The sequence below is a fragment of the Phocaeicola fibrisolvens genome (genome assembly GCF_025567125.1).
Lineage (GTDB): Bacteria > Bacteroidota > Bacteroidia > Bacteroidales > Bacteroidaceae > Phocaeicola > Phocaeicola fibrisolvens.
In genome coordinates this window covers 1-57,671 of record NZ_JAOQJI010000016.1, presented here as the reverse complement: position 1 = coordinate 57,671, position 57,671 = coordinate 1, and the positions used below count along the sequence as shown (strand labels likewise).

Here is a 57,671-nt window from a genome sequence, read left to right as displayed (position 1 = left end):
AGAGGCAAAGGCAATTTGTTGTCCGTCTGGACTCCATATTGGATTTGTGTCATAGGACTGATTGGTCGTTAGTTGTCGGGCATTTCCACCAGTTGAGGGCACAGTGTAGATGTCTCCTTTATAACAAAAAGCAATGGTATTTCCGTCTGGTGAAATGGCACAATGGCGCATCCATAACGGATTCTCTGCTGCTCCTGCAGCACTAAATGCGGCAAGAGCAGCAAAAAGTAACTTTGTTTTCATGTGTGATTTTTTATCTTTTCTTTCGGTTAAAAAAATGGTGAATGCGTTGGAATATCATGATACCGGTTCGCAGTCCGTCGTAAGCAGCTATTCCGGCGTTGATGTGCTGCATCATGTTCTCCATCTTATTTTTGCTTCTTTGAGGAGAAAATAAACTTTGTGTCAGAAACTGGATACGTTCTTTTGACTCTCTCAACTCTTTTTTCTTTTCGGCTCTCAGTTGAGAGATTATTTCTACACTATAATTTGGAGAAGGTTTTATTTCATTCATTATTTTATTCTTTTGAAGTAGGTTCATCAAGGAATAGCCGTGCCAGGAAATGCACCATCGGCTGGAATATCCATTGTTTGCGCATGCGGTAAATTAGTATGGCCATAAGTAGTACTACACCTCCGATGATGGCATATCCTCCAATTAGGCTTCCAACAAGCGGAGCCAAAGCATAGACAAGCATGAATGAAAAATAGAAAAGGGCCATCATGCTTAAAATAATAATAATTAATATGAGGATTAAGGTAGACAGCAAAATGGTCAGTTTTTCGACTAAGTCAAGTTTTATATATTGGCCTTGCAGTTCGAGATATTTCCGGACTTCTTTAAACAGAGATTCCAGATTGTCAATGCTCTTATCGTTTGCAAACATAAGCAATTATTATAAGTGGGAAAAATATAAAGCAGACTTTTCCTCCAAAGCCTGCTTTATACTTATGACAAATTATTCAGCGTCTTTTACTTCGGCTGCTATTTGATCGACTAAATCGTCCATTTCAGCACGATTCAAGCGAATTCCTTTTTTGCGAAGGACTTCCGCAATTTTTCTACGGGTGTCTTCACCTTTTTCCGGGGCAAATAAAATGCCTGCTGCAGCTCCTAAAGTAACACCGCCCAAGAATGCTGCTACAATACTTAATGCTTTCATAAATCTACTTTTTAAAAGTTATTACTTTACAAATCTAATAATAATCCTGATAAGTTGTTCTTTTTTTATTGAAAAATGCACATCAGGGTTGCTTGGAATGTATAATTAACTGATTTTAATAGTCAGGCAGATTTTATATTGTTACCTTTGCAACAAATAATTTGAATATTCATCTAATTGGTATAGATAACATGAAGAAAGTAGTTGTAATGGGAATGGCATTGTGCACTGCACTAGCGTTCTCTTCTTGTAAATCAAGTGAAAGTGCTTACAAGAAAGCTTATGAAAAGGCTAAACAGCAAGAATTGGCTGAGGCATCAGCTGCTACAGAGACACCGGCAGAAGCTCCTGCAGTAGAAACAGCTCCAGCTCCGGTCGTTTCTACAGCTCCTGTACGCGAGGAAAAAGTAGAACTCGTTTCAGGTGACGGATTGAAGGCTTACAGTGTGGTTTGTGGAAGTTTTGGTGTAAAAGCAAATGCAGATGGCTTGAAAACCATGCTCGACAGAGATGGATACAATGCTAAGGTGGTGTATAATGCAGAACGTAATATGTATCGTGTAATTGTTGAGTCTTTCGATACAAGAGAAGAAGCAGTTCGTGCAAAAGATGCATTCAAGGCAAAATATCCGAATCGTGAGGATTTCCAGGGATCTTGGCTGTTGTATCGGGTATATTAATGTGATATAGGTAAGATTTATTATCCCATATATTAGGATTGAAAGCGACCGTATAATAACGGTCGCTTTTTTTTGTATATTTGCCGACTGAAAATATTTTGGATTATATCTATGAAGTGGAATTGGATTTTAGGTGGGGCTTTGGCTGTATTGCCATTAGCTATGCAAGCGCAGGAGAAGGTTGTACCGATTAAATATGGTGATATGGATGAATGGGTGACTCGGCGCATTCATGAATCTGGTATCATTGGGGGAAATACCAAACTATTATATGAACTGGGGCCCACAAAAGAAATTGACGGGAATGTCGCTTATGTAAATCAAGGAGGCTCTCCGTGGGGTAATTCAAATGTGATGGCGAAAGTAATGGGAATTGTAAAGACCAATACTAGTGTATATCCGGAAAAAAGAGGGGATGGGTATTGCGCCCGCCTTGAAACCCACATAGAAAGTGTAAAAGTGCTGGGAATGGTTAATATTACGGTGCTGGCATCAGGTTCTATGTTTTTAGGTGATATGAAGGAACCGATTACTGGGACCAAAGATGGAGAAAAGGCCTTGAATTCAGGACTTCCCTTTACATCTCGTCCGAAAGCTGTCCGGTATGATTATAAAGTACAGATGTCGGGGGAACCCAACCGGATTCGTCAAACGGGCTTCAGTAAGAAGGCTACTATTCCAGGAAAGGATTGTGCCATTATGGTATGCTTGTTGCAGAAACGTACGGAAGATGCTGAGGGAAATATTATTGCTAAACGTGTGGGTACAGTAGCCGTAAAGTATAGCCAGACACAGGACTGGCACAATGGAGCAACTTATGAAATCATGTACGGAGACATCACACAAGATAAGCGTTATGTGCCCGATTTGATGAAACTGGGGGCGGGAGGCTACTATGCCCGTAATAGTAAGGGAGAAAGTAAGTTGATCAAAGAAGTGGGGTGGGCTGGAGAAAATGAGCATCCTACGCACTTGATTCTGCAATTTACTTCCAGTATGGGAGGAGCTTTTATCGGATCACCGGGCAATAAATTATGGATTGATAATGTCAATTTGGTATATTGAGATTGCAAATAGACATTTTTTGAAGTAAAAATGAAATAAAATCTGCCTATATATATAAATAAGGTGTAAAACTCGACTTTTTTTGATTATTTTTTTTCTCTTTCTTGATTGACTTTAAAAAGAAATACTTATTTTTGCATCGCAGTCAAGGGGAATAGATGACATTTTAATACTTCTCTTTGATTACAAATAAGAGTGAGTGTTTATAAAGCAATTATAAAACCTTTAAATTTTAAACAAAATGATTAAAGTAGGTATTAACGGTTTCGGTCGTATCGGCCGTTTCGTATTCCGTGCAGCTCAGAACAGAAACGATATTCAGATCGTAGGTATTAACGACTTGTGTCCGGTTGATTACTTGGCATACATGTTGAAATATGATACTATGCACGGTAAATTCAACGGTACTATCGAAGCTGACGTTGAAAACAGCAAATTGATTGTTAACGGTAAAGAAATCCGTGTAACTGCTGAAAAGAATCCTGCTGATTTGAAATGGGATGCAGTTGGCGCTGAATACGTAGTTGAATCAACTGGTTTGTTCCTGACTAAAGAAAAAGCTCAGGCTCACATTCAGGCAGGTGCTAAATATGTAGTAATGTCAGCTCCTTCTAAGGATGACACTCCGATGTTCGTTTGCGGTGTTAACGAAAAGACTTACGTTAAGGGTACTCAGTTCGTTTCTAACGCTTCTTGTACTACTAACTGCTTGGCTCCGATTGCTAAGGTTTTGAACGACAAATGGGGTATCACTGATGGTTTGATGACTACAGTTCACTCTACTACTGCTACTCAGAAAACTGTTGACGGTCCTTCTATGAAAGACTGGAGAGGTGGTCGTGCTGCTTCTGGTAACATCATCCCGTCTTCAACAGGTGCTGCTAAAGCTGTAGGTAAAGTTATCCCGGCTTTGAACGGTAAATTGACTGGTATGTCTATGCGTGTTCCGACTTTGGATGTATCTGTAGTTGACTTGACTGTAAACTTGGCTAAACCGGCTACTTACGCTGAAATCTGCGCTGCTATGAAGGAAGCTTCTGAAGGCGAATTGAAGGGTATCCTGGGTTACACTGAAGATGCAGTTGTTTCTTCTGACTTCTTGGGTGACACTCACACTTCTATCTTCGATGCTAAAGCTGGTATCGCTTTGACTGATACTTTCGTTAAGGTCGTTTCTTGGTATGACAACGAAATCGGTTATTCTAACAAAGTATTGGATTTGATTGCTCACATGGCTTCTGTAAACTGCTAATTAGTTTAAAACCATATAGCAAAGGCCGTCAGGATTTTCCTGGCGGCCTTTTTTTTGCTCATAATCGTGCTTGTTGTGCAGAAAAAGGTTATCTTTGCTGCCGAACTCCTCAATTTTGTTCTTATGAATTATGATTTGATTACGATACTTGGTCCTACAGCCTCAGGAAAAACTTCTTTGGCTGCGGCACTGGCAGCGCGTTTGAAAACGGAAATTATTAGCGGAGATAGTCGGCAGGTGTATCGTAGGATGGATTTGGGTACAGGGAAAGACCTATCGGATTATGTAGTAGACGGATATCGGATTCCTTATCATTTGATTGATATTGTGGATCCGGGATATAAATACAATGTATTCGAATACCAGCGGGATTTTTTAGCGGCGTATGAAGACATGAAGGCCAGAGGACTTATGCCGATTTTATGTGGGGGAACAGGCATGTATTTGGAGTCAATATTGAAAGGCTACCGTCTTCTTCCTGTGCCGGAAAATAAGGAGTTGCGTGCACGTCTGTCTGCCAAGTCTTTGGATGAGTTGACTGAGATATTGAGTCACTATAAGAAGTTGCATAATTCCACAGATGTGGATACCGTGAAGCGGGCTATCCGCGCCATTGAAATAGAAGAATACTATTTAAAGCAGGATGTCAATGCGCGTTCCTTCCCGGAAATAAACAGTTTGATTGTCGGAGTAGATATTAACCGTGAATTGCGGAGAGAAAAAATTACCCGGCGGTTGGAGAAGCGTTTGGAGGAAGGGATGGTGGATGAGGTGAAATCCTTGTTGGCTGAGGGTATCCATCCGGATGATTTGATTTATTATGGATTGGAGTATAAGTATCTTACCTTGTATGTGGTTGGAAAGCTTTCGTATGAGGAGATGTTCACCCAGCTTGAAATAGCCATACATCAGTTTGCCAAACGGCAGATGACATGGTTCAGGGGTATGGAAAGAAGAGGATTCCACATTCATTGGATGAATGCGGAGGCTTCGACCGAGGAGAATGTAAAACGAATTATGGATTTGATAAATTAACGGATATGGCAGTAGAACCAGACAGATGGGGGGTGATATATAACCCTAAGGCCGGAAGTCGTAAAGCGCAAAAGCGCTGGCGGAATATTCGTGCTTACATGGACGAGTGTAAAGTGAAGTATGACTATGTGCAGTCGGAAGGATTTGGGTCTGTGGAACGTCTGGCAAAAACGATGGCGAATAACGGATATCTTACCATTGTGGTGGTAGGAGGTGACGGAGCCATGAATGATGCGTTGAATGGAATCATGAATTCCGAGGTGGAAGACAAACAGAAAATTGCATTGGGAATCATTCCGAATGGAATCGGAAATGATTTTGCCAAATATTGGGGATTGAGTTCGGACGATTATAAAATGGCAGTAGATGTCTTGATTAACCGTCGCTTGCGGAAAATTGACATTGGAGTCTTTTGTTATTTTGATGGGGAGCAGCACCAGACCCGTTATTTCTTGAATGCGGTTTATATGGGATTGGGAGCCCGAATTGTACGGATTACGAATGAAACCCGTAGATTTTGGGGAATTCCATTGATATCTTATCTTGCTTCTTTGTTTTTGGTGGCATTTGAACGGAAATTATATCGGATGCATTTGAGGGTAAATGATGAACATATTCGTGGACGTATCATGGCTGTGGCTGTGGGGAGTGCCTATGGGTATGGGTTGACTCCAAGTGCAGTGCCTTATAATGGATGGCTTGATGTGTCTGTTGTATATCGTCCTGAACTTCGTGAATTGGTTTCAGGATTGTGGATGCTACAGCAAGGGCGATTGCTGAATCACAAAATCGTGAAACCTTATCGTACGCGATGTGTCAAGGTATTGCGTGCGCAAAATGCGGAAGTCAGTTTGGATGGGCGTCTGTGGTTAGACCGTCATTTCCCGATTGAAATAACTATTTCTCCAGAAGCGATAACTTTGATAATACCTAATTAATATGATAAAGAATATTTCTGATTTAAAGCGAAAAGATATGTTTTTCCTGCTGGCAGGACCGTGTGTAATAGAAGGAGAGGATATGGCTCTTCGTATTGCGGAACGGATTGTGAAGATTACGGATAAGTTGCATATTCCTTATGTATTTAAAGGGTCCTATCGGAAAGCGAATCGGTCGCGACTGGATTCTTTTACGGGCATTGGAGATGAAAAGGCACTGAAGATTCTGGCAAAAGTGCGGAATACGTTTGATGTACCTGTCGTGACGGATATTCATACGGAACCGGAAGCAGAAATGGCTGCTGAATATGTGGATGTTTTGCAGATTCCCGCTTTCCTTTGTCGACAGACTGATTTGCTGGTAGCGGCTGCCCGTACGGGAAAGATAGTCAATATCAAGAAGGGGCAGTTTCTTTCACCGGCAGCCATGCGGTTTGCGGCAGATAAGGTGGTAGAGGCAGGAAACGACCAGGTGATGTTGACAGAACGTGGAACGACATTTGGGTATCAGGATTTGATTGTGGATTACAGAGGTATACCTGAGATGCAGTCGTTCGGCCATCCGGTGATATTGGATGTAACTCATTCTTTGCAGCAGCCCAATCAAACTTCAGGTGTGACTGGAGGAATGCCGCAGCTCATCGAAACGATGGCAAAAGCAGGAGTGGCTGTGGGAGTGGATGGCTTGTTTATGGAGACGCATGAGGATCCCTCGAAGGCAAAAAGTGATGGAGCCAACATGTTGAAGTTGGATTTGCTGGAAGACTTGCTTGTAAAATTGGTTCGTATTCGCCAAAGTCTGTAATCTTTATGTGGCGGTTCAGGAACATGGTAAAAAAATACATGAAACGGAGTGGTATCATCTTAGGTCTGTGGTTGGGAGGAGTGACAATGGCAGCCGCACAGAGTGAACCGATGATATCTTTTGGGGAAGAATCCTTGTTGGAACGGTTGACCGACGGTCAGCGAAAAGTCGATTGGGCAGATATGAATATCCAGTTCTGCTCGGCAGTGGATGCGTCTTTTCAGAATGGAGAACTGGATGAGGCAGCTTTCAAGGTGCAGCGTATTCGTTTGGAAGTGCTGGGAGGATTCCATGAGAAATTTACGTATCATTTCCGCCAGTCCTTGAATCAGTACACAACGCCAAATATTCCTTTGGACAATCTTTCCGGGTCGGTGGAACTGGCCATGGTAGGTTGGCAGTTGAATGATAAGTGGAAGTTGACTGCAGGAAAGCAGCCTGTACAGTTCAGTGGGTATGAGTGCTGGGTGAATGCCATTAAAGTGCGACATTATTCTGATTTTAACAATACGATACCTTGTTATCAGGCAGGTTTGAATGTGGCTTATAAAATGAACGACAGTCATGAATTCAATTTTCAGTTAACTAATAATCGGAATGGTGACAGCAATGATCAGTTCATGTACGGTTTGCCTGAAGGGGTGGAGCCGACCAAAATACCTTTGCTGGCTACAGTAAACTGGGACGGATATTTTGTAAATCATGCCATGCAGCTTCGTTATTCTCTTTCGTATGGGCAGTTGGCCAAAAATAAAAATGTCTTTTATTTTACCTGCGGTAATGTATGGGACAAGAAGCCTTTTTTGGGGTATATTGATTTTATGTATTCCCGTGAAGGAATTGATTCGAAAGGATTGATTAGTGGAGTGACCGTACAGGATGGAGCAGGGCAGACTTTGTCGGATGTGGATTACTTCACGACCATTTTTAATTTAGATTATCGGGTAGCTTCTCATTGGAATGTATACGTGAAGGGAGTCTATGAACAGGGCAATGTGTTTAAATCATCCGGCAATATCTCGGCGGGTACTTATCGTCGGGTTTGGAATGCACAGCTTTGTGCTGAGTATTATCCATTGAAAAACAGTGAACTGCTTTGTTATTTGCACCTATTATATAAAAATGTACATTTGACGGAGAGAGCTCGTCGATGGGGAGCAGAAAGTTACAATCATCAGCGAATCTCATTGGGATTGGTTTACACTCTTCCTGTTTTCTAGAAGGAACTGATTTTATACGAGACATCTGTTTACGTATTCAAATAAAAAACTATATCTTTGCAACACAAAAGAGTGAGGATTATACTAAAAAGTAAAAAGATATGCTTACCATTAAACAGATTACAGAAGATACCGACAAGGTTATTCGTGGATTGGAAAAAAAGCATTTTGCTAATGCAAAAGAAACAATTGCCAAAGTGCTTGAATTGAATGATCAGAGACGTAGTGCACAGAATCAATTAGATAAAAATCTTTCAGAAGTGAATTCTACATCGAAAGCTATTGGTGCGTTGATGAAAGAAGGAAAGAAGGAGGAAGCTGAAGCTGCCAAGGCTCGTGTAGCTGAGATTAAGGAAGTTAGCAAGAATCTGCAGGCAGAAATGGATAAGGCGGCAGAAGATATGCAGAATTTGCTTTATACTATTCCGAATGTTCCTTATGAGAGCGTACCAGAAGGTTTTGGTGCAGAAGACAATGTAGTAGAAAAGATGGGAGGGATGGAGACTGAACTTCCAAAAGATGCACTGCCTCATTGGGAACTTGCAAAAAAATATGATTTGATAGATTTTGATCTTGGTGTAAAGATTACAGGAGCTGGTTTTCCTGTATATAAAGGAAAAGGAGCGCGTTTGCAACGTGCTTTGATTAATTTCTTCTTGGATGAGGCTCGTGCAGCAGGATATGAAGAAATAATGCCTCCTACAGTAGTCAATGCGGCTTCTGGTTATGGTACGGGGCAATTGCCAGATAAAGAGGCACAGATGTATCATTGTGATTTGGATGATTTGTATCTGATTCCGACAGCTGAAGTCCCGGTCACCAATATTTATCGTGATGTGATTTTGGACGAGAAACAGCTTCCAATTAAGAACTGTGCATATACGCAATGTTTCCGTCGTGAGGCCGGTTCTTATGGAAAGGATGTGCGTGGTTTGAATCGTCTGCATGAGTTTTCTAAAGTGGAATTGGTACGAATTGATAAGCCGGAACATTCAAAACAATCTCATCAAGAAATGTTGGACCATGTGGAAGGCTTGTTGAAAAAACTAGAACTTCCTTATAGAATTCTTCGCCTTTGTGGAGGGGATATGAGTTTTACGGCAGCACTTTGCTTTGATTTTGAAGTATATTCTGAAGCACAGAAACGTTGGTTGGAAGTAAGCTCTGTTTCTAATTTTGATACTTATCAAGCTAATCGTTTGAAATGCCGTTATCGTACAGCCGATAAGAAAACTGAACTCTGTCATACGTTGAATGGTTCTGCTTTGGCTTTGCCGCGTATTGTAGCTGCATTGCTTGAAAATAATCAGACTCCGGAAGGTATTCGCATTCCGAAGGCACTCGTTCCGTATTGTGGCTTTGACATAATAGATTGATAAGAATAAGTAAGTCTTTTAATATTTGAGTGATGTCGTCTGACACCCTTATCTTCGGGAGGGGGTGTCAGACGATTTTTTATGCTTTATGGGACTGATTGAAATGCTTTATATATGCGTGTGAGGCATTTGTAGGCTTATATTTGGCTTAAAGATGTTTTTTGTAGAAAAAAGAGGATTTAACGGCAAAAAAAAGGCAATTTGGTTTTGCTATTAGTTTTTAATCATTAATTTTGAGGTGAAATAAATATAACATCTTTTTAGAACGAATATTAATTTATAACCTTAATATACAACTATGAGTTATTTACGATTTGACAAAACTATAATGACAAATCTGGAAGAAACTCTGACTAGAGAAATTCTTCGTACGAATCGCTCGGGGGCATATCATTGTTCGACTATCGTTGACTGTAATACCCGCAAGTATCATGGTTTGCTGGTAATACCGGTGCCTGAGTTGGACGATGAAAATCATGTATTGCTTTCTTCTTTGGATGAAACGGTCATTCAGCATGGTGCAGAATTTAATTTGGGTTTGCACAAGTATGGAGGTGATAATTTCAGTCCAAGAGGTCATAAGTACATCCGAGAATTTGAATGTGAGAAAGTTCCGACTACAATTTATCGTGTCGGAGGAGTAGTATTGAAGAAGGAGAAGGTTTTTGTACATCATGAAAACCGTATATTGATTCGGTATACATTGATGGATGCACATTCTGAAACGACTCTTCGCCTTCGTCCTTATTTGGCATTTCGGAGTGTGCGTCAGTATACTCATGAAAATGCACAAGCCAGCCGTCATTATGATCTTGTGGAGAATGGAATCAAGACTTGTATGTATCCCGGATATCCGGAGCTTTACATGCAGTTGAGTAAAGAAAATGAATTCTGTTTCCATCCGGACTGGTATAGAGGTATTGAATATCCCAAGGAGCGTGAACGGGGATATGATTTCAATGAAGATTTATATGTTCCGGGCTATTTTGAAGTTAGTATCAAAAAGGGTGAATCTGTCACATTTTCTGGTGGGGTTTCTCCGATAGAAACACTTTCTTTAAATGCTTTGTTCGTGGCCGAAGTGGAGCAGCGTACTCCACGTAATAATTTTAAGAACTGTTTGATTAACTCTGCTCATCAGTTCCTAAATAAACAGGAAGGTGAATCCTACATTTTGGCTGGATATCCTTGGTTTAAATGTCGTGCACGCGACATGTTTATCTCTTTGCCAGGACTGACTCTTTCTATTGGAGAGGTGGGTAAGTTTGAAATGATAATGGATACTGCCATAAAAGCTGTTTATTCATTTATGGAAGGAAAAGACATTCATCTTAAGGTGACGGAAATTGAACATCCGGATGTACTTTTATGGATGGTATGGGCCATACAGCAATATGCCAAGATGGTGTCATGGGATGAGGCAAGAATGAAGTATGGGAAATTGTTGAAAGACGTGATGGAATATCTTGCCGGTAGCAAACATCCAAATTTGGCGGTACACGATAATGGTTTGGTTTATACAAATGGAAAAGAAAAAGTGGTCACGTGGATGAATTCTACAGTCAATGGACGTCCGGTGGTGGCCCGAACGGGATATGTAGTAGAATTTAATGCGTTATGGTATAATGCCCTCTGTTTCGTAGCTGATTTACTTGCTGGGGACGAGGGCTTTGCTGCATATTTACACCAGTTCTCGGAGAAAGCCGCTCCTTCTTTTATACATACTTTTTTGAATGAATATGGCTATTTGTTGGATTATGTAGACGGAGATATGATGGATTGGAGTGTACGTCCGAATATGATTTTCGCGGCAGCATTCGATTACTCTCCGCTCGACTCCAAACAGAAGAAAGGGGTGATTGATATTGTAACCAAAGAATTGCTTACTCCGAAGGGTCTTCGTTCTCTGAGTCCGAAGAGTGGCGGTTATAATCCGAATTATGTAGGTCCTCAACTTCAGCGCGATTATGCATATCACCAGGGGACTGCATGGCCTTGGTTGGAGGGTTTCTATCTGGAAGCTTACTTGCGTATTTATAAGCGGAGTGCAATTTCTTTTGCAGAGCGTCAGTTGATTAGTTACGAGGACCAGATGACTTGTCATTGTATAGGTTCCATACCAGAATTGTTTGATGGCAATCCACCTTTCCAGGGAAGAGGTGCCATTTCGTTTGCGATGAATGTAGCTGAGATTTTACGTACATTGAATTTGTTGGAGAAATATAACAATCAATAAGAGGAGGAGTTTGTATGAAAGTTTTGATGTTTGGTTGGGAATTTCCTCCTCATATTTTAGGAGGATTAGGCACAGCCAGTTATGGATTGACTCATGGACTTGCCCAGCAGCAGGATATGGAAATTACTTTCTGTATTCCGAAACCTTGGGGAGATGAAGATCAGAGTTTTTTACGTATCATAGGAATGAACAGCGTGCCCATTGTGTGGCGTGACGTACAATGGGATTACGTAAAAGACAGAGTGGGGAGTTATATGGACCCACAGCTTTACTATGATTTGCGTGATCATATTTATGCGGATTTCAATTACATGCACACGAATGATTTGGGCTGTTTGGAATTTTCAGGAAGATACCCGGATAATTTGCATGAAGAAATTAATAACTATTCTATCGTGGCCGGGGTAGTGGCCCGTCAGCAACAGTTTGATATCATTCATTCACATGATTGGCTGACTTATCCAGCAGGTATCCATGCAAAGCAGGTATCAGGAAAGCCGCTGGTTATTCATGTACATGCTACAGACTTTGACCGTAGTAGAGGCAATGTAAATCCTACAGTCTATTCTATAGAGAAGAACGGTATGGATCATGCAGATTGCATCATGTGTGTGAGCGAGCTTACCCGTCAGACCGTAATCAATAAATATTATCAGGATCCTCGCAAGGTATTTACCGTACACAATGCCGTATCTCCGCTTTCTAAGGAGATTCAGGATATCCAGGTAAAGAAGAACCCCAAAGAGAAGATTGTGACCTTCTTGGGGCGTATCACTATGCAAAAGGGACCGGAATATTTTGTGGAAGCTGCCGCTATGGTTTTGAAACGCGCCCGTAATGTACGTTTTGTGATGGCTGGAAGCGGTGACATGATGAATGCCATGATTCGCCTGGCGGCGGAAAGAGGTATTGCCGACCGATTCCATTTCCCGGGATTCATGAAAGGAAAACAGGTGTATGAGGTTTTGAAGTTGAGCGATGTATATATCATGCCTTCGGTATCCGAGCCGTTTGGTATTTCGCCGTTGGAAGCTATGCAGTGTTGTGTACCGACGATTATTTCCAAACAGTCTGGTTGTGCAGAAATCCTTTCCAAGTGCATAAAAACCGATTATTGGGATATACATGCCATGGCAGATGCCATCCATTCTATTTGTACCAATGATTCATTGTATGAATATCTCCGCGATGAAGGAAAGAAAGAAGTGGATGGTATTGTATGGGAGAAGGTCGGCGTGAAGATTCGTGGACTTTACGAGCAAGTCTTAAAAAATTATGGTAAATAAAAACAGCAATACGATATGAAAACAATTTGTCTTTACTTTGAAATACACCAGATTATTCATCTGAAACGTTATCGTTTCTTTGAAATCGGTTCGGAACATTATTATTACGATGATTATGCCAATGAGCAGGGTATGAATGAAGTGGCTGAACGCTCTTATATTCCTGCTTTGAAAACCCTGATTGAAATGGCAAAAGCGTCAAATGGAGCATTTAAGGTCGCATTGTCTATTTCAGGAGTTGCTTTGGAACAGTTGGAGATTCATGCGCCTGCAGTCATTGAACTATTGCATGAGTTGAATGCAACCGGTTGCTGCGAGTTCCTTTGCGAGCCTTATTCACACGGCTTGTCTTCTTTGAAGAATGAAACCTGCTTCCGGGAAGAAGTAGAACGTATGCGTGTGAAAATTAAGGATTATTTCGGTCAGGAACCTAAGGTATTCCGTAATTCCAGTTTGATTTACGATAACGAAATTGGAGGCATTGTAGCCGATATGGGTTTCAAAGGAATGTTGGCTGAAGGTGCGAAACATGTATTGGGCTGGAAGAGTCCTCACTACTTGTATCATTGCGCTGAGAATCCGAATCTGAAACTGTTGCTTCGTGACTTTAAGTTGTCTGACGATATCAGCTTGCGTTTCTCCAACAGTGAGTGGAGCGAATATCCGTTATTTGCCGATAAATACATTGGTTGGATTGCTTCTTTGCCGGAAAACGAACAGGTCATCAATATTTTTATGGAACTCTCTGCATTGGGTATTTTCCAGCCCTTGTCTTCCAATATTTTGGAATTCCTGAAAGCGTTGCCTGAATGTGCCCGTCAGAAGGGTATCACGTTCTCTACTCCTTCAGAAATTGTGACTAAGCTGAAATCGGTAGATATGATTGATGTGCCTTATCCGATGTCATGGGTAGACGAAGAGCGTGATATTAGCCCATGGTTGGGTAACGTGATGCAGCGTGAAGCTTTTGATAAGCTTTACAGCGTGGCAGAACGTGTACACTTGTGCTCAGACCGTCGAATCAAGCAAGACTGGGATTACCTGCAGGCAAGCAATAATTTCCGTTTCATGACCACCAAGCAGATGGGAGTGGCTTTGGATCGTGGTATTTGTGATTCTCCGTATGATGCGTTCACCAATTACATGAATATTTTGGGTGACTTTATTGCTCGCGTCAATTCTTTGTATCCAGTGGATATGGAAGATGAGGAATTGAATTCATTATTGACTACCATACGTAATCAGGAAGAAGAACTGGTACAGTTGAATGACGAGGTAAAGCATTTGAAAGCGGAGTTGGCGGATAAGGAGCAGACAGAAAAGGCTCCGGCTGCAAAGAAAGCTCCGGCTAAAAAGGCAACAGCTAAGAAAAGTACCGTAAAGAAATAAGAGATTGTAGTTAGTTGTAGTCTGATAGAAAAATAAAAAATCCTGGAATCAATCATTCCAGGATTTTTTATTTATAGTTTTAAATGAATTTATTTGTTGAATTTCGGTCTTGTGTAAATCACTTCCATGCTGATTTTTTCACCTTCTTCACCTCCTACCAAGCGTGCTGAATTTACTTCCAAGTCGTGTGAAAGTCCGATTGTATTCCCTTGTGAATCGGTTTCAGTTTTTACTGGAATTAATACCATGGCATTGTATGTATCCCATCCTTCTGCCGGCTCTTCTTTTGTTCTCATATCACTGAATATTTGGCTGATTAAGCGGTTCACCTGTGAGAACGAATAAGAATTGGTGGTGCTGTTGTATGTCCCTAGGAATGTTGTTTTACTGTCATAATTCTGCTTTTGTTCAAAAAAGTCTTTTACTTCATTTTTTCGAATCAGCAGTAAGTTCTGTGGGGTACCCATTTTATAAAGGCTGTTTTGAGATGTTTCACTGATATTCTTGTATTTGGTGAATGACATAGATACTGAATTCAGTGTATCATTTCCTAAAGCTTCATACATTTCTTTCAGCGGGAGTTTTACTTCTGTACAAAGTCCGGCTGGAGTCTTTAAGTAGGTATTGTGAGTTTCTGCTTTCAATCTGTTCAGTGCATCTGCTGAATTGCTCAATCGAGTTGACATATATACTTCATTGGTTGCCGCAAAAGGAATGGAAGTATATGCCAGAGAGTCTACTTTTCCAGAGGAACTTTCTACCAGATAGCTGACTTTCATACGCAGCCAGATAGCTCCAATATATAGAATGGAACCTTCTCCACTTGTGTTATGCACATAAAATCCAGGTAGTACATTGTGGATAAATGAGTAAGAATCCTTGAAGTTGTTTTTATCCTCGATATATTTCCTTTTCAAGAATTCGCTGAATGTTTCTTTTCCTTTTTCTTTGCTTGATTTGTCCAAGTCGATAATCAGAGGAGGATAATATCCATTGGCACTTTTGATGGAATCAATTTGCTCATCGGTCCATGAATTGTTACGTACGGCATAATCCTGTTCAGCCAAAGCTTCTCCATTTTTGTCATAAAAATCTTCCGGATTGTACGAGGTGTAATATAAACCCAAGTCTTCGCCGTTGTCATCAATTTCCCGGTTCAGCATATCCACTCTCACTCGCATAGGTGCCAGTGAGTCGCCAAAGAAACTGGAGTATGATAGTTCCAGCGTGGTGGCTACAATATCTTGCATCGTTTCCGGAAATTCAAACTGTTCCGTACAGTTTATCTGTGTGATGAAGTCCGTGGTGTAAGTACCGAAGTCGGGATCGGTAAATTTTCCCAGATAGGCATTACTTGTACGAGAAAATACACCTTCTTCATTCAAGTCCGTATATTTTAATGTACGTGTAGTGGCCTCGAATGTTTGAGCCGATGCGGTAATTTCATCTGCATCAGCCACGAATTCACCAACACCTGTAGTGGTGTCATCACAACTGTAGAGTGTGGCTGCAAGTCCGAATGCGGCCAAGAACTTAAGTTTCATTTTCGTCCTTTTTTTGTATTTATATTATTCGGCTGCATCGAACACCTTGTCGTAGAATGCATCACATGCATCTGCATAGGTGTCGGCCGATGAGTATTCAAGTACCGGAACGTTCAGGCTTCGAGCGTAGTCCAGTACATTTTGGTTGACAGTTTTATCATTCTGGATTACTCCGTCGGAGTAAGCTACAGCCAGTTTACAAAGTTCTTCGTAGTTTACCGGCGATGTCATCATGCTGACGTCTTCGGAGGTAATTTCTTTGAAGAGAAGTTGTTCCGGGAAGTTAGGAGCCAAGTTCGACTTGAATCCTTCTTCATAAAGAGAAAAGATGACTTTTGAGTCGCGGAAAGAAGGTTCGTCGTAGTAGGCTTTTTTGATGTAAAGAGGAACCATGGCGCTCATCCATCCATGGCAATGAATGACATCCGGACACCAGCGTAATTTCTTTACAGTCTCCAATACGCCACGTGCATAAAAAATGGCCCGTTCACCGTTGTCTTCGTAATCATTTCCATTTTCGTCACATGTCATCTGCCGATGTTGGAAATAGTCGTCATTGTCAATGAAGTATACTTGTCGGCGCGCAGCCTGGATGGAGGCCACCTTAATAATCAGCGGGTGGTCTGTATCGTCGATAATTAAGTTCATTCCAGACAGGCGGATTACTTCGTGCAGCTGGTTTCTGCGTTCGTTTACGATGCCCCATTTCGGCATGAATGTCCTGATTTCGCGTCCTTTGTCTTGTATGGCTTGCGGTAAATTCTGGCCGATTAGTGCCAAGTTGCTTTCAGGTACGTAGGGAGTAATTTCTTGTGTAATGAATAAAACTTTTTTCGCGCTCATTGTATTATAGTTGCTCTTAACAGTTTGCAAAGATACAAAAAATACGGCAATGAAGCGAATTGGCAGCCGTTTATAAATCCTTATAGTATGTTAATGTGTTGATAGACAATATGGTATAATAGTGTTTGTTCTACGTTATAGGTAATGCAAAATCTGTGAATGTAGAAAGAATTTTCGGTTTCCGTTTCTTTTTGTGGCAAATAAATAGTTACTTTGCAGCCGTTTTCTGAATTTATGATTAAAAACAGGAATAAGATGAAGCTAATTCAAACAATCAGTGAGCTTCGCGCCGAACTGGATGCTTTCCGTAAAGAAGGAAAGACAATCGGATTGGTTCCGACGATGGGAGCTCTGCATGCAGGACACGCTTCGTTAGTGAAACGTGCCGTGGCTGAAAATGATGTAGTGGTAGTGAGTGACTTCGTGAACCCTACACAGTTTAACGATCAGAATGACCTTTTGAAATATCCGCGTACGCTGGAGGCGGATTGTGCGTTGCTGGAATCTTGTGGGGCCACGCTGGTATTTGCTCCTTCGGTAGAGGAAATGTATCCGGAGCCTGATACCCGTCAGTTCAGCTATGCACCGCTCGATACGGTAATGGAAGGAAAATATCGTCCGGGACATTTCAATGGAGTTTGTCAGGTAGTGAGCAAGTTGTTCTTGATAGTAGCGCCTGACCGGGCTTACTTTGGTGAGAAAGATTTCCAGCAGCTGGCTATTATCCGTGAAATGGTACGCAAGTATCCTTTTGATATCCAGATTGTGGGATGTCCGATTGTGCGAGAGGAGGACGGACTGGCTCTAAGTAGCCGGAATGCACGTCTCACTCCGGAGCAACGGAAGGAAGCCGTGCAGATATCAAGAGCTTTGTTTGCCAGTGTGGATTTCAGCAAGTCGCGTATCCTGATGGAGACCAAGCAATTTGTGGAGGATTGTATTCGCCGTGCGCCAGGTTTGGAGCTGGAATATTTTGAAATTGTGGATGGCAATACACTTCAGCCTGTAAGAGCATGGGATGAAAGCAATTATATTGTGGGTTGTATCACAGTATATTGTGGCGATGTACGTTTGATTGATAACATTAAATACAAAGGATAACGGATGATGATGATTGAAGTGTTGAAATCAAAGCTTCACTGCGTAACGGTGACGGAAGCGAACCTGAATTATATGGGCAGCATTACGATTGATGAAGATTTGATGGATGCGGCCAACCTGATTGCCGGAGAGAAGGTGCAGATTGTAGACAATAACAATGGAGAGCGTTTTGAGACTTATATTATCAAGGGCGAACGCGGATCCGGGTGTATTTGTCTGAATGGGGCTGCGGCCCGTAAGGTACAGGTAGGAGATGTGGTGATTATCATGTCGTATGCCTTGATGGATTTTGAGGAAGCGAAGGGATTTAAACCGACGGTGGTTTTCCCGGATACGGCGACTAATCGTCTTTTGTAGACTCTGTTTTAGATGATATAAAAGAGCGGTGCCGGAGGAGAAGTTCTCTTTCCGGCACCGCTTTTTTATAGGTATTAAAAACGCTTTTACGTTTTATTGGAAACGCTTCGACGTTTAGCACAAAACGCTTCGACGTTTGATTTAAAACGCTTAGGCGTTTGAAGGAAAACTCTTCGACGTTTTACCAGAAACGCTTAGGCGTTTTGAGGGGAGTGTCAAAAGTCTACTTTAGGCACATCTTCCAGACTCTTTTCGATGTCTTCTTCCGTCAGGGAATAGTTGGTCAGGTTGCCCGACAGATACTGGTCGTAAGCACTCATGTCAATCAGTCCGTGACCTGATAGATTGAAGAGGATGACTTTTTCTTCGCCTGTTTTTTTGCACTTCTCAGCCTCCTGAATGGTGGCGGCAATGGCGTGGCAAGATTCCGGAGCCGGTATGATGCCTTCAGCACGGGCAAATAGGCATCCGGCCTTGAAGGTGTCGAGCTGTTCGATATCGACAGCTTCCATCAGGTGGTCTTTCATCAGTTGGGAAACGATGACACCTGCCCCGTGGTAGCGGAGACCTCCGGCGTGAATGTTGGCCGGGGTAAAGTTATGTCCCAAGGTGAACATCGGTAGCAGCGGTGTGTAGCCAGCCTCGTCGCCGAAGTCATATTCAAATTTTCCACGTGTCAGTTTCGGGCAGGAAGCCGGTTCGGCAGCAATATAACGTGTTTTCTTTCCTTCCAGAATGGTGTGGCGCATGAACGGGAAGCTGATGCCTCCAAAGTTGGAACCTCCTCCGAAGCATCCGATAATCATGTCGGGGTATTCTCCGGCCATGGCCATCTGTTTTTCTGCTTCCAGTCCGATAATCGTCTGGTGCAAGGTTACGTGACTCAATACCGACCCAAGAGTATATTTACAGTTCGGGGTGGTACGTGCCAGTTCGATGGCTTCTGAAATGGCGGTACCCAGTGAACCTTGATGGTTCGGATATTTGGTCAGGATATTTTTTCCGGCACGGGTAGACATGGAGGGAGAAGGAGTGACCTGTGCTCCGAAGGTCTGCATGATGCTGCGGCGGTACGGTTTCTGTTCGTAGCTGATTTTTACCTGATAGACGGCAGCTTCCAGGCCGAATACTTTGGCTGCGTATGCCAAGGCGGCTCCCCATTGTCCGGCTCCCGTTTCGGTCGTGATGTTTGTCACCCCTTCCTTCTTGCAGTAGTAGGCCTGTGCCAGTGCCGAGTTCAGCTTGTGTGAACCAATGGGGCTGACGCTTTCGTTCTTGAAATAAATGTGGGCAGGTGTTCCCAGTGCCTTTTCCAGTCCGTAAGCACGTACCAGCGGGGTGCTGCGGTAGTATTTGTACATCTCTCTCACTTCTTCCGGAATCTCAATCCAGGTGTCTGTCTGGTTCAGTTCCTGATGGCAGAGCTCTTTGGCAAAAATCGGATAAAGGTCTTCCGGCTTCAAAGGTTCTTTGGTGGCCGGGTTCAGCGGCGGCATGGGTTTGTTGACCATGTCGGCTTGAATGTTATACCAATATTTTGGTATTTCATCTTCAGGCAAGATGAATCTTTTCTGTCTGTTACTCATAATTGCTTACTTTTTTTAAGGTTTTGCCAAAAATATGGAAATAAATGATAACAAACAACTCATTTTGCTTTTTTCTTATCACCTTTTTATCTCCGGTTTCGGATTCAGGCAGATTTCCGGCATCAGATGTGTAAGTATATGGATTTTTCCATACATTTGCAACCGTACCTCAAAACGAGATGAGAGATGGATTATTGGGAACGACTTTACTTATATAAGAAGAAACTGCTGGTGCCGCGCATCAACCGGTTGCTCAATTGGGTAATGGGGGTGAATTTTCTGTGTGGAATGGTTTTCCTGCTCACTATCGTGTATGAATATGGTTTCCGGATTTCGGCTGGAGAACAGACGGTGGTGCATGGGGTGTATCATGCCGTTTGGATTGTTTACCTGCTGACCACCACTTTGCAGATTCTGTTCCGGCAGGAAGATTCTCCGTTCAAGTTCACACCTTGGACTTGGATTCTTACCATACTACTCTATCTCACGTTGTTGCCCGTCATTTTCAAGAAACCGGAGGAGACTACAGGCGTATATTGGGTGTGGGTTTTCTTCCATCATACATTTTACAAGGGAGCGGTGTTGTTGTTGCTTTCGTTCTCTCAGCTTTCGGGTATTCTGGTCCGGCTGTTGGGCAAGCGCACCAATCCGTCGTTGATTCTGGCCGGCAGTTTCCTGGTATTCATTCTGGTGGGAACGGGGTTGCTGATGCTGCCTCGCGCCACTTATCAGGGAATATCCTTCATTGATGCCTTGTTCACCGCGACCAGTGCCACCTGTGTGACAGGACTAGTCAGTGTGGATGTGCCTTCCACTTTTACGCTGGAGGGACAGGTACTGATTATTCTGCTGATTCAAATCGGTGGTTTGGGTGTGATGACGCTGACTAGCTTTTTCGCCATGTTCTTCATGGGAAACACTTCGCTCTACAACCAGTTGATGGTGGGCGACATGATCAGTTCCAATTCGTTGAACTCCCTTTTATCTACCTTATTATATATATTAGGATTCACGCTGGCCATCGAAGGGGTCGGAATGGCCGTTATTTGGTTCAGCATCCATGATACGCTGGGGATGAATTTGCGGGAAGAACTCTTTTTTTCGGCTTTTCATTCGGTATCGGCCTTCTGTAATGCCGGTTTTTCCACCTTGCCCGGCGGAATGAGCAATCCGGCGGTTATGCAGGAACATAATCTGCTGTATGTCACCTTGGGACTTCTGATTGCGTTGGGAGGAATCGGTTTCCCGATATTGGTCAACCTCTATGAAACCGTAGCTTACTACCTGGGTTATCTGAAATGGCGGGTGTTGCATCGTGCCGGTCGGTTCCGTCAGAAAGTGCATCTGTATAACTTGAACACCAAGATTGTGCTGGTGGCCACAGGTATACTCCTGGTAGGAGGTACGTTGGTCATAGCAGCTTTGGAATGGAACCATTCGTTTGCCGGGATGCCGGTGTTGGATAAGTGGGTGCATGCTTTCTTTAATTCTTCCTGTCCGCGTACGGCAGGCTTTGCCAGTGTGAGTCTCACGTCGCTCTCCTTACAGACCCTGCTGCTCATGATTGTACTGATGGTGATAGGAGGGGGCACACAGTCTACGGCTGGCGGTGTGAAGGTGAATGTGTGTGCTGTGGTGCTGATCAACCTGTGGGCTGTGATACGTGGAGCCGACCGGGTGACCATTTTGCGGAGGGAACTTTCGCACGATTCCATTCGGCGTTCCAATGCGGCCATGATGCTCTATCTGTTTCTGGCTTTCGTAGCTATTTTTGCGTTGAGTATGTTAGAGCCGCAGGCCGGACTGCTGGCGGTGACCTTTGAATGTGTGTCGGCATTGAGCACTGTGGGGTCCAGCCTGAACCTGACGCCCACGCTGGGTGATGCCAGCAAGCTGCTGGTTATCCTGCTGATGTACGTAGGACGTGTAGGAGCGTTTACCCTACTCACCGGACTGGTACGGCAGGAGAGAAAACGAAATTACAAATATCCAAGTGACAACATTATCATCAACTGACGTATGAAATATCTGATTATTGGTTTGGGCCATTATGGCAGTATGCTGGCAATGGAACTGACTGCCATGGGGCATGAAGTGGCAGGGGTCGACAGCAATAGCCTGCATGTGGACAGTGTGAAAGACCGCATGGCGGCGTCGTTTGTGCTCGATGCTACGGATGAGACGGCTCTTTCCGTGCTGCCTTTAAAAAGCGTGGATGCGGCCATTGTGGCGATAGGCGACAATTTCGGGGCCTCGGTCCGCATTGTGTCGCTGCTGAAGAAACTGAAGGTGAAACGTATCTATGCCCGGGCTGTCGATGAGGTGCATAAGGCGGTGCTGGAAGCTTTTTCCATCGACCGTATCCTGACTCCCGAGCAGGATGCTGCCCGTTTGCTGGCGCAGCAGCTGGAATTGGACGGAGGAGCCGAGTTGTTTCAGATTGACGAAAATACGTATGTGTTCAAGTTTGTGGTACCTTCCAAACTGGTAGGTTATCACCTGAACGAACTGAATCTGGAGCAGGAGTTCGGCATCAAGCTGATTTCGCTAATAAAGGGAAAGCAGGTTCAGAATTTTCTGGGAATCTCCGTCTTTGAACGCGAAGTTTCCAATGCATTCCCCGAGGACTATGCATTGCAGCAAGGCGACGGCCTGGTGTGCTACGGTCCTTATTCCCGTTTCATGCAGTTTTGGAAATCCGTCCGTTAGGTAAGCCTAACGGATGTTTCTCTTGTTCAACGCCTGCTGGTAACGGCGCGCATTGGCCTGGTGTTCGGCAAAGGTGACGGCAAAATTATGCGTGCCCGAGAAATCTTCCTTGGCACACATATAAAGATAGTCATGTTGTGCATGATTCAACACGCTTTCTATGCCCTGAATAGAAGCAATGCGGATAGGTCCGGGAGGAAGTCCGGTATGCTTGTAGGTGTTGTAGGGGCTGTCTGCCTCCAAATGCTTGTGGAGGATGCGACGCAGGCCGAATTCCTGTAAGCTGAATTTCACGGTAGGGTCGGCTTGCAGCGGCATATCGGCTTGCAGACGGTTCAGATAGAGTTCGGCCACCATGGGCATCTCTCCCCGGTTGGCAGTTTCTTCTTCCACGATGGAGGCGAGTGTGCTCACCTCCACCGGAGTCAGTCCGGCAGCCTTTGCCTTCGCTTTCCGCTCTTCGTTCCAAAAACGGTTGTATTCCTTTTTCATACGTTGGAAGAAATCTTTCGCCTGCATGTTCCAGTACACCTCGTAGGTATTCGGAATAAAGAGTGCCGGAAGCGTTTCGTAGGTGAATCCCAAAGAATCACAGAAACTGCTGTCGCACATCAGCGTGAAAATTTCCGTGGAATCGGCCATGAGTTGGCGGTCCAGTGAATGTGCCAGGCGGTCCAGTGTACGGACGCTGGGGATGGTTACTTTTACCGGTGTCTGGTGTCCGCTGCTCAGACGACGGAACAAGGTCAGGGTGTTGGTCTGCGCGTCAAAGCGGTAAGCTCCAGTGTGAATATGCTTGTCATAAGATTTGAAGCGTGAAAGCATGCGGAAACCTGCCAGGTGCTTTCCATGCAGGTCGTGCTGTATCTTGACATAAACCGAATCAGCGGTGTCGTCGCCGTCAATGTAAATAAAGGTGGGCTGCGTGAGCTGAAGCGGACGGTTGAACAGCAGACAGAAGATGCTGATGATTCCTGCTAGAAGGACGGTCGCTATGACAGACCAAAGAATAATTCGTTTCTTAGAATGCATGTGAAATAATTTTGGATGCAAAAGTAGTAGAAAACTTGGTATCCTGTTGCGAAGACGGGAAGGAATATGTGCTTTGGAGTTTATTTTTCAAGTATTTTTAAGGGAATGTTCAATTCTCCTCCTGAAAGTGTGTTGTTGTACACCTTATGCGTAGGAAAATTATTTATTTTTGTAGGGTGAAAAACGACAAAATAAAATCAATAAAGTTATGAAAAATGCAATTCTAGGGTTGGCTTTTTTTGCCGCGATGCCTTTGTTTGCCCAACAAAAGGCTACAGTGACTGTTCATCCGGAACAGGGAAAACAAATCATCAACAAAGAAATTTATGGTCAGTTTGCCGAACATCTGGGTACCTGTATTTATGGTGGTCTCTGGGTGGGAGAAGATTCGCCGATACCGAACATCAACGGGTATCGTAAAGACGTATTCGAGGCGTTGAAGGCTTTGAAAGTGCCTGTACTTCGTTGGCCGGGAGGATGCTTTGCCGATGAATATCACTGGATGGACGGCATCGGTCCGCGTGAAAAACGTCCGCGCATGGTCAACAACAACTGGGGAGGTACCGTGGAAGACAACAGTTTCGGTACGCACGAATTTCTGAACCTGTGCGAAATGCTGGGATGTGAACCTTACATCAGCGGAAACGTAGGTAGCGGAAGTGTGGAAGAAATGGCCAAGTGGGTGGAATACATGACCTCTGAACAGGGAAGCCCGATGGCAAAACTGAGAAAGGAAAACGGACGTGAAAAACCGTGGAAGGTGAAATATTTCGGCGTCGGAAATGAAAGTTGGGGATGCGGTGGCAGCATGCGTCCGGAATACTATTCCGATTTGTATCGCCGTTATTCCACTTATTGCCGCAATTACGACGGCAACCGTCTGTTTAAGATTGCCAGTGGAGCCAGCGATTATGACTACAACTGGACCGAGGTGCTGATGAAGAACATCGGACATCGCATGGATGGTATTTCCTTGCATTATTATACGGTATTGGGTTGGGATGGCAGCAAAGGTTCGGCTACCAAGTTCAACGACGAGGATTATTACTGGACGGTAGGTAAGTGCCGTGAAATTGAAGACGTGCTGAAACGCCACATTGCTATCATGGACAAATACGACCCGAAGAAGCAGATTGGATTGATGGTCGACGAATGGGGAACCTGGTGGGATGAAGAACCGGGCACCGTTAGCGGGCATCTTTACCAGCAGAACACGCTGCGTGATGCGTTTGTGGCTTCCTTGAGTCTGGACATTTTCCATAAGTACACTGACCGTGTGAAGATGACCAACATCGCACAGGTGGTCAATGTGCTTCAGTCCATGATTTTGACAAAGGACGACAAGATGGTGCTGACTCCGACCTATTATGTGTTCCAGATGTATAATGTGCATCAGGATGCCACCTATCTGCCTTTGGATTTACAGTGTGAACGGAAAATCGTACGCGACGACCGCATTGTGCCGATGGTCAGTGCCACCGCTTCCCGCGATAAAGCCGGAGCCATCCATGTATCCTTGTCGAACATTGACCTGAAAGAATCACAGGACATCACGCTGACGTTGGGTGACGTGAAAGCCAAATCGGTGACCGGCCGTATTCTGACCTCCGACAATATAGACGATTATAATACGTTTGAACAGCCTGACAAGGTGAAACTGGCTGATTTCAAAGGTGCCAAACTGACCAAAAACGGGTTGGAAATCAAATTACCGGCCAAATCTATCGTAACACTGGAAATTAAGTAACCAGATTCATTTATCCTTTGGTTAGTGAAACTGAAGGAAGATAAATTGTTGGGAATAAGCTGAATATCGTCTTCTGAATCGATCGTTTTCTTTTGCAATAGAGACTTCGGAAGGCGATATTCTGCTTTTGTAATACATTTGTAACAGGGTGTTACATTTTCTTTAAGTGGATGACATCTATTTGTAATACCAATTCAAGACCTTTGCAGTGTCAAAAATATAAATCTCCAAAAAGATAAAGATGAAGAAAAGAATTTCATGGTTTTTGATGGCATGTGCCTGTGTTGCGGTGCCAACTTTTGCTGAGAGTAATCCCGACAAGTCGGAACCCGCCGAAAAAAAAGGTGCGGCTATTATTACCATCTATTCTGATGTGCATTCCGGTTTCGGCCATGTGAATGATGACAGGGGATTTGGATTGGACCGCGCGTATCTGGGTTATCAATACAACTTGCCTCACGGTTTGCAGATGAAGGCAGTGGTGGACTTCGGTCAGTCGCAGGATGTAGGTGATTACCATCGTATCGGTTATATCAAGAACGCACAGATTACGTGGAAGCAGAAAGGATGGACGCTGAACGCCGGATTAATCAGTACCACACAGTTCAAGCTACAGGAAGATTTCTGGGGCAAGCGTTATGTGATGAAGTCTTTTCAGGATGAATACAAGTTCGGAAGCAGTGCCGACCTGGCATTCTCTGTAGCCTATAAGTTCAATAAGGTGGTTTCGGCTGATGTGATTGTGGCCAACGGAGAAGGTTATAAGAAGGTGCAGGTGAAAGACGGTTTGCAATATGGGGCTGGCGTCACGCTGACTCCGGTAAAAGGGCTTGTGGTTCGCGCGTATGGTTCTTATAATGAGGCGGTGGAAGAAGGTGAAAAAGGGATTACCAATCTGGCGGCCTTTGTGGGGTATAAAAATGATGCCTTTTCGGTGGCAGCTGAATATAACTACCAAACCAATGCTAAATATGTGGATGGTTGTGACCAGGATGGTGTGTCAGTGTACGCTTCGGCTCAGCTGAACAAGAAAATCGGTCTTTTCGGGCGTTGGGACATGCTTTCTTCCAAGAATGACTGGAACAAGGATGCCGACGGAATGGCCGGTATGCTGGGAGCGGAGTTCAAACTGGGCAAGTACGTGAAGCTGGCGCCGAACGTTCGCCTTTGGTCGCCGAAAGCAGAGGGAGGAAAGCTGTCGAGCTATGTGTATCTGAACGCTTCCTTTGCCATTTGAGATGTGAGACGAGAAAAACAAATAGATTCATAACTTATATAAATGTATAACACAATGAAAAAGTTTTATTTGCCTTTAATTGCTGGAGCGATGGCTTTGTCACTCGCAGCTTGTGGTGGACAGAAATCTGCTAATGGACGTGAATCCGTGGAACTGACTGGTGCAGGGGCCACTTTCCCCTTGCCATTTTACAATATGTCATTCGAGAACTACAATGCTACTTCCGGCGACAAGGTATCTTACGGAGGTATCGGTAGTGGCGGTGGTGTCCGTAACCTGAAGGATGGCATCGTAGACTTTGCCGGTAGTGATGCGTTCTTGAGCGACGATGAAATGAAGGAAATGCAGCCGGTGGTACACATCCCGACCTGTATGGGAGCTGTAGTGATGGCTTACAACTTGCCGGATGTAGTGAAACTGAACCTGTCGGGTGACGTGATTGCCGATATCTATGCCGGCAAGATTACTGACTGGAACGATGCCCGTTTGCAGAAACTGAATCCGGATGTGACACTGCCGGCCAAGAAAATTATCCTGGCTTACCGTTCAGACGGTAGTGGTACAACTTTCATCTTTACCGATTATCTGTCAAAAGTCAGTGAAAACTGGAAGAACACTTATGGAGCAGGAAAGACGGTCGACTTCCCGGTAGGACAGGCTGCAAAAGGTAATCCGGGTGTGGCTGGAATCATCGCACAGACTCCTTACTCATTGGGATATATCGGTTCTGAATATGCTTTCGCACAGAAAATTGCGTATGCCAGTGTGTACAACAAGCGCGGTGAACTGGTAACGCCTTCTACTGAAAGTATCTCGGCTGCTGCCGGTGACATTCCTCAGGATACACGCTGCTCTATTACAGATGCCGATGCAGCCGGCGCTTATCCTATCAGCTGCTTCACCTGGCTGTTGATTTACAAGGAACAGCATTACGCAGAACGTTCTTTGAATCAGGCAAAAGCTACTTTGGAATTGATGCAGTATATGCTGAGCGACAGCGTACAGCAGACTACGGCTACCGTACACTATGCTCCGCTGCCTAAGAAGGCCGTAGAACTCAGCCTTCAGAATCTGAAAGCTGTAACTTACGATGGACAGCCGATTCTTAAATAATTAAGACGAAAGATTATGCAAGACAAAATTTTTAAAGTCTTACTTATCTTATCGGCGATTGTGATACCAGTCATTGGTGGGGGAATTATTTACTCCCTCACCGTTGACGCTTCTGGAGCTTTTGAAACATTCGGCTTCTGGAACTTCATTTTCTCGGACGACTGGGTGACCACCGCCGGCAAAGAAAGTTATGGCGCTCTTCCTTTTATTACAGGTACACTGCTGACCACTATATTGGCCTTGCTGATGTGTATTCCTTTCTCTCTTCCTGTCGCATTGTTTACCGGTGAATATTTCCGCGGAAAGAAAATTGCCGCCATACTGGGAACTGTGATTGATTTGCTGGCAGGTATTCCTTCTATTATCTATGGTCTGTGGGGATTTTACGTACTTCGTACGGTGTTCATGCATTTGAATTTGTCACCGCAAGGCTCGGGTATCCTGACCGCTTCGTTTGTGCTGGCCATCATGATTGTGCCTTATGCAGCTTCACTGAGTTCGGAGTTCATCAAGATGGTTCCTTCTGATTTGAAGGAAGGGGCTTATGCCATGGGAGCGACACGGGCAGAAGTCATCCGGCGAGTGATTTTCCCAATGGCGGGTTCCGGTATCTTCTCTTCTTACATTTTGGCCATTGGCCGTGCATTGGGAGAAACCATGACGGTAACCATGTTGATTGGTAATACCAACCAGATGCCCGACACGTTGCGTACCACGGGAAACACCATGGCGAGTATCATTGCCAACCAGTTTGGAGAAGCGGATGGCTTGAAACTGTCTTCACTGATAGCCATCGGATTGCTGTTGTTCTTGATTACAGCCATTATCAATATTATCGGTAAGATTTTGATTCGCCGTGCCCGTCATGTCTAACTCTCTAAAAAGAAGAATTTATGTTGTATGGAAATAATATAAAATTGCGTATCCTGAAGAGCCGGTTGCTTTACATCTTGGTATGTGTACTGTCGGGAGTGACTGCAATTCCGTTGCTGGCCATACTGGGAGAAGTATTGGTGAAAGGATGGAGACAGTTGGGCTGGTCGTTCATCACGGAAGCCACGCCAAATGCCTATAAGGCAATGATGGCCGCTTCTGCCGGAGAAGCCATTCCGGGAGGAATTGCCAACGGAATTATCGGAACCTTCCTGATGCTGATTCTGGCGGCTGTAGTAGCCATTCCGGTAGGGATACTTTGTGGTATTTGTCTTTCGGAATACAGAAAAAGTTGGTTTGCGGTGATTGTCAGTTACCTGACCGACTTGCTGCAGGGAACTCCGTCCATCATTATTGGTATTATCACTTACATCTGGGTGGTGGTGCCGATGAAAGGATATTCGGCCATTGCCGGAAGTGTGGCCCTGTTCATCATGATGCTGCCGTTGATTATCCGTTCTACGGAGGAAACCATGAAGGTGCTTCCGGAAACGTTGAAAGAAGCCGGACTGGCTTTGGGAGGAAGCTATTGGCGGGTGATGTTGAAGGTGATGTTACCTTCCGCTTTGGGCAGTATCTTTACCGGTATCTTGCTGGCCATCTCGCGTGTGGTAGGTGAAACAGCCCCGTTGATGTTTACGGCTTTAGGAGGTGCGGCTATCAGCTGGAACATGACTAAGCCGATGTCGGCCGTGCCGTTGCTGATTTGGGAATTCTTCAACGATCCGAACCTGCAGAGCCTGATATGGGGAGCTTCCCTGTTCCTGTTGACTTTTGTGTTATGTCTGAATTTATTAGCTAAACGAATTGCAAAGAAATGGAAAATATAAAGAATCCGATTCTCCAGATAAAAGATGTGTGCATCTCGTACACCAGCAGTGTGATGGCCGTGAAACACGTATCGGCCGATATTGAAAAAAATACGATTACGGCCATCATGGGGCCTTCCGGATGTGGAAAGAGTACCTTGCTGCGTGCAGTGAACCGTATGCACGAGCTATATAAAAATATCCGTGTGACGGGTGAGATTTTGCTGAACGGGGAGAACGTGTTGCAGATGCACCCGATGGAAGAACGTCGCCGCATCGGTATGGTGTTCCAGCGCCCGAACCCTTTCCCAACCATGAATATTTACGACAATGTGTTGGCCGGATATATTCTGAACGGTATCCATCTGTCCAAGTCGCAGAAGGATGAAATCGTGGAACGCAACCTGCGAAACGTGTGCCTGTGGGACGAGGTGAAGGATGCCTTGACCAAGCGGGGTACCTTCCTGTCCGGAGGACAGCAGCAGCGTTTGTGCATTGCCCGCTCACTGGCACTTCAGCCGGATGTACTGTTGATGGACGAACCGACTTCTGCCTTGGACCCGATTGCCACCAAGCACATTGAGGGCCTGATGGATCAGCTGAAGAAGGAGGTGACCATCTTGATTGTGACACACAACATGTCGCAGGCAATGCGTATCTCCGACCGCTCCATGTTCATGTATATGGGAGAACTGATTGAATACGATGATACGGAAAAAATGTTTAAGAATCCGGTTGACGAACGTACCCGTGCTTATCTGACGGGTAAGATGGGATAATCCGAGAACCGATGACAGGTAAAAAACAAGGGTTTGCAGCTGAGTGATTCAGTGTGCAAACCCTTTCTTTATAATGTAATATTTTGTTTTGCTTATTTGGCAGCCAGCACTTCCGGCTTAGCCTTGTCGGTTTGCAGGATATGCCACACCTCTTCTTCCGTTCCGGAAAAAGGACCTGATTTTTCCAGTTTGATGGTCGACATGGCGGCAGCAAAACATCCGGCTTCTGCATAGGATGCACCTTTGTTGCGCATGTACAGATAACCGAGTACATAGGTATCTCCACATCCTGTGGCATCCACCACTTCTTTCGGGGCGTAGGCTGGTATCTTGTAGAATTTACCTTCGGCATAGATAATGCTTCCCAAACTGCCCAAGGTCAGCAGAACTTCTTTTACTCCCCATTGGGCCAACTGGCGGGCGGCTTGCTGCGGGTCCTTGAATCCTGTCAGCACTTCTGCTTCGTGTTCGTTGACTTTCAGAATGTCAATGTATTTCAATGCTTTTTTCTTTTCATGCCAGTCTACAGGATATACCTGTTCGCCTTTCACTTCCCGCAAATATCCTTGTGCATCTACGGCCAAGGTACCTTTTTGCGCCAGTTCTTTGACTACTTCCAATGGAAAATCATCCGCCAACAAACTTCCCAAATGGAAGATGCGTGCATTTTCGTCCTTGAGGGCATCTGCCGTAAAAGGGTCGGCCTTTGCCAGTACACGCTGGGAGCGGTTGTCCTGGTTTTCTTCGTATGTATTTTCGAAGTACACCGTATGACGGCTTGGGAGGACTTCCACTTGGAGACCTTCCTTTCTCATTTCTTCCACAATGCCGTATTCACTGGGTGCAACCGCTGTGACCAGTTTGTAGTTTTTGAAGTCATTCAACCGGCGGATTCCGTGAGAAAAATAATACGAAGTGCCTCCCGGCATGTAAGTAGTTTGTTTTGGAGTCACAATTTTATCTAATGTAATGTGTCCGATGCAACAAATATCATTCATGGATTGGGTATTTCTTTTTTTATATGCGCTTGCAAAGATACGGATAATTTTACTGTCTGTGGAAACTGTTGATGGCTTTTTCTTCTGAATTTGTGTCTTATTTCTACGTATATTCCAATAAAAGAGGAAGTAAAATGCTGGTTTAATCAAACAAAAGTTTAACTTTGAGCAGTTTGTCCTTTTGGAATGTTCAAAGTGATGAACTCTCGGAAAGGACAGAAAGTGAAAGAAAAAAAGAAATTTAGAAATGGAAAAAATGAATGTGAAACCCGCTGAAGGTAAGCTGGGTGTTTTGTGTGTGGGTCTGGGAGCTGTAGCTACCACATTTATGACCGGAGTTTTAATGGTGCGTAAGGGGCTGGCCAAGCCGGTAGGTGCTATGACACAGTATGATAAGATTCGTGTCGGACGCGGAGAGAAAAAGAAATACCTGCATTATGGCGAAATTGTTTCGATGGCCAAACTGGATGATATGGTGTTCGGCGCCTGGGATGTGTATCCGGCCAATGCCTATGAATCGGCTATGAATTGTGAGGTGTTGCGTGAAAAGGACATTCGCCCGGTGAAGGAGGAATTGGAAAAGATTGTACCGATGAAAGCCGCTTTCGACCATAATTATGCCAAACGTTTGGACGGAAACAATGTGAAGGATTGTGCCACCCGCTGGGAGATGGTGGAACAATTGCGGGAAGATATTCGCAAGTTTAAGGCGGAAAATAATTGTTCACGTGTGGTGGTGTTGTGGGCGGCTTCTACTGAAATTTATGTACCGGTTTGTGAAGAAGTGCATGGCACATTGTCTGCTTTGGAAAACGCCATGAAGCAGGATGACCGGGAACATGTGGCTCCTTCCATGTGTTATGCGTATGCGGCTTTGGCGGAAGGAGCACCGTTCATCATGGGGGCACCGAATACTACGGTTGACATTCCGGCTATGTGGGAACTGGCTGAAAAGGCTAAGATGCCGATTGCTGGCAAGGACTTCAAAACCGGGCAGACATTGGTGAAATCGGGCTTTGCGCCGATTATCGGTACGCGTTGCCTGGGCCTTTCCGGATGGTTCTCTACCAATATCCTGGGGAATCGTGACGGACTGGTATTGGATGAACCGGCTAATTTCCACACCAAGGAGGTGAGCAAGCTGTCTACGCTGGAATCTATACTGGCTCCTGAAAATCAGCCGGATTTGTATTCCGATTATTATCATAAGGTACGTATTAATTATTATCCTCCCCGTAATGACAATAAGGAAGGATGGGACAATATTGATATTTTCGGCTGGATGGGCTATCCGATGCAGATTAAGATTAATTTCTTGTGTCGTGACTCCATTCTGGCGGCTCCATTATGCTTGGACCTTGTCTTACTGAGCGACTTGGCGGCTCGTGCAGGACGTTATGGTATCCAGCGTTTTTTAAGCTTCTTCTTGAAGAGTCCGATGCACAATTATACAGAGGGAGAAATTCCTGTGAACCATTTGTTCCAGCAATATGTGATGTTGAAAAATGCCTTGCGTGAGATGGGAGGATACGAGGCCGATGAAGAGATTGATTGACGAGAGATTATATCTTTGACAGATATTTTTGGGGACCGGTAGTGGAAGATGATTTCATTACCGGTTTTTCTTGTTGAACGAAAAAAAATATATTCCATTATTCATAAAAAAAGGTAAGAATGTCATTTTTCAGGGAGTGAAATTTGTAGGAGACCTTTACACTATGTACTTTTACAAAATGGTTAAGTGTATATTACTTAAGTATTAAATTCAGGTATGATAAAAAGATTGTTTTTTTTATTTGTTTTGTGTCTGGGAGTTGTGAAACTTTCAGCACAGATTAAAGGTGTAGTAACAGATTCCGAAACAGGTGATCCTATTCCTTATTTGAACGTATATTATGATGGAAAAGGAGTGGGTACCATTACTGATATAGATGGACAATACACAATATCTGTTCATCCGGGATGGACGAAGCTGACATTTTCTATGGTAGGATATGGCACGGAGGTGCGTAATGTGTCGGTCAACACAAAGAAACTGGATGTGAAGATGAAGCCGGATTTGGTGTTGGATGAAGTAATCGTAAAACCTAAAAAAGAAAAATATTCCCGGAAGAACAATCCGGCGGTAGAAATGATGAAGAAAGTTATTGCTGCTAAAAAGTTGAATGACTTGGGAGTGAATGACTTTTATCATTACAATAAATATCAGAAGATTACTTTTTCACTGAATAATATAACAACGGATTCGCTTCGTGAATCTAATTTGTTTAAAAAATATCCGTTTTTTCGCGACCAGGTGGAGGTGTGCGAAGTGACGGGGAAGAACATTCTGCCTATATCTGTAGATGAAACGGTAACAGAAAAACTCTATCGGAAAGAGCCTCACGATGAAAAGACGATTGTGAAGGGGATTAACTCTACCGGAGTGAATGAACTGTTCAATACGGGAGATATGTTGTCGACGGTGTTGAAGGATGTATTTCAGGATATCAATATCTATCAGGATCGTTTTCGTTTCCTTCAGTATCCTTTCGACAGTCCGATTTCAAATGCGGGAATCAACTTTTATAAGTATTACATCATGGATACGGTGATGGTGGAACGCGAAAAGTGTTTCCACCTGACTTTTGTGCCTAATAATTCTCAGGATTTTGGATTTACAGGGCATTTGTATATTTTGGCCGATTCCACTTATCGGGTAAATAAATGTGTGATGAATCTTCCGAAGAAGACAGATATCAACTTTGTAGATAATATGATTATTGAGCAGAAATTCGGTCAGTTGTCTACAGGGGAATGGGTTTTGATGGAAGATGATATGTTGTGTGAAATGTCTTACCTGAAGAAACTTTTAGGCTCATTTCAGGTGAGGAGACAGACCCGTTATTCCGATTTTGGATTTGATGAGATTCCGGCAAAGATTTTTAAGAAAAAAGGAGCTGAAATAAAGGATGTCAATGCCATGATGCGGGATGATTCATTCTGGAAGGAATATCGGCCGACGGAGCTGACCAAGTCGGAAGACAATATGGATTCGTTTGTGGATAACCTCTCGAAGATAAAAGGGTTTAAGTACATCATGTTCGTGGCAAAGGCTTTCATTGAGAACTTTGTAGAAACTGGAGTGAAAGGAAAGCCCAGTAAAGTGGATATCGGTCCTATCAATACAATGATATCCAGTAATTATATTGACGGGCTTCGCTTGAGAGCTTCTGCACAAACTACGGCGAATCTGAATCCTCATCTCTTCTTGAGGGGATATTATGCGTATGGTTTCAAGGACGAAAAGTCGAAGTATAAGGCTGAAGTGGAATATTCTTTCAATAAAAAAGAATATTTGCCCAGGGAATATCCGATTAATTCGTTGACGGTTTCGTATTCATACGACAACATGTTGCCGTCTGACAAGTTTATGGGGACGGATAAGGATAACGTGTTTACCTCGTTTAAGGTGACCACCGTCGACCAATATAATTATGAACGGACAGCTAGCGTGAAGTATGAACTGGAGAAGGAAAGTGGTTTGAAAACTACGTTGATGTTGAAGCATACCAACTTGGAAGCTTGTGGAAAGCTTTTTTATCGGACCATGGCACAGGAGAATCAGTTGCAGCAGGCACTGGCTACAGGAGAATTGACCGGTACAGACTGGGTGCGTTCTCCATATAATACAAGAGATTTCTCTCTTGCTGAGGCTACTTTGGCATTCCGCTATGCACCGGGTGAGACTTTTGTCAATACCAAGCAGCGTCGTTTGCCGATTAACTTGGATGCACCGGTCTTTACTTTGCAGCATACGCTGGGGTTGAAGGGTATACTGGGAAGTGATTATACCTATAATATGACGGAAATCAGTCTCTACAAACGCTGGTGGCTCAGTTCGTGGGGTAACATTGATACAAGCATAAAGGGAGGCATACAATGGAATAAAGTACCTTTCCCATTGTTGATTATGCCTGCCGCAAACTTGTCGTATATCATTCAGAATGAGACATTCAATCTGATCAATAACATGGAGTTCCTGAACGACCGTTATGCTTCTTTGGATGTGTCATGGAATTTGCAGGGAAAGATATTCAATCGCATTCCTTTGCTGAAAAAACTGAAATGGCGTGAGTTTATCGGCATCAAATGCTTGTGGGGGACGTTGACAGACAAAAACAACCCGTTGCTTCCTCAGAATGCCAATGATTCGGAACTGATGCTGTTCCCGGGACATTATGATGCAGCTGGAAACTTCCATACTTCAAGTTATGTGATGGATCCGAAAAAGCCTTATGTAGAGGTAAGTGCGGGAATCCATAACATTTTCAAGTTGTTGCATGTGGAGTATGTACGCCGCTTGAACTACAATGAACTGCCTACTGCCAGCAAATGGGGAATTCGCTTTATGATTCGTACAGTCTTCTAATTTTTACTAAATGCATGGACGGGTCTCAAACTTTTTGTAATTTTGTCATATAATCGAGGAGTATATGGTAAAATCAGAAATACAAAATGTGAAACTTCGGTTCGGCATTATTGGAAATTGTGAGGGATTGAACCGGGCCATCGATGTGGCAATGCAGGTGGCTCCCACTGATTTGTCTGTACTGGTTACGGGAGAAAGTGGAGTCGGAAAAGAAAGTTTCCCTCAGATTATTCACCAATTTAGCCGACGGAAGCACGGTCCGTATATTGCTGTCAATTGCGGAGCTATTCCGGAAGGTACGATTGATTCAGAGCTGTTCGGACATGAAAAAGGAGCCTTTACAGGAGCCATCAGTGACCGTAACGGATACTTTGCCGAAGCAAACGGTGGAACGATTTTTCTGGATGAGGTGGGAGAATTGCCTCTTTCTACGCAGGCTCGTCTGCTGCGTGTGCTGGAAACCGGAGAATATATAAAGGTAGGTTCTTCTAAAGTACAGAAGACGGATGTGCGGATTGTAGCAGCTACGAACGTGAACTTTTCTGAAGCCATTGCAGAGGGACGCTTTCGGGAAGATTTGTATTATCGTTTGAATACAGTACCGATTAAGGTGCCTGCCTTGCGTGAACGTCCGGATGATATACCGCTTTTATTCCGGAAGTTTGCAGCTGATTTTGCAGAGAAATACCGTATGCCGTCTATCCAATTGACGGACGATGCGCGACGTATGCTGGTTTCTTACTCGTGGCCGGGTAACATTCGTCAGTTGAAGAACATCACGGAACAGATTTCGATTATTGAACCTAATCGGGATATCACGGCAGAGATTCTGCAAGGATATCTGCCCGCACAGCCTGCTGTGTCGAAGTTTCCTGCATTCCTGGGAGGAGTAAAGCCAGGGAGTGAGAAAGGTTTTCAAAGTGAGAGGGAGCTCCTTTATCAGGTATTGTTTGATATGCGGAGGGATGTGACGGATTTGAAAAAACTGGTACATGACATTATGGCGGAACGGGCAGGAGGAAATACTGTGACACCGCCTTCTCCAGCACCGATGCATTACATTCCGGAAACGCCGGTCAGCCTGATGCAGCCCCCATCTGTAGTATTGAATCCGGTGCCCGAAGTTGGAAAAGTATCCAATGTGACTTCAGTAAGCAATGTTTCACCGGTTGATTCCAATGTGAAAGTGACACCAGCCGATGTGTCGGACGTGCAGGATACGGAAGAGTATGTGGAGGAAAACTTGTCATTGGATGAGGTGGAGAAAGAAATGATTCGTAAAGCACTTGAGCGTCATCATGGAAAAAGAAAAAATGCCGCCAGTGATTTGAGAATTTCAGAACGAACACTTTATAGAAAGATAAAAGAATATGGCCTTGAATAAAAAATATGTCAGACTGACAAAATATGTATTGCCGGTAGTGCTGTGCATTCTTACGGCATGTACGGTGTCTTATAAATTTAACGGTTCTTCCATTAATTATGATAAAGTGAAGACCATCAGTTTCCAGAACTTCCCGAACCGTTCGGCTGCATTTGTATGGGGACCGATGGAGTCTATGTTCAACACGTCGTTGCAGGATAAATACATGCAGCAGACGCGTCTGAAGCAAGTACGTCAGGGAGGGGACCTGGAGCTTTCGGGTGAAATCACGAACTATGATGCCTATAATAAGGGAGTAGGTTCCGACGGATATTCTACAATGGCTGAGTTGCGAATGACGGTTAACGTGAGGTTTGTGAACAACTCAAATCATGCGGAAGACTTCTCTGACCAGCAGTTTACAGCCAGTCGTGAATACAATGCCAGCCAGCAGCTTTCTTCCGTGCAAGAGGAACTCGTACAGCAGATGATCGACGAAATTGTAGAGCAAATTTTTAATGCGACGGTAGCCAACTGGTAAAATGATGATACAACAGCATTTGCAGCAATGGATTGAGCATCCAGAGTCGTTGGGGACAGAGAGTCTTTATGAATTGCGTCAGCTTTTGGAACGTTATCCTTATTTTCAAACAGCCCGTATTTTATATTTGAAGAATCTGTTTCTGTTGCACGATCCTTCTTTTCAGGAAGAATTGCGCAAAGGGGCGTTGTTTGTGGCCGATTTGAGTGTGCTGTTTTATGCAATTGAAGGGGAACATTTCGTAATCAAACAGCATGCAGGGCCAAAAGAATCTTCTCATCCGGGTTCGGACGACAGAACGCTGGATTTGATAGACCGTTTCCTGGCCGATGCCAGTGAGCCTTCAGCCGAGACTCTGTTGCCGTTGCCTGCGGAAGCGGTGGATTATACTTCTGTGTTGGAGGAAGAAGTCCAGGCCGGGGATACCGTGGCTGTAGCTCCTCTCAGAGGGCAGGAACTGATTGACAGTTTCATTGAAAAGAACGCGAAAGAGGAAGAACATCCGGAAGAAAAGCAGGTGCCGGAAGAAGCAGGTGTGGAGGAGCCCTGTCTTCCCTCAAAAGAAGAAAAAGAAGGAGTGCCTCCTTCTGAGATTGTGAACGAAGTTCCTGAAGTAGAAGAGGAAGAAAATTATTTCACAGAAACCTTGGCTAAAATTTATGTTAAACAACAACGATATGATAAAGCACTGGAAATTATTAAAAAATTAAATTTGAAATATCCGAAAAAAAATACTTACTTTGCAGACCAAATTAGATTTTTAGAGAAGTTGATTATTAACGCTAAATCAAAATAAAAGAAAATGTATTTATTATTTGTCGTATTAATGGTACTTGCAGCTGTATTGATGTGCTTTGTCGTATTGATACAGAACTCAAAAGGAGGAGGCCTTTCTTCCAGTTTTGCATCTTCCAATCAGATTATGGGAGTTCGTAAGACAACCGATTTTATTGAGAAATTGACTTGGGGACTGGCTGCATTTATGGTGATTGTCAGTGTGGCTACTGCATACGTAGTTCCGTCTCAGACTGAAGGTTCTTCAGTTATCATGGAACAGGCAGTGAAAGAACAGAAGACTAATCCGTTGAATGCTCCTGCAGGTTTTGCTGCTCCTCAGAAGGATGCGGCTGCTACAACTACTCCAGCTGCTGCAACTGATTCTACCAAGGATTGAGAATAAAGAAATAGTAGACAGAATGAATCGCTGACAGGTGTTTCATTTTGGGCGCGAAAACGGAAATCCGGATGATGAATGAAACGGTTTTCCGTTTTCTTTTTTGTTAATATGAATCTTTCATGGAAAACATACAGAAAAAAGAGCGAATCCTGGCCATTGATGCGCTGAGGGGATTTGCCGTAATGGGGATTATTCTGCTCCATAACATCGAACATTTCAATTTTTATTCTTTTCCCGAACCTTCTTCTCCGGTATTGGCGCATTTGGATGAGACGTTGTGGGATATGTTGTTCTTCCTGTTTTCGGGAAAGGCTTATGCTATTTTTGCCTTGCTGTTTGGTTTTACTTTCTATTTGCAGAGCCGTAGTGCCGCAAAACGTGGAGAAGATTTCAAAGGACGCTACATGTGGAGACTGGTACTGCTGTTGGGATTCGGTTTTGTGAATTCCCTGTTTTTTCCCGGTGAGATATTGGTGCTTTACGCCATTCTGGGTTTCATTCTGGTGCCCGTTCGTCATTGGAAGAACCGGTCCTTGCTGATACTTTCCTTCATACTGATGCTTCAGCCGGTGGAATGGATAAAAGTGGTGTGTGGATGGCTCAGTCCGGACTATGCACCCCGTCAGATGATTTTCTCGTTAGGAGACGTGTATCCGCAGCTGGGAGGAGATTCCTGGTGGGAGATGGTGAAGATGAATTTTACTATCGGACAGCTGGCCAGTCTGAACTGGGCATGGTGCTACGGCAGAGTATTCCAGACTTGTGCCTTGTTTGTGCTCGGCCTGTGGATTGGCCGGATGGGGTATTTCGATTCATCTTCAGAAACGGCCCTGGGACGTTCCCGCAGCTTCTGGACCTACGTGTTGTGCTTTTCTCTTCCGCTGGCAGTGGCCTTTTATTTTGTCAAGGCCTTTGTCTTTGCGTTAGTGTCTCAGCCTTTGATGCTGGACAGCCTGAAGACCATCCTGAATTCCTGGTATAATTTCTGTTTTATGCTGACCATGGTCTCTGCGTTTTTGTTGCTCTATTGGATGGGGAAGGGCAAGATACAGAAGATTCTGGTGCCCTACGGAAGAATGAGCCTTACCGATTACATTATGCAGTCGGTCATTGGAAGTTTCCTGTATTTCGGCTATGGATTGGCCTTGCATCAGTATTGTGGTACCACTGTCAGCTTGTTGGTGGGAATCGTTTTCTTCCTGTTGCAGTTGGCTTTTTCCCATTGGTGGTTCCGGCATTTCAAACGCGGTCCGCTGGAAACCCTTTGGCACAAGTTGACATGGTTGGGAAGAACAGTCCGTTAATCAAGTTATATTTTTCTCCTACTTTTAAAGAAATATTCCAGAACTTTCAAAGAAGCACTCCAGTACAGCCAAAGAACTACTGCGGGTACTTTCTTTAAAGTACTCTGGTATTCTCCTGAAAGAACTGAAGCGGAGTGGATATGAAAAAAAGAGAGACCATCCTCGTGGGTCGAGGTGGTCTCTCTCTTTTGTAATGAAAGTCAGTGCTTTCAATTATTTCTTGAAATATCTGTTGTACAGACCTTCGAAACCTTTTCCGTGACGAGCTTCGTCTTTAGCCATTTCATGAACTGTGTCATGGATAGCATCCAGGTTCAGCTGTTTAGCGCGAGTAGCGATACGTTTCTTGTCTTCGCAAGCGCCGCATTCAGCGTTCATACGCTTTTCAAGGTTTGTCTTAGTATCCCATACGCAGTCACCCAGCAATTCTGCGAATTTAGCAGCGTGTTCAGCTTCTTCCCAAGCATAGCGCTTGAAAGCTTCTGCAACTTCCGGATAACCTTCGCGGTCAGCCTGACGGCTCATGGCCAAGTACATACCAACTTCAGTACATTCACCCATGAAGTGGTTGTTCAGGTCCTTAATCATTTCGTCGTCGCAACCTTTAGCTACGCCGATAACGTGTTCGTCTACAAACTGCAAGCCACCTTCAGCTTCTTCCAGTTCTTTGAACTTAGAAGCAGGAGCTTTACACATCGGACATTTTTCAGGAGCTGCTTCACCTTCATAGATGTAACCACAAACAGTACAGATAAATTTTTTCATACGTTTAAAATTTTAAGTAGTTAGTTATATATTAATAAGTTATGTTTTTTAGTTATTGATTATGTTTTTTTCTGTGCAATCCGGACAGATACCTTTGTAATACTGATGTACTTCTTCTACGATAAATCCGTCTTTCAGGAATGCTTCTGTTTCTTCAAGATGTACTTTGACAGGCATATCGTATATTTTATTGCAAACCTTGCACTGGAAATGTGCGTGCGGTTGCATGTCACCGTCGAAACAGGCATTTTTTTCGTCTATGGTCAGCATTTTTGCCGCCCCCTGTTCCACAAACAATTTCAGTGTATTGTACACTGTTGTTTTTGAAAGTGTAGGAATTTCCTTGCACAGTGCCGTATAGATTTCATCAATGCATGGATGAGTTTTGTGTTTCAGTAGATAATCCATGATGGCAATGCGCTGCACAGATGGCTTGATGTGGTGGTTGAGCAGGTATTCGTATGCTGTCATATCTATTTTTCAATTATGTAATTATTACAATTCTAATTCGAAGGCAAATATACAAAGATTTTTTCTGTTTGCAAATAGAATCTTTACTTTTTTGTTTTTTTTACTTTGTATTTGATTATTAAAATCTCCGCTTTCGAGGTAGGTGCATGTGTAAATATTGTTTATTTTTGCACTGTCTATTTATATATAACAAATTATATGAGATTTGGTTTTGTAAAAGTGGCTTCAGCCATTCCGGCGGTGAAGGTGGCCGACTGCAAGTTTAATGCGCAGCAGACAGAGAAACAGATTGTCATAGCCGATGGAAAAGGTGTGCAGATTATTGTTTTTCCGGAGTTAAATTTGACCGGATATTCCTGTGGGGATTTGTTTGCCCAGAGTTTGTTGCTGGAGCAGGCAGAGTTCGCCCTGATGCAGATAGTCAACAACACACGTCAGCTGGATATTATTTCCATTGTCGGCATGCCAGTCATGGTGAATTCCACTTTGATGAATTGTGCGGTGATTTTTCAGAAGGGAAAGATTCTGGGACTCGTGCCTAAGACTTACCTTCCTAACTATAAAGAATTTTATGAGCAGCGTTGGTTCACTCCGTCGGTGGCTCATCCCGATTCTACCACCGTCCGTCTCTGCGGACAGGTAGTTCCCATGAGTGCCCGTTTGCTTTTCGATACGCCGGAGGTCTGCTTTGGCGTAGAAATCTGCGAAGATGTATGGGCGCCCGTACCCCCTAGTTCTACCCTGGTGCTGAAAGGAGCCGAGATTATCTTCAACCTGTCGGCCGATACGGAAAATATCTGCAAGCACCAGTACCTCCGTTCTTTGCTGGCACAGCAGTCGGCACGGTGTCTGGCAGGATATGTATTCTCTTCCTGTGGTTTTGGTGAATCGACTACCGACGTGGTTTTCGCGGGGAATGCCCTGATTTACGAAAACGGCAGTCTGCTTGCCGCTTCCGAACGTTTCTCTTTCGAAGAACAGCTGGTCATCAGTGAGATTGATGTGGAACGCCTGAGAGGGGAACGCTTGGTGAACACTACGTTTGCGGCCAGCGTACGGACTCATCAGGAGATACCCGTACAGCATGTCAGTACGGAACTGGTTTCTTCGCGTGAACTGAGTCTGACCCGTCCGATAGAACCTCATCCTTTCGTGCCTTCAGGCAGCCGTCAGCTGGATGAGCGCTGCGAGGAAATCTTCTCCATTCAGGTGGCCGGATTGGCCAAACGTCTGGTGCATACCCATTGCAAGACCGTCGTATTGGGTATTTCAGGGGGACTGGACTCCACGCTGGCCTTGTTGGTCTGTGTCAAGACTTTCGACAAGCTGGGTTTGCCGCGGAAGGGAATCGTGGGTGTGACCATGCCGGGGTTCGGAACCACCGACCGTACGTATCACAATGCCCTTTCCCTGATGGGTTCCCTGCAGGTGACAACGAAGGAAATCAGCATCAAGGATGCCTGCATCCAGCATTTCCAAGATATTGGCCAGGACATGTCGGTACACGATGTGACTTATGAAAACGGACAGGCTCGCGAGCGGACGCAGATTCTGATGGATTACGCCAACAAGCTGGGCGGACTGGTCATCGGTACTGGCGACCTGTCGGAGCTTGCCCTGGGATGGGCTACCTACAACGGCGACCACATGTCGATGTACGGCGTGAATGCCAGCATCCCCAAGACCTTGGTTCGTTATCTGGTCAATTGGGTGGCACAGACGGGAGTGGATACTTTGTCCCGCAATACCCTGCTCGACATCATTGATACCCCAATCAGTCCGGAACTGATTCCAGCCGACGAGAACGGCAACATCAAGCAGAAGACCGAAGATTTGGTGGGCCCTTACGAGCTGCACGACTTCTTCCTGTTCCATTTCCTGCGTTTCGGCTTCCGTCCGGCCAAAATCTTCTATCTGGCTGAGATTGCTTTCCGCGGCACGTACGACAGTACGACCATCAAGAAATGGCTGACAAATTTCTACCGTCGTTTCTTTGCCCAGCAGTTCAAGCGTTCTTGCTTGCCCGACGGTCCGAAAGTCGGTTCCGTTTCCTTGAGTCCACGGGGCGACTGGCGTATGCCGAGTGATGCCAGTGCAGCGTTGTGGCTGAAAGAATGTGAGGAACTTCAGGCTTGATTCGGAGAGAGGCAAACAGATACACAGAAAGCATCCCTCTCAAAGAAATAAAATCGTGAAAGTCAATAATTGATTAATTGGAATTCCAACGTAAAAATCTCCTGCTTTCGTCCTTTCATTGAAGATAAATGAGGACTGAAGCAGGAGATTTTTTTAGGGTATTATTTAGGAATTGTAAGTCGGCCTGTTCAGAGCTTCTGTTTCAAGACCGCCTTCTTCTGAGAGTCAGTGTAAGTATTTTTCCGTAAAAGCCTTTACCCGTTCCGTGTATTCGTCCGGGTACAGCTTGTAGGAATGGGCATGGTCCACACCCTCCGTAATCCACAGTTCTTTGGGAGCCGGTTTGGCCTCATAAAGCTTATACACCATCCACGTCGGTACAAAGTCATCGTTGTCACCGTGGATGAACAGCATCGGCTTGCGGCATTTCGCCACTTGCGACAAAGCCGATGCCTCCTGAAAGTTCCATCCGTTCTGTAGCTGGCAAATCCAGCTGGCCGTGTAGAGCAACGGGAAAGGAGGCAAGCCGAACAATCCTTTCAGTTCCTTGCTGAACTGGTCCCACACACTGGTATAGCCGCAGTCCTCCACGAAGCAAGTCACGTAGTCGGGCGTCGCTTCCCCCGACAGCATCATGCTAGTGGCCGCCCCCATAGAGATGCCATGCACCACCGCCTGTAAGGAATCGCCGAACAAAGCCGGTGCTACGTCTATCCATTGCATCACGTCCTTCCGGTCCAGCCACCCCATCTGAATGGCATCCCCTTCCGTCAGTCCCGCATAGCGCAAGTCCGGCAACAAGATATTACAGTCCAGCGAATGGTTGTAGAGATACCCGATGTGAAACATGCGGATGGCATTGTCCGTATAACCGTGTACGATAATTGCCGTGCGGGCAGTAGGGCGGGAGGCGTGTGCATAAAAGGCATGCATCTGGATGCCGTCGGGCGCGAGGATAAACGTATCCCGGAGCGCATGATGTTCCTCCAGACTGTCCAGCCATTGGACAATCTGAGGATATTCCTTTCGCATGAAAGTTTCAGATTCCACCATGTTTTTCCCCCGGTTTTCCGGGCGGAGCGCAAAGTCAATCAGGTAGAGACCTCCCCCGACGACGATTCCCACGACCAGCAGTATCACGATGCCTGCCGACCAGAGGATTTTCTTTTTTGTGGTCATTGAAAATGGGTATTGAGTCTGTGGTTAGCTGTTCCAGATATCCCATGCCCCGAAAGCCTGCAACAAGAGCATTTCCAGCCCGTTTTTGACGATGGCTCCCTGGTCACTTCCCTTCTTCATGAAAAGCGTGGTGTTCGGATTGTAGAGCAGGTCGTACAACAGGTGTTGCGGAGTCAGCAGTTCGTAAGGGATATTCGGACATTCGTCGGCCTTCGGATACATGCCCACCGGCGTACAGTTCACGATGACCTTGTAGTCCTGCATGATTTCAGGTGTAATTTCTTCGTACGTAATAACTTCATCATTGTGTTTGCTGCGCGATACGAACAGCGTTTCCAGTCCCAGCTGTTTCAACCCCTGATGAATGGCTTTTGAAGCCCCGCCTGTGCCCAGAATCAGCGCTTTTTTGTGATAAGGTTCCAGCAAGGCCTCGATAGAACGGACAAACCCGATAATGTCGGAATTATAGCCAATCAGTTTTGGGCCCCCCTTGGTATGCTCTATTTTGATGACATTGACAGCCCCGATTGCCTGTGCGTCCTTATCCAGTTCGTCCAGATACGAAATCACTTTTTCCTTGTAAGGAATCGTCACGTTCAGTCCTGCCAGGTTAGGGTTGGTTTTGATAATTTGCGGCAGTTCTTCGATGCTTGGAATTTCGAAGTTTACATATTCGGCATCAATATTTTCGGAATGGAATTTTTCATTGAAGAAGTTCTTGGAGAAAGAATGTCCAAGCGGATAACCAATCAGTCCAAATTTTCTCATAGGTTCAAAGAATTTAGTTATTTGGTAGCAAAATAAAGAGTGCATGTCCCCAGTGTCAGCCGTTGGAATTTCACTTGGCTGAATCCGGCTTTTCGGATGATTTCCTGCATGATTTCTCCTTGCGGGAAAGCCTTGATGGATTGCGGTAGATAGGTATAGGCGCTTCGGTCTTTCGAGAGAAGTTTTCCCAGTGCCGGGATTACGATTTTGGAATAAATCGCATATCCTTGCTTCATGGGAAAATGTTCCGGTTCTGACAGTTCCAGAATGACGAGGTGTCCGCCGGGCACCAGCACTCTGTACATCTCTTTCAGGCCCAGGTCAAGATGTTCAAAATTACGTATGCCAAAGGCCACTGTAATGGCGTCAAAGCGGTTTTCCGGGAAAGAGAGTGCCGTACAGTCTTCTTTGGCGAAAGATATTTGCTTGTCAAGTCCCAGCTGTTTCACTTTCTCACGTCCCACGTTCATCATGCCCTCTGAAATATCCGTTCCAATCAGTTCGGCCGGTTGCAGCATCCGGCAGGCTTGAATGGCAAAGTCTCCTGTACCGGTAGCCACATCCATGATGTGTTGCGGGTGATAAGGCTTTAGCAAGCGGATAGCCTTCCGTCGCCAGCTTTTGTCGATGCCCCACGACATCAGGTGGTTCAGGTTGTCGTAGGCCGGAGCGATGTGGTCGAACATTTTTTCTACCTGGGCAGCCTTGCCCTCTTTTTCGTTGTATGGTTTGATATTTTCTTGTGGATAATGAGACATGTCTGCAAAGTTAAGTTGGGACAAATAAGTTAATCTCCCTTTGTGAATGAAGGAAATCATTCTACAAAGGGAGATCAGTCAGTTCTTCGATTAAAGAATCAGATAGTCTGTTACGTTCTTTTCGATGCGTTTGGCAAGGTTTTCTGTGTCACCTTTTACGAAGCTTTCGCCTGTGATGTGCTCAAACAACTCGATGTAGCGGTCGCTGATAGATTCCACGATGGCTGGAGTCATTTCAGGTACCTGCTGGCCTTCCTTGCCTTGGAAGCCGTTGGCCATCAGCCATTCGCGTACGAATTCCTTTGAAAGCTGCTTCTGCGGTTCTTCCTTTTCGAAGCGTTCCTGATAACCTTCTGAGTAGAAGTAACGGCTGGAGTCCGGTGTATGGATTTCGTCCATCAGATAAATCTGGCCGTTGTGCTTTCCGAATTCATATTTCGTGTCTACCAGAATCAGGCCACGTTCAGCCGCCATCTGCGTACCGCGTTCGAACAAAGCCAGTGTATATTTCTCCAGGATGGCATATTCTTCCGGAGTAGCCAACCCTCTGGCCAGAATTTCTTCTTTAGAGATATCTTCGTCGTGCATACCCATTTCGGCCTTGGTGGTCGGAGTGATAATCGGATGAGGGAATTTCTCGTTTTCTCTCATGCCTTCCGGCAGACGTACACCGCAGATTTCACGCGCGCCGCCCTTGTAGGCACGCCATGCGCTTCCGCAAAGGTAGCCGCGTACAATCATTTCTACTGGGAATCCCTGGCACATCACACCCACGGTAACCATCGGGTCGGGAGTAGCCAGTTTCCAGTTCGGGCAGATGTCTGTGGTAGCGTCCAGGAATTTAGCTGCAATCTGGTTCAGCATCTGTCCTTTATAAGGGATACCTTCCGGTAGCACGACATCGAATGCCGAGATACGGTCGGTAGCAACCATTACTAACTTTTCATCGTTGATGTTGTACACATCACGTACTTTTCCGTGATACACACTTTTCTGTCCAGGAAAGTGGAAGTCTGTTTTTGTTAATGCTTTGCTCATTGTCTTGTTATGTTTAGTAATGAATAGGATTCGTTATGTTCATGCCTGTGGAGTCTTTTCGGCTTCTCTGGCAGCACGCAGTTGTTTTCTTTCCGCTTTCTCTTTTTCCTCGAATTTCTCGTAGGCTTCCACGATGCGGGTCACCAGTTTGTGGCGGACAATGTCTTTCTTATTCAGTTCGATGAAGCTGATACCTTTCACGTCTTTCAGGATTTTCATGGCCTGCACGAGTCCCGAAGTCTGCGAGGCGGGAAGGTCAATCTGCGTCATGTCGCCCGTCACAATCATCTTGGTGTTCATGCCCATTCGGGTGAGAAACATCTTGATTTGCTGGGTGGTGGTGTTTTGCGCTTCGTCCAGGATGACCACTGCGTCGTTCAGCGTACGTCCGCGCATGAAGGCCAGCGGTGCAATTTGGATGACGTTCAGTTCCATGTATTCCTTCAGCTTGGCCGCCGGAATCATGTCCTGAAGCGCATCATACAGTGGTTGCAGGTAAGGGTCAATCTTGTCCTTCATGTCGCCGGGCAGGAATCCCAGTTTCTCGCCCGCTTCCACGGCCGGACGGCTGAGGATGATTTTCTTGATTTCCTTGTTCTTCAGGGCCCGTACCGCCAGGGCGATGGCCGTGTAAGTCTTTCCCGAACCCGCCGGACCGATGGCAAAAATCATGTCATTCTTTTCGAATTCGCGCACCAGCTTCAGCTGGTTTTCACTTCTCGGAGTAATCGGCTTGCCCGTCACACTGAACACGATGGCATCACCCGTCTTTTCAATTTTCGGGGCATTGCCCTTCACGATGTCCAGAATCACTTCTTCGTTGAGCGAGTTGTACTGTACGCAGTGCTTCTCCAGAGCCAGGACGGCCTCTTCGAAAGCGCACATTTCCTCCTCGTCTCCCATGATTTTGATGACGTTTCCGCGCGCCACAATCCGCAGCTTGGGAAACAGGGCCTTGATCATTTGCATGTTGGCATTGTTCACGCCATAGAAGATCACCGGGTCAATATCTTCGAGTACGATATGTTTCTCTATCATTGAGTTTTTTCAGATTCGCTTGTATTTATTTTTTGCAAAAATAATCATAACTTTTGATTGTAGAACGAGAAAGCAGAAGAAAATCTGCTTACTTCAGTTCTTTCATTTTGTAGCGTTCGCCGGTTGATTTCACCAGTTCCTGCAAGAATTCCTTGCTGTATCCCGGGCGGTCCAGCGGAGCCGTGTTGCCGGTAGCCGGGCGTTGTAACTGTCCGTTCTGCATACGTTTCACGGCACCGTCGTTGTAGCGTACGATGAGGAATTCGCCCAGTTTCTTCCAGCTGTCTACGGCAGTCTGTGCCGTCATCTGCGTGTAGTTGGTCAGGAATTCCTTGGCTTTGGCCGGGTCTTGCTGATACAGTTTCAAGGCCGTGCTTTCAATGCCTTCCTGTGCCTGCGCATAAGTATCTTCCAGGCTGTTCTGCACGGTGCGCATGTCTTCCACCATCAGGTTGTAGCGCGGACGGATCATGTCGGCCACCCAGTTGTAAATCCAGAACGCGGAATCCCATGAGAAGGTTACGCAGTCACCGTGTCCCTGCTGGTAAGGATAAGGCACCTTGTCCGTATTGCAGTACACCGGAGTGAAGACCGTCATGTTGGCGTCGTCCAGACCGAACCAGAGTACACCGCCGATGGCGTCGGGCAGGTTGGAACGCATCTGTGAAACGAATACGAAACCGCTCTGCTGGGTAGAGATGGGACGTTCGTTGAAATATTCCTGTCCGTCCACCTTGAAAGTCAGCGGCGACAGGCGGTAAGGCATCTCGAAACAGCCGGCACCCATGTCCTTGGTGATGTCGAGCGGAGTACCTTCGTAGTGGTCACGCATGGCATGCTGGATGTCGCGTACCGAAATCTTTTGGTCCGGTTTTACGTAAAGCGGCATCGGCTCCTTGCTCTCGCCCTGGATATAAGAAAGGTAAGACTGACCGGTCGCCTTGCTGAACATGTTGTAGAAGCTCCACACACGTGCCTCGCAGAAACGCAGGCAGCTGAAATCGAGCGGGCAGTAGGCATCGGCAAAGCTGAAGTCCTTGTTGTTGCCGCTGAAATAGCCTTTTTCGCGGGCAAAGGAAATCACGTCGGGTGCATACAGGCAGTTTTCCTTGTCGTTCATGTCGAACTTGTGGATGCGGCTTTGGTTGGCATGAGCGGCAATGCAGTCGTCCGGTATACGGACAGCCACCCATACAGCCCCTTTCACGCCCGGTCCTTTTCCAATCATTTCCATGATCCAGGCTTCGTTCGGGTCGGCAATCGAGAACGATTCACCGCTGCTGTAGTAACCGTATTCTTTCACCAGGTCGGTCATGATTTTGATGGCTTCCTTAGCCGTGCGCGAACGTTGCAGGGCCACGTAAATCAGGCTTCCGTAGTCCATGATGCCGGTGCTGTCCACCAGTTCCGGACGTCCGCCGAAAGTGGTTTCCCCGATGGTCACCTGAAACTCGTTCGTGTTGCCGATGACGTTGTAGGTCTGTTTGGCTTCCTTGATTTTGCCCAGGTATTTGCCCGAATCCCAGTCGTAGATGTCGCGCATTTCGCCCGGTGCATGCTGGGCAGCCGGGTAGTGGCACAGGTAGCCGAACATGCCGTAAGAGTCGGCCGAGTAAGAAACGATGACGGAACCGTCGGCCGAAGCCTTCTTTCCGACAATGAAGTTGGTACATGCCCATCCGTTGGCAATACATGCTGTCAGCAGAAAGACAGCCAGCATTATTTTTTTCATTTTCATGTAGGTAGGTTGTTTATGATTTGAGTTATTGATTCTTTCAGAACTTGTATTCCTTGCGGGCCGTGTTTCCGCATTGGTCGGTCACGGTCACCTCGGCCTTGTGGGGAACTCCTTTTTTCACCTTTTCCGGGTCTTGTATCACCAGAATGCCTTTCTTCAGGCCGAAGAGGACAAACTTCCCGTCAATGTACACCTTGTAGGTGCCGATACCCGATTCGGCGTCGCTGATGCGAAACCGGATTTGCCGGTTGCTGCGCCATCCGCCCTGTCCGACGGGAGTAATTTTCGGTGCCACGGTATCCACATCGACAGAGAAAGTACCGAGGGAACGTATCCGGGTCTTGACCCATCCGTTCTCGTATTTTCCGCCCATGGAGCTCCGCCATTTGCCGGCCTTCTGTACGATGTAGTATTTCGTGGTGTCGGCCACCGGTTTGTGGCGCAGGCCGATGGACAAGTCGCAGTAGCTGTGGATAGGTGTCCGTCCTGCATCCAGCACATAGTCGAAGGCGATGTGCGAGCTGTCCCCCTTGACGCGGGTGTGGAGCGGCACGTTGTCATATACGTAGTAGCGGGGCACCACCAGCTCCATGCCCGGTTGCTGGATGACATTGGTCCGGTTCCAGTAAAGCATCTCGTCAGCCTCCGGCTTGTATTCAGGAATTTCCTGCCGTTTGCCCTTTATGGTAAATGCATACGTTCTGCGGTTGCCGAAATTGTCTTCCAGCACGTAGCGGAAATGATAGTCCCGTTCCTCGTGGATGTCTACGGCACCCCGGTTCTCATCCGTGCGGAGCAGCCGGAGCCGGTTGCCGGGCAACTTATAGGAACGCATAATCAATCGCCGCGTGCGGGTCAGCTCGTCGTAGTCCGTAAACCCGTTAATCATGCGGTTTTCGTCGGGCAGCACCCGGTCGGTCGTGCTGTTGAACACCTGTACCGAGTCCACATAAAGCGTGACCGAGTGTACGCCGTAGAAGTTCGAGGTACCGTCCATGTAATCCTTGGCGCTGATGCCCGTATAGATTTTCCCCCATGCGTGGATGGGCTGTCTCAGGGCATTTACGTTGAGCAGCTTCTTTTGCGTGCTGCCGTTCACCACACCCTCTCCCTGAATCGGATAAATGCCGATGAGGCTGGCCACGGGCGCCTTGCTGTCTTTCAGGAAACGCTTGAAATAAGGCATGGGGTCAATGTATTCCCCCGTTTCCGTCTGCCGCAGCTCCAGATGCAGGTGAGGTCCAGCCGAAGCCCCCTCGTTGCCGCTCAGGGCAATGATATCCCCCTTTTTCACCGGGAACTGCCCGGGTTGGAATTTCAGGTCGCAGGTAAACGTTTCGTGTGCATACTGGTACTGGCGCACGTAAGCCTGTATGTTCTTGGCAAATGACACCACGTGTCCGTACACCGAAGTCAGTCCGTTGGGATGGGTGATATAGAGAGCCTGTCCGTATCCTCCGTGCAATACCGCCACACGCGATACATAGCCGTCGGCAATGCAGTAAATGGGTTTGCCGGTTACCCCTTGTGTCTTGATGTCCAGTCCGTTGTGGAAATGATTGGGGCGCAGCTCGCCAAAGTTGGCGCTGAGCAGAATCGGGAAGTCGAACGGAGAACGGAAGTAGTTGTCGGTGACATTCTGGGCCTGTCCGGAGAGTACCCCCGCCAAGGCCAGTGCCAGTATCATTTTTTGTCTCATTTTTCGTATTTGTTAAGCGGTTACAAAGATATTAAGAAATCCCGAAGCTGCAATCTTTTTGGAATGACTCTAAAAAATACGTCGTCTTTTATTAGGATAATTTATCCGAATGGTCTATTTTTGTCAGTGTTATTGATATGTAATTTAATTTATTAAATAGTATAATCATGGAAAACAATGAATTGATTCAACAGTGTACTGAGAAAGCTCAGACATGGCTGACGGCTGCCTACGACGCCGAAACACAGGCTGAAGTGAAACGCATGCTTGAAAATCCCGACAAGTCGGAATTGATTGATGCCTTCTATAAAGACCTTGAATTCGGTACAGGTGGTTTGCGCGGCATCATGGGAGCCGGTTCCAACAGAATGAATATCTACACGGTAGGTGCCGCCACACAGGGCTTGGCCAACTACCTGAACAAATGCTTTGCCGGAAAGAAAGACATCTCGGTAGTGGTAGGTCACGACTGCCGTAACAACAGCCGCAAGTTTGCGGAAATTTCTGCCGACATCTTCACGGCCAACGGCATCAAGGTTTATCTGTTCGATGACATGCGTCCTACACCGGAAATGTCATTTGCCATCCGTCACCTGGGCTGCCAGAGCGGTATCAACATCACGGCTTCTCACAACCCGAAAGAATACAACGGTTACAAGGCTTACTGGGACGACGGTGCACAGGTGCTGGCTCCACACGACAAGGGCATCATCGACGAAGTGAACAAGATTTCCAGCGTGAGCGAAATCAAGTTCCAGGGTAACAAGGAACTGATTCAGATTATCGGCAAGGAAATTGACGACGAATACCTGCGTCAGGTTCACACCTTGTCTATCGACCCGGAAGTGATCAAGCGTCAGAAAGACCTGAAGATTGTCTACACGCCGATTCACGGTACCGGTATGAAACTGATTCCGCAGTCACTCAAATTGTGGGGCTTTGAAAACGTACATTGCGTAGCCGAACAGATGGTGAAGAGCGGCGACTTCCCTACAGTGGTATCTCCGAACCCGGAAAATGCAGAAGCACTGACATTGGCCATCAAGCTGGCCAAGGAAATCGATGCCGACATCGTGATGGCTTCCGACCCCGATGCCGACCGTGTGGGTATGGCTTGCAAGGACAGCAAGGGCGAATGGGTATTGATCAACGGTAACCAGACCTGCTTGATTTTCCTGTACTACATCATCAAGAACCGTATCGCTATGGGTAAGATGAAAGGCAACGAGTTCATCGTGAAGACCATCGTAACCACAGAGCTGATTAAGAAAGTGGCCGACAAGAACCACATCAAGATGCTTGACTGCTACACTGGTTTCAAATGGATTGCCCGTGAAATCCGTCTGCGTGAAGGCAAGGAACAATACATCGGTGGCGGTGAGGAAAGCTACGGATTCCTGGCTGAAGACTTCGTACGTGATAAAGATGCCGTTTCTGCCTGCTCACTGCTGGCTGAAATCTGCGCATGGGCCAAAGACCAGGGCAAGACCTTGTATGACATACTGATGGAAATCTACGTAGAATACGGCTTCTCACTGGAAGTGACTGTCAACGTAGTGAAACCGGGTAAGACGGGTGCCGATGAAATCAAGGCCATGATGGAAAACTTCCGTGCATGTCCGCCGAAAGAACTGGGTGGCTCGGAAGTGGTTTTGGTAAAAGACTACAAGACCTTGAAGGCTACCGACAACACCGGAAAGTCCACAGACCTGGATATGCCGGAACCTTCCAACGTGCTTCAGTTCTTTACAGCCGACGGTACAAAAGTTTCTGTACGTCCTTCCGGAACAGAACCTAAGATTAAGTTCTACATGGAAATCAAGGGCGAAATGCATTGTCCGAAGTGCTATGCAGGTGCATTGGCCGACGCCAAAGAAAAAGTAGATGCAGTAAAGAAATCTTTGGGCATTTAAGATGCAGGGCGTGTGAGTGCGCCGCCAGAGATGATTTAAAATAAGGAATGTCATTCCCGCAAAGGCTTTCAGGAGTCTTTCTTGCTTCGGGAATGACATTCTTTTTTTGTCAGAATGTTTGCTGTTTTGAGAAATCCCTGTCAAAAAGGATAGAATTGGCTGATTCTGCTAACTGTGTCTGGCGGCAAAAAGCCTCTTCTGTGTAGCCGCCTTTTGGAACCCGAAAACCTCATCGGCTCCACAATAATCTGTAGAGGGGGAGACGGAGAGTGGAACGGTCGTCCCGGGAGAATGAAAAATGAAAATCCGGAAAAATCGCTTTGACGTTCGGAGGCAAACGTAAAGGCGTTTCACTCCAAACGTCAAAGCGTTTTTCGGTAAACGCTTAGGAGTTTTCGGACAAACGCACTTGTGTCTTTTTTGAAGGCCTTAAAATGAAGATTTTTGAGGACATTATTTTCTATTTCAAGCGTGAATTTGGAATTTCCTGGCATGACTGAATGAAGGTTTATTCCACTTTATGGTGTTCTTTTTGTTGCTGAAACAGCTTTCTTGTTTTTCTTCATCTCCTATTTTAGGAAGTTTTCTGTTTCTCCTTGATTTTTCGAAACTTCTTCTCCTGCACAGTTTGTGCATGAGGATTGACCTGAGGGCTGAATTTCCTTTTCTGAAGAAGAAAAAATGAGCAAAATGACAGTTGCTTTCAAAAGAAAAAGTTATTTTTGTATGTGTGCATCTAAAAAGTCAAATTGTAAGATTGTATCAAGATGAAGTACCCAATAGGAATCCAGAGTTTCGACCAGTTGATAGAAGACGGCTATGTTTATGTGGATAAAACAGATTTGGTTTACAGTCTGGTAAAGGAAGGCAAGATTTACTTCCTCAGCCGTCCGCGCCGTTTCGGGAAGAGTCTTCTTGTCTCTACCTTGAAGAACTATTTCTTAGGAAGGAAAGAACTGTTCAAAGGATTGAAGATAGACGCGCTGGAGAAGGACTGGAAAGTCTATCCCGTATTTCATCTGGATTTCAACGGAACAGATTTCACGCTTCCCGGCGAACTGGAAAGAAAGCTCGGTTATTACATTTCTTCGTGGGCCGATCAGTACGCTTTTCCCGAAAAGAGCCGTAATTTGGGGCTGGGCGATTTCTTTGCCGAGGTCATTCGTGCGGCCCATGAGCATACCGGGAGGAGGGCCGTTGTCCTGATTGATGAATATGACAAACCCATCTTGGACGTGTTGGATACAGACGCTTCCTTGGAAGAGCGGAACCGGAATACATTGAAAGCCTTTTATTCCGCTTTCAAGAGTGCCGACGAGCATCTCCAGTTTGTATTCCTGACCGGTGTGACGAAGTTTTCGCAGGTGAGTGTGTTCAGCGGTTTCAACCAGCCTTTCGACATTAGTATGCACGGCAAGTATGAGACGCTATGCGGCATATCTCAGGAAGAACTGGATGCTACTTTCCGGGAGTCGATGGAGGCCATGTCGGAAGTGTACCGTTGTTCGTATGATGAAATGCGGGCGATGCTTAAAGCACAATATGACGGTTATCATTTCAGTAAGAAATTGTCTGATGTATATAATCCGTTCAGTCTTCTTAATGCGTTTGCTTCGATGGATATATCTGATTACTGGTTCAAGAGTGGTACGCCGACTTATCTTATCCGGCTACTGTCTCACACCGACGAGAATATGAACGAAATCACGGGCAAGTACTATTCAGCGGAAGAGTTCATCGACTACAAGGCCAACGTGGAACAGCCGTTGCCGATGATTTACCAAAGCGGCTACTTGACGATAAAGGATTTCGATTTGGAAGAAAACACCTTCCTTTTGGATTATCCGAATAAGGAGGTGAAGCGTGGCTTTCTTACGATGGTTGCTTCCAGCTATTTTTCGAATGGAGATACTCCTTCATGGATAAGAAACGCAGTGACATGCCTAAAAAAAGGAGAGTTGGACGATTTCCGTACAAGTCTTACTTCCTTTTTAGCCAGTATTCCGTACACCATGCGCCGTAAGGAAAATGAGCGTGAACGGGAGCGTTATTTCCACTATACGTTCTATCTGTTGATGCGCCTTATCAGCGTGTATACGGTATATACGGAAAAGGTGCAGAGTCACGGCAGGGTAGACTGTATCGTGGAAACTCCAGACTTTGTTTATATATTCGAGTTTAAACTGGATGGAACAGCCGAAGAAGCTCTGCGTCAGATTAAGGAAAAAGGCTATGCGCGGGAGTACGAAGCAGACCAGCGTAAACTCTATAAAATAGGAGCAGTGTTCTCATCTGAAACAGGTACGATAGCAGATTGGCGAACAGAGTAGCATCATAGGATGGAAGAAATAAAAGAACTCGATTTTGAGAGATCGCTAATGTCAGTTTTCGGATTCGATTGTTGGTCCCATTGATGCTTATAATTGTAGGATGAGAACTTTAATGGCAAAGCTGTAATAATCAATTATAAAGAAGTTTTAATGCGATGCTTAAACTGAAAGCAATAAAGACATTCAGCCACTGCAGCCTTACCAGAAAGCGGCATTGTACGCTGGTACTTTAATAGGGGTGCTCCGAATAAAAATAAATTCGTTGCCGCATATAAAGGACTAATAGACAAAACAAATCATTCTTATCTTTGCCGTTCTCTGCTCCGTGCAGGTACAGGCAAATTCACGATATACAGAAAGAGATACTGTAACAACATGAATTCTTCCATGATGCCACAGAACTGTTCCAACCCCTCCAACCGGTCTATCTTGACGGTGTGGTAGTGCCAAGGACCGGGAGTGGCAATTGGTTTGTCAGTGTCACCGGAGGTGCAACCGCTTTTCTCGGAACGCCTCTTGGCTGCGAAGACCTGTTCGGACGTGTGAAACCCTCGTACAACCTTGCCGTCGGAAAATGGTTTACACCGTCTGTAGGTGCCCGCATACATTACAGCGGTTTGCAATTCAAGGATGCCGGGTTATCCACGAAAAATTACCATAGCGTCCATGCTGATCTGTTATGGAACCTGCTTGGTTATCGGTATTCCGGACAGGAGCAGATACGCTGGGGACTTGCCCCATTTGTCGGAGTCGGACTGATACACAATTCCTCCAACAAGACTTCTCCTTTCGCCTTCTCATACGGTATTCAGGGACAATATCGGATTTCCAAATGGGTAAGTGCGGTACTGGAGTTCTCGGGGACAACAACCTCACAGAATTTTGATGGTTATGGCCGAACAAACCGTCTGGGTGATCATATGGTGTCACTGACAGCCGGATTCACCTTCCACCTCGGGAAAACAGGTTGGAAACGAGCTGCTGATGTCACGCATTACATCCACAGGAATGAACAGCTCATCGATTATTCCCGTGCGTTGTCTGAGAAGAACAGCCGCTATGCCGGACAACATGACCGCGACAAACGAACGCTTGCTGAACTGAAGAAGATTCTGGAAATCGAAGGTCTGCTTGATACCTACGGACACTTGCTGGAAGATGAGAAGAATGGACAACAAGGATATCCTGTAAATAATTATAGCGGGTTGAACTCATTGCGGGCAAGACTGAAACACAGACATTGGGACGGAATATCCCCTCTCGATACGGCAGACATTCATAACAACAATAAGAACAAGTAGAATCCGGATTCCCTTGCATCGAATAAATTCATGAAAGCTGAAGGAGACAATCCCATGGTTGTGAATCATGTCTCGGATAGCTGTATCGGAGCTCCCGTATATTTCTTTTTCACTCTTAACACGGCCCGCCTGACAGATGTTTCACAGAAACTCAATCTGGATGAATTGGCAAGGGTCGCGAAGAAATATGACTTGCATGTAAGAGTTACCGGGGCAGCGGACAGTTCTACAGGGACATCCGGCATCAATGATTCATTGAGCCAGTCAAGAGCGAACTTTATCGTTTCGGAACTGAAGCAGCGCGGCATTCCTGCAGAAAGGATCACAAAAATCAGCAGAGGTGGAATTGCCGACCATCTGCCGACCGAAGCCAACAGACACACGAAAGTTGAACTGTTTTAGCCATAGAGAATCTATTATTAACCAAAAGAGGCCGTCTCAAAATGAATTGAGATGGCCTCTGTCGTTTCATATCAGATTGAAGTCGTTTGGATTTTCCTCAAAAAAA

At 45.4% G+C, this 57,671-nt stretch carries 49 protein-coding genes and 1 pseudogene (1 of these 50 running past the window's edge); 32 read left to right on the top strand and 18 right to left on the bottom strand.

What is annotated here, in order from left to right; genetic code table 11:
• The 4 genes from OCV81_RS08745 to OCV81_RS08730 all read right to left on the bottom strand — a co-directional run.
• Positions 1 to 243: the beginning of a S41 family peptidase gene (locus tag OCV81_RS08745; protein ID WP_148329691.1), read on the bottom strand. It extends 2,994 nt beyond the left edge of the window; only the first 243 of its 3,237 coding nucleotides appear in the window; its start codon is at positions 241 to 243; its stop codon lies beyond the left edge, outside the window.
• A 10-nt stretch (positions 244 to 253) separates the two neighbouring features.
• Complete coding sequence (locus OCV81_RS08740) at positions 254 to 514, bottom strand: hypothetical protein (RefSeq protein ID WP_148329690.1); 261 nt, start codon at positions 512 to 514, stop codon at positions 254 to 256.
• Positions 515 to 518: 4 nt separating this feature from the next.
• A complete protein-coding gene (locus OCV81_RS08735) occupies positions 519 to 887 on the bottom strand; it encodes a phage holin family protein (RefSeq protein WP_148329689.1) in 369 nt (122 codons plus the stop codon).
• A 72-nt stretch (positions 888 to 959) separates the two neighbouring features.
• Positions 960 to 1,163: a YtxH domain-containing protein gene (locus OCV81_RS08730; protein WP_022054024.1), complete on the bottom strand. Its 204-nt coding sequence runs from the start codon at positions 1,161 to 1,163 to the stop codon at positions 960 to 962.
• A gap of 191 nt (positions 1,164 to 1,354) precedes the next feature.
• Between OCV81_RS08730 and OCV81_RS08725 the strand changes: the two genes are divergently transcribed.
• The 11 genes from OCV81_RS08725 to OCV81_RS08675 all read left to right on the top strand — a co-directional run bounded on the left by OCV81_RS08725 (position 1,355) and on the right by OCV81_RS08675 (position 14,445).
• On the top strand, positions 1,355 to 1,843 hold the full coding sequence (locus OCV81_RS08725) for an SPOR domain-containing protein (RefSeq protein ID WP_148329688.1): 489 nt from the start codon (positions 1,355 to 1,357) through the stop codon (positions 1,841 to 1,843).
• A gap of 111 nt (positions 1,844 to 1,954) precedes the next feature.
• The gene (locus OCV81_RS08720; RefSeq protein WP_148329687.1) at positions 1,955 to 2,908 is read left to right on the top strand and encodes a PCMD domain-containing protein; all 954 of its coding nucleotides are present in this window, start codon (positions 1,955 to 1,957) and stop codon (positions 2,906 to 2,908) included.
• 241 nt (positions 2,909 to 3,149) lie between these two features.
• Positions 3,150 to 4,160 (top strand): type I glyceraldehyde-3-phosphate dehydrogenase, encoded by a 1,011-nt coding sequence (gene gap, locus OCV81_RS08715; RefSeq protein WP_072543158.1) that lies wholly within the window; start codon positions 3,150 to 3,152, stop codon positions 4,158 to 4,160.
• A 123-nt stretch (positions 4,161 to 4,283) separates the two neighbouring features.
• Complete coding sequence (miaA, locus tag OCV81_RS08710) at positions 4,284 to 5,195, top strand: tRNA (adenosine(37)-N6)-dimethylallyltransferase MiaA (protein ID WP_148329686.1); 912 nt, start codon at positions 4,284 to 4,286, stop codon at positions 5,193 to 5,195.
• A 5-nt stretch (positions 5,196 to 5,200) separates the two neighbouring features.
• A complete protein-coding gene (locus OCV81_RS08705; protein ID WP_148329685.1) occupies positions 5,201 to 6,133 on the top strand; it encodes a diacylglycerol/lipid kinase family protein in 933 nt (310 codons plus the stop codon).
• Position 6,134: 1 nt separating this feature from the next.
• On the top strand, positions 6,135 to 6,938 hold the full coding sequence (kdsA, locus tag OCV81_RS08700) for a 3-deoxy-8-phosphooctulonate synthase (RefSeq protein WP_148329684.1): 804 nt from the start codon (positions 6,135 to 6,137) through the stop codon (positions 6,936 to 6,938).
• Between the two features lie 38 nt (positions 6,939 to 6,976).
• Positions 6,977 to 8,158, top strand: coding sequence for an OprO/OprP family phosphate-selective porin (locus OCV81_RS08695; RefSeq protein ID WP_148329683.1), 1,182 nt, complete (start codon positions 6,977 to 6,979; stop codon positions 8,156 to 8,158).
• A 101-nt stretch (positions 8,159 to 8,259) separates the two neighbouring features.
• The gene (serS, locus tag OCV81_RS08690; protein ID WP_148329682.1) at positions 8,260 to 9,534 is read left to right on the top strand and encodes a serine--tRNA ligase; all 1,275 of its coding nucleotides are present in this window, start codon (positions 8,260 to 8,262) and stop codon (positions 9,532 to 9,534) included.
• A 298-nt stretch (positions 9,535 to 9,832) separates the two neighbouring features.
• The gene (locus OCV81_RS08685) at positions 9,833 to 11,770 is read left to right on the top strand and encodes a glycogen debranching enzyme N-terminal domain-containing protein (protein ID WP_148329681.1); all 1,938 of its coding nucleotides are present in this window, start codon (positions 9,833 to 9,835) and stop codon (positions 11,768 to 11,770) included.
• 14 nt (positions 11,771 to 11,784) lie between these two features.
• Positions 11,785 to 13,056, top strand: coding sequence for a glycosyltransferase family 4 protein (locus OCV81_RS08680; protein WP_148329680.1), 1,272 nt, complete (start codon positions 11,785 to 11,787; stop codon positions 13,054 to 13,056).
• A gap of 15 nt (positions 13,057 to 13,071) precedes the next feature.
• Complete coding sequence (locus OCV81_RS08675) at positions 13,072 to 14,445, top strand: glycoside hydrolase family 57 protein (protein ID WP_148329679.1); 1,374 nt, start codon at positions 13,072 to 13,074, stop codon at positions 14,443 to 14,445.
• 89 nt (positions 14,446 to 14,534) lie between these two features.
• Here OCV81_RS08675 and OCV81_RS08670 read toward each other — a convergent pair whose 3' ends face one another.
• Complete coding sequence (locus OCV81_RS08670) at positions 14,535 to 15,989, bottom strand: DUF4270 domain-containing protein (protein WP_148329678.1); 1,455 nt, start codon at positions 15,987 to 15,989, stop codon at positions 14,535 to 14,537.
• A gap of 24 nt (positions 15,990 to 16,013) precedes the next feature.
• Positions 16,014 to 16,832, bottom strand: coding sequence for a glycogen/starch synthase (locus OCV81_RS08665; RefSeq protein WP_148329677.1), 819 nt, complete (start codon positions 16,830 to 16,832; stop codon positions 16,014 to 16,016).
• A gap of 255 nt (positions 16,833 to 17,087) precedes the next feature.
• Between OCV81_RS08665 and panC the strand changes: the two genes are divergently transcribed.
• Positions 17,088 to 17,933 carry a pantoate--beta-alanine ligase gene (gene panC / locus OCV81_RS08660; protein WP_148329676.1) on the top strand — a complete coding sequence of 282 codons (846 nt, stop codon included), beginning with the start codon at positions 17,088 to 17,090 and terminating at the stop codon, positions 17,931 to 17,933.
• Between the two features lie 6 nt (positions 17,934 to 17,939).
• Positions 17,940 to 18,290, top strand: a complete 351-nt coding sequence (panD, locus tag OCV81_RS08655) for an aspartate 1-decarboxylase (RefSeq protein WP_148329708.1) — start codon at positions 17,940 to 17,942, stop codon at positions 18,288 to 18,290.
• Positions 18,291 to 18,505: 215 nt separating this feature from the next.
• Here panD and OCV81_RS08650 read toward each other — a convergent pair whose 3' ends face one another.
• Positions 18,506 to 19,876: a TrpB-like pyridoxal phosphate-dependent enzyme gene (locus tag OCV81_RS08650; RefSeq protein ID WP_148329675.1), complete on the bottom strand. Its 1,371-nt coding sequence runs from the start codon at positions 19,874 to 19,876 to the stop codon at positions 18,506 to 18,508.
• 186 nt (positions 19,877 to 20,062) lie between these two features.
• On the opposite strand from OCV81_RS08650, the gene OCV81_RS08645 reads away from it, so the two are divergent.
• Entirely contained in the window at positions 20,063 to 21,892 is a 1,830-nt protein-coding gene (locus OCV81_RS08645) for a TrkH family potassium uptake protein (RefSeq protein ID WP_022354717.1), read from the top strand.
• A 3-nt stretch (positions 21,893 to 21,895) separates the two neighbouring features.
• The gene (locus OCV81_RS08640; RefSeq protein WP_148329674.1) at positions 21,896 to 22,585 is read left to right on the top strand and encodes a potassium channel family protein; all 690 of its coding nucleotides are present in this window, start codon (positions 21,896 to 21,898) and stop codon (positions 22,583 to 22,585) included.
• A 6-nt stretch (positions 22,586 to 22,591) separates the two neighbouring features.
• Here the strand turns inward: OCV81_RS08640 and mltG are convergent, their stop codons facing one another.
• Positions 22,592 to 23,617 (bottom strand): endolytic transglycosylase MltG, encoded by a 1,026-nt coding sequence (mltG, locus tag OCV81_RS08635; RefSeq protein ID WP_148329673.1) that lies wholly within the window; start codon positions 23,615 to 23,617, stop codon positions 22,592 to 22,594.
• Between the two features lie 208 nt (positions 23,618 to 23,825).
• Here mltG and OCV81_RS08630 point away from each other — a divergent pair, with 208 nt between their 5' ends.
• The 6 genes from OCV81_RS08630 (at position 23,826) to pstB (ending at position 30,235) form a co-directional block, all read left to right on the top strand.
• Positions 23,826 to 25,364, top strand: coding sequence for an alpha-N-arabinofuranosidase (locus OCV81_RS08630; RefSeq protein ID WP_148329672.1), 1,539 nt, complete (start codon positions 23,826 to 23,828; stop codon positions 25,362 to 25,364).
• A 241-nt stretch (positions 25,365 to 25,605) separates the two neighbouring features.
• A complete protein-coding gene (locus OCV81_RS08625; RefSeq protein WP_148329671.1) occupies positions 25,606 to 26,601 on the top strand; it encodes a hypothetical protein in 996 nt (331 codons plus the stop codon).
• Between the two features lie 54 nt (positions 26,602 to 26,655).
• Complete coding sequence (gene pstS / locus OCV81_RS08620; RefSeq protein ID WP_204434729.1) at positions 26,656 to 27,714, top strand: phosphate ABC transporter substrate-binding protein PstS; 1,059 nt, start codon at positions 26,656 to 26,658, stop codon at positions 27,712 to 27,714.
• Positions 27,715 to 27,729: 15 nt separating this feature from the next.
• Entirely contained in the window at positions 27,730 to 28,587 is an 858-nt protein-coding gene (gene pstC, locus OCV81_RS08615; protein WP_022354723.1) for a phosphate ABC transporter permease subunit PstC, read from the top strand.
• 20 nt (positions 28,588 to 28,607) lie between these two features.
• The gene (pstA, locus tag OCV81_RS08610) at positions 28,608 to 29,477 is read left to right on the top strand and encodes a phosphate ABC transporter permease PstA (protein WP_148329669.1); all 870 of its coding nucleotides are present in this window, start codon (positions 28,608 to 28,610) and stop codon (positions 29,475 to 29,477) included.
• The gene (gene pstB / locus OCV81_RS08605; RefSeq protein WP_022354725.1) at positions 29,465 to 30,235 is read left to right on the top strand and encodes a phosphate ABC transporter ATP-binding protein PstB; all 771 of its coding nucleotides are present in this window, start codon (positions 29,465 to 29,467) and stop codon (positions 30,233 to 30,235) included. Before pstA ends, pstB begins: the two co-directional genes overlap by 13 nt.
• Before the next feature lie 92 nt (positions 30,236 to 30,327).
• Here the strand turns inward: pstB and OCV81_RS08600 are convergent, their stop codons facing one another.
• Entirely contained in the window at positions 30,328 to 31,233 is a 906-nt protein-coding gene (locus OCV81_RS08600) for a PfkB family carbohydrate kinase (RefSeq protein ID WP_148329668.1), read from the bottom strand.
• A 247-nt stretch (positions 31,234 to 31,480) separates the two neighbouring features.
• Here OCV81_RS08600 and OCV81_RS08595 point away from each other — a divergent pair, with 247 nt between their 5' ends.
• The 7 genes from OCV81_RS08595 to OCV81_RS08565 all read left to right on the top strand — a co-directional run bounded on the left by OCV81_RS08595 (position 31,481) and on the right by OCV81_RS08565 (position 40,029).
• Positions 31,481 to 32,788, top strand: coding sequence for an inositol-3-phosphate synthase (locus tag OCV81_RS08595; RefSeq protein ID WP_148329667.1), 1,308 nt, complete (start codon positions 31,481 to 31,483; stop codon positions 32,786 to 32,788).
• 216 nt (positions 32,789 to 33,004) lie between these two features.
• Positions 33,005 to 35,644, top strand: a complete 2,640-nt coding sequence (locus OCV81_RS08590; protein WP_148329666.1) for a DUF5686 and carboxypeptidase-like regulatory domain-containing protein — start codon at positions 33,005 to 33,007, stop codon at positions 35,642 to 35,644.
• 64 nt (positions 35,645 to 35,708) lie between these two features.
• Positions 35,709 to 37,028, top strand: coding sequence for a sigma-54 interaction domain-containing protein (locus OCV81_RS08585; RefSeq protein WP_148329665.1), 1,320 nt, complete (start codon positions 35,709 to 35,711; stop codon positions 37,026 to 37,028).
• Positions 37,015 to 37,548: an LptE family protein gene (locus OCV81_RS08580; protein WP_022354730.1), complete on the top strand. Its 534-nt coding sequence runs from the start codon at positions 37,015 to 37,017 to the stop codon at positions 37,546 to 37,548. Before OCV81_RS08585 ends, OCV81_RS08580 begins: the two co-directional genes overlap by 14 nt.
• Before the next feature lie 4 nt (positions 37,549 to 37,552).
• Positions 37,553 to 38,344, top strand: coding sequence for a hypothetical protein (locus OCV81_RS08575; protein ID WP_022354731.1), 792 nt, complete (start codon positions 37,553 to 37,555; stop codon positions 38,342 to 38,344).
• A gap of 6 nt (positions 38,345 to 38,350) precedes the next feature.
• On the top strand, positions 38,351 to 38,722 hold the full coding sequence (gene secG, locus OCV81_RS08570) for a preprotein translocase subunit SecG (protein WP_148329664.1): 372 nt from the start codon (positions 38,351 to 38,353) through the stop codon (positions 38,720 to 38,722).
• A 122-nt stretch (positions 38,723 to 38,844) separates the two neighbouring features.
• Positions 38,845 to 40,029 carry a DUF418 domain-containing protein gene (locus tag OCV81_RS08565; protein WP_148329663.1) on the top strand — a complete coding sequence of 395 codons (1,185 nt, stop codon included), beginning with the start codon at positions 38,845 to 38,847 and terminating at the stop codon, positions 40,027 to 40,029.
• A gap of 213 nt (positions 40,030 to 40,242) precedes the next feature.
• Here OCV81_RS08565 and OCV81_RS08560 read toward each other — a convergent pair whose 3' ends face one another.
• Positions 40,243 to 40,794, bottom strand: coding sequence for an NADH peroxidase (locus OCV81_RS08560; RefSeq protein ID WP_022354734.1), 552 nt, complete (start codon positions 40,792 to 40,794; stop codon positions 40,243 to 40,245).
• Between the two features lie 48 nt (positions 40,795 to 40,842).
• Positions 40,843 to 41,265 (bottom strand): Fur family transcriptional regulator, encoded by a 423-nt coding sequence (locus tag OCV81_RS08555; RefSeq protein ID WP_148329662.1) that lies wholly within the window; start codon positions 41,263 to 41,265, stop codon positions 40,843 to 40,845.
• Between the two features lie 198 nt (positions 41,266 to 41,463).
• On the opposite strand from OCV81_RS08555, the gene OCV81_RS08550 reads away from it, so the two are divergent.
• Complete coding sequence (locus tag OCV81_RS08550) at positions 41,464 to 43,401, top strand: NAD(+) synthase (RefSeq protein ID WP_148329661.1); 1,938 nt, start codon at positions 41,464 to 41,466, stop codon at positions 43,399 to 43,401.
• Between the two features lie 225 nt (positions 43,402 to 43,626).
• Here the strand turns inward: OCV81_RS08550 and OCV81_RS08545 are convergent, their stop codons facing one another.
• From OCV81_RS08545 to OCV81_RS08515, 7 genes are all read right to left on the bottom strand, one after another.
• Complete coding sequence (locus OCV81_RS08545; RefSeq protein WP_148329660.1) at positions 43,627 to 44,580, bottom strand: alpha/beta hydrolase; 954 nt, start codon at positions 44,578 to 44,580, stop codon at positions 43,627 to 43,629.
• Positions 44,581 to 44,604: 24 nt separating this feature from the next.
• Complete coding sequence (locus tag OCV81_RS08540) at positions 44,605 to 45,348, bottom strand: shikimate dehydrogenase family protein (protein ID WP_148329659.1); 744 nt, start codon at positions 45,346 to 45,348, stop codon at positions 44,605 to 44,607.
• Positions 45,349 to 45,365: 17 nt separating this feature from the next.
• Complete coding sequence (ubiE, locus tag OCV81_RS08535; RefSeq protein ID WP_148329658.1) at positions 45,366 to 46,106, bottom strand: bifunctional demethylmenaquinone methyltransferase/2-methoxy-6-polyprenyl-1,4-benzoquinol methylase UbiE; 741 nt, start codon at positions 46,104 to 46,106, stop codon at positions 45,366 to 45,368.
• 90 nt (positions 46,107 to 46,196) lie between these two features.
• Positions 46,197 to 47,144: a phosphoribosylaminoimidazolesuccinocarboxamide synthase gene (locus OCV81_RS08530; RefSeq protein WP_148329657.1), complete on the bottom strand. Its 948-nt coding sequence runs from the start codon at positions 47,142 to 47,144 to the stop codon at positions 46,197 to 46,199.
• Positions 47,145 to 47,183: 39 nt separating this feature from the next.
• Positions 47,184 to 48,182 carry a PhoH family protein gene (locus OCV81_RS08525; protein WP_022354741.1) on the bottom strand — a complete coding sequence of 333 codons (999 nt, stop codon included), beginning with the start codon at positions 48,180 to 48,182 and terminating at the stop codon, positions 47,184 to 47,186.
• Between the two features lie 88 nt (positions 48,183 to 48,270).
• Positions 48,271 to 49,920 (bottom strand): C69 family dipeptidase, encoded by a 1,650-nt coding sequence (locus tag OCV81_RS08520; protein WP_148329656.1) that lies wholly within the window; start codon positions 49,918 to 49,920, stop codon positions 48,271 to 48,273.
• Positions 49,921 to 49,957: 37 nt separating this feature from the next.
• Positions 49,958 to 51,619: a M23 family metallopeptidase gene (locus OCV81_RS08515; RefSeq protein ID WP_148329655.1), complete on the bottom strand. Its 1,662-nt coding sequence runs from the start codon at positions 51,617 to 51,619 to the stop codon at positions 49,958 to 49,960.
• 167 nt (positions 51,620 to 51,786) lie between these two features.
• On the opposite strand from OCV81_RS08515, the gene OCV81_RS08510 reads away from it, so the two are divergent.
• The 3 genes and pseudogenes from OCV81_RS08510 (at position 51,787) to OCV81_RS08500 (ending at position 57,565) form a co-directional block, all read left to right on the top strand.
• Positions 51,787 to 53,532 (top strand): phospho-sugar mutase, encoded by a 1,746-nt coding sequence (locus tag OCV81_RS08510; RefSeq protein ID WP_148329654.1) that lies wholly within the window; start codon positions 51,787 to 51,789, stop codon positions 53,530 to 53,532.
• Between the two features lie 767 nt (positions 53,533 to 54,299).
• Positions 54,300 to 55,862: an ATP-binding protein gene (locus OCV81_RS08505; RefSeq protein WP_148329653.1), complete on the top strand. Its 1,563-nt coding sequence runs from the start codon at positions 54,300 to 54,302 to the stop codon at positions 55,860 to 55,862.
• A 298-nt stretch (positions 55,863 to 56,160) separates the two neighbouring features.
• Positions 56,161 to 57,565, top strand: a pseudogene (locus tag OCV81_RS08500) (OmpA family protein).
• Positions 57,566 to 57,671: the final 106 nt, after the last annotated feature.

Bases quoted from the DNA above. Each gene is read 5' to 3' on its own strand.
- OCV81_RS08740 (WP_148329690.1), bottom strand. From the start codon at position 514: ATGAATGAAATAAAACCTTCTCCAAATTATAGTGTAGAAATAATCTCT.
- OCV81_RS08735 (WP_148329689.1), bottom strand. From the start codon at position 887: ATGTTTGCAAACGATAAGAGCATTGACAATCTGGAATCTCTGTTTAAA.
- OCV81_RS08730 (WP_022054024.1), bottom strand. From the start codon at position 1,163: ATGAAAGCATTAAGTATTGTAGCAGCATTCTTGGGCGGTGTTACTTTA.
- OCV81_RS08725 (WP_148329688.1), top strand. From the start codon at position 1,355: ATGAAGAAAGTAGTTGTAATGGGAATGGCATTGTGCACTGCACTAGCG.
- OCV81_RS08720 (WP_148329687.1), top strand. From the start codon at position 1,955: ATGAAGTGGAATTGGATTTTAGGTGGGGCTTTGGCTGTATTGCCATTA.
- gap (WP_072543158.1), top strand. From the start codon at position 3,150: ATGATTAAAGTAGGTATTAACGGTTTCGGTCGTATCGGCCGTTTCGTA.
- miaA (WP_148329686.1), top strand. From the start codon at position 4,284: ATGAATTATGATTTGATTACGATACTTGGTCCTACAGCCTCAGGAAAA.
- OCV81_RS08705 (WP_148329685.1), top strand. From the start codon at position 5,201: ATGGCAGTAGAACCAGACAGATGGGGGGTGATATATAACCCTAAGGCC.
- kdsA (WP_148329684.1), top strand. From the start codon at position 6,135: ATGATAAAGAATATTTCTGATTTAAAGCGAAAAGATATGTTTTTCCTG.
- OCV81_RS08695 (WP_148329683.1), top strand. From the start codon at position 6,977: ATGAAACGGAGTGGTATCATCTTAGGTCTGTGGTTGGGAGGAGTGACA.
- serS (WP_148329682.1), top strand. From the start codon at position 8,260: ATGCTTACCATTAAACAGATTACAGAAGATACCGACAAGGTTATTCGT.
- OCV81_RS08685 (WP_148329681.1), top strand. From the start codon at position 9,833: ATGAGTTATTTACGATTTGACAAAACTATAATGACAAATCTGGAAGAA.
- OCV81_RS08680 (WP_148329680.1), top strand. From the start codon at position 11,785: ATGAAAGTTTTGATGTTTGGTTGGGAATTTCCTCCTCATATTTTAGGA.
- OCV81_RS08675 (WP_148329679.1), top strand. From the start codon at position 13,072: ATGAAAACAATTTGTCTTTACTTTGAAATACACCAGATTATTCATCTG.
- OCV81_RS08670 (WP_148329678.1), bottom strand. From the start codon at position 15,989: ATGAAACTTAAGTTCTTGGCCGCATTCGGACTTGCAGCCACACTCTAC.
- OCV81_RS08665 (WP_148329677.1), bottom strand. From the start codon at position 16,832: ATGAGCGCGAAAAAAGTTTTATTCATTACACAAGAAATTACTCCCTAC.
- panC (WP_148329676.1), top strand. From the start codon at position 17,088: ATGAAGCTAATTCAAACAATCAGTGAGCTTCGCGCCGAACTGGATGCT.
- panD (WP_148329708.1), top strand. From the start codon at position 17,940: ATGATGATTGAAGTGTTGAAATCAAAGCTTCACTGCGTAACGGTGACG.
- OCV81_RS08650 (WP_148329675.1), bottom strand. From the start codon at position 19,876: ATGAGTAACAGACAGAAAAGATTCATCTTGCCTGAAGATGAAATACCA.
- OCV81_RS08645 (WP_022354717.1), top strand. From the start codon at position 20,063: ATGGATTATTGGGAACGACTTTACTTATATAAGAAGAAACTGCTGGTG.
- OCV81_RS08640 (WP_148329674.1), top strand. From the start codon at position 21,896: ATGAAATATCTGATTATTGGTTTGGGCCATTATGGCAGTATGCTGGCA.
- mltG (WP_148329673.1), bottom strand. From the start codon at position 23,617: ATGCATTCTAAGAAACGAATTATTCTTTGGTCTGTCATAGCGACCGTC.
- OCV81_RS08630 (WP_148329672.1), top strand. From the start codon at position 23,826: ATGAAAAATGCAATTCTAGGGTTGGCTTTTTTTGCCGCGATGCCTTTG.
- OCV81_RS08625 (WP_148329671.1), top strand. From the start codon at position 25,606: ATGAAGAAAAGAATTTCATGGTTTTTGATGGCATGTGCCTGTGTTGCG.
- pstS (WP_204434729.1), top strand. From the start codon at position 26,656: ATGAAAAAGTTTTATTTGCCTTTAATTGCTGGAGCGATGGCTTTGTCA.
- pstC (WP_022354723.1), top strand. From the start codon at position 27,730: ATGCAAGACAAAATTTTTAAAGTCTTACTTATCTTATCGGCGATTGTG.
- pstA (WP_148329669.1), top strand. From the start codon at position 28,608: ATGTTGTATGGAAATAATATAAAATTGCGTATCCTGAAGAGCCGGTTG.
- pstB (WP_022354725.1), top strand. From the start codon at position 29,465: ATGGAAAATATAAAGAATCCGATTCTCCAGATAAAAGATGTGTGCATC.
- OCV81_RS08600 (WP_148329668.1), bottom strand. From the start codon at position 31,233: ATGAATGATATTTGTTGCATCGGACACATTACATTAGATAAAATTGTG.
- OCV81_RS08595 (WP_148329667.1), top strand. From the start codon at position 31,481: ATGGAAAAAATGAATGTGAAACCCGCTGAAGGTAAGCTGGGTGTTTTG.
- OCV81_RS08590 (WP_148329666.1), top strand. From the start codon at position 33,005: ATGATAAAAAGATTGTTTTTTTTATTTGTTTTGTGTCTGGGAGTTGTG.
- OCV81_RS08585 (WP_148329665.1), top strand. From the start codon at position 35,709: ATGGTAAAATCAGAAATACAAAATGTGAAACTTCGGTTCGGCATTATT.
- OCV81_RS08580 (WP_022354730.1), top strand. From the start codon at position 37,015: ATGGCCTTGAATAAAAAATATGTCAGACTGACAAAATATGTATTGCCG.
- OCV81_RS08575 (WP_022354731.1), top strand. From the start codon at position 37,553: ATGATACAACAGCATTTGCAGCAATGGATTGAGCATCCAGAGTCGTTG.
- secG (WP_148329664.1), top strand. From the start codon at position 38,351: ATGTATTTATTATTTGTCGTATTAATGGTACTTGCAGCTGTATTGATG.
- OCV81_RS08565 (WP_148329663.1), top strand. From the start codon at position 38,845: ATGGAAAACATACAGAAAAAAGAGCGAATCCTGGCCATTGATGCGCTG.
- OCV81_RS08560 (WP_022354734.1), bottom strand. From the start codon at position 40,794: ATGAAAAAATTTATCTGTACTGTTTGTGGTTACATCTATGAAGGTGAA.
- OCV81_RS08555 (WP_148329662.1), bottom strand. From the start codon at position 41,265: ATGACAGCATACGAATACCTGCTCAACCACCACATCAAGCCATCTGTG.
- OCV81_RS08550 (WP_148329661.1), top strand. From the start codon at position 41,464: ATGAGATTTGGTTTTGTAAAAGTGGCTTCAGCCATTCCGGCGGTGAAG.
- OCV81_RS08545 (WP_148329660.1), bottom strand. From the start codon at position 44,580: ATGACCACAAAAAAGAAAATCCTCTGGTCGGCAGGCATCGTGATACTG.
- OCV81_RS08540 (WP_148329659.1), bottom strand. From the start codon at position 45,348: ATGAGAAAATTTGGACTGATTGGTTATCCGCTTGGACATTCTTTCTCC.
- ubiE (WP_148329658.1), bottom strand. From the start codon at position 46,106: ATGTCTCATTATCCACAAGAAAATATCAAACCATACAACGAAAAAGAG.
- OCV81_RS08530 (WP_148329657.1), bottom strand. From the start codon at position 47,144: ATGAGCAAAGCATTAACAAAAACAGACTTCCACTTTCCTGGACAGAAA.
- OCV81_RS08525 (WP_022354741.1), bottom strand. From the start codon at position 48,182: ATGATAGAGAAACATATCGTACTCGAAGATATTGACCCGGTGATCTTC.
- OCV81_RS08520 (WP_148329656.1), bottom strand. From the start codon at position 49,920: ATGAAAATGAAAAAAATAATGCTGGCTGTCTTTCTGCTGACAGCATGT.
- OCV81_RS08515 (WP_148329655.1), bottom strand. From the start codon at position 51,619: ATGAGACAAAAAATGATACTGGCACTGGCCTTGGCGGGGGTACTCTCC.
- OCV81_RS08510 (WP_148329654.1), top strand. From the start codon at position 51,787: ATGGAAAACAATGAATTGATTCAACAGTGTACTGAGAAAGCTCAGACA.
- OCV81_RS08505 (WP_148329653.1), top strand. From the start codon at position 54,300: ATGAAGTACCCAATAGGAATCCAGAGTTTCGACCAGTTGATAGAAGAC.